Origin of the sequence: Acidocella sp. (assembly GCF_036489515.1) — a bacterium.
GTDB lineage: Bacteria > Pseudomonadota > Alphaproteobacteria > Acetobacterales > Acetobacteraceae > Acidocella.
The window spans coordinates 1-56,883 of the sequence record NZ_DASXFO010000097.1; the positions used below are offsets into that span (position 1 = coordinate 1).

Consider the following 56,883-nt stretch of genomic DNA (forward strand, 5'->3'; position numbering starts at 1 on the left):
TTTCAAAAAGCGGCCGCTTTCCTTTCATCAACACGGCGTTATTGTGTCGTGGACCCCGTCTTCCGGCATCCCCGGGCCAGCGGCACTGCTCGATGCCTTGTTTACCGGCCTGTCCTTATTGGCCGTGGTCACCGGAGCAGAAAAAAGCTATACTCGCCCGAGGACAGATCGAGGGGTGTGCATGCGGGTGAGTGTGGTCCAGATGTCGCCGACGGCGGACAAGACGGAGAACATCGCCCAGGCGCGCAGCTTGATTGCCGGTGCCGTGGCCAGCGAGCGGCCGGATCTGGTTGCCCTGCCGGAGATCTGGACCTGTCTCGGCGGCGTGCGGGAGACGAAATTCGCCGCGGCCGAGGCTCTGCCGGAGCCCGGCGGCACGGGCGGCGCGGCGTATGAATTCCTGCGTCAGATGGCGGTCGCCAACGGCATCCATGTGCACGGCGGGTCGATCGGCGAACTGGCCGCCGGGCAGCTGTTCAACACCAGCCTGGTGTTCGCCCCCTCCGGCCAGGAATTGGCGCGCTACCGGAAAATCCACCTGTTCGACATTACCACGCCCGATGGCACCGGCTATCGCGAGAGCGAGACATACGGCGCGGGGGACAAGGTCGTGACGTGCGACATCGCCGGCACCAAGGTCGGTCTTACGATCTGCTACGATCTGCGCTTCCCCGAATTGTTCCTGGCGCTGCGCCGCCGCCACGTGGATCTGATCATGCTGCCCGCCGCCTTCACGCTGCAAACTGGCAAAGACCATTGGGAAGTGCTGTTGCGCGCCCGGGCCATTGAGACCCAAACCTGGTTGGCCGCCCCGGCCTGCACCGGTCCGCACCGGGGGGCCAAGGGCGACATCCGCTACACCTATGGCCATTCGATGATCGTCGATCCCTGGGGCCATGTCGTAGCGCGTGCATCGGACGGGATCGGCTGGGCCACTGCCACCATCGACAAAACGCAAATGGCGCGGGTGCGGGCGGACATGCCGCTGCTCGAGCACCGCAAACTTGCATGACGCCGCGGCCTTGGGCGGTGCCGTGACGCCAACATCCATGGATATCGCCTTCGTCGCGGCGCAGACCGAGGCCGCAGAGGCCGCGCGCGACCGCTTGACCGCCCGCTACGGCTCCTCAGCGCCGAAAGACGCCGCCATCATCGTCGCCCTGGGCGGCGACGGATTGATGCTGGAATGCTTGCACAAGGTGCTCGGCACCAAGCAGCCGGTCTATGGCATGAATTGCGGCTCGGTCGGCTTCATGATGAACGAATATCACGAGGAGGACCTGCCCGGCCGCATCGCCCGCTCGCACTCCAGCGTGCTGCACCCGCTGCGCATGCACGCCGTCACCGCCTCAGGCGTGGTCGAGGAGGCAATGGCGATGAACGAGGTCGCCCTGCTGCGCCAGCTGCGCCAGGCGGCGAAAATCCGCATCAGCATCGACCATCGCGAGCGGCTGGCGGAACTCATCTGCGACGGCGTGCTGATTTCCACGCCGGCCGGCTCCACCGCCTATAACCTCTCCGCGCACGGCCCGATCATCCCGCTCACCGCGAACCTGCTGCCGCTCACGCCGATCTCCGCCTTCCGCCCACGGCGCTGGCGCGGCGCGCTGCTGCCCTCCACGGTGGACGTGCTGTTCGAAATTCTCGAACCGGACAAGCGCCCGGTCGCGGCGGTGGCGGATTTTACCGAAGTCCGCGACGTGGTCTCGGTGGCGGTGAGCGAGGACCGCAGCATTTGCGCCACCGTGCTGTTCGACCCGGACCGCGCGCTCTCGGAACGGATCATCGCGGAGCAGTTCACGGTTTAGGGCGGGCGCGGAAAAGGTCCCCTTCAGGATTTTGGTTTTCTGCGGTTTCTCGTCCGGGGCGTTTTCAGCACATCGGCCCAGAAGGAGGTGATGAGTCGATTGGTTTCGGCAACAGCAGCCTTTTGTTGCCGACGAGCCTCCGCCTTCCAAAGGCCGCTACCGACAGAAAAGGCGCGATTGGCATTGCTTAGCCAGATGCTCATGAAAGGATTCTTTTTCATCAGTGGATTACGCATTCAGACCTCCAGGTGAAATGGTTTGAAGCAGCCGAACAGCATCGCGGAGCCGGTTGCCTGCCACCTCCTTTAAGTGTGTCTGATCAGAGCGAAACGATAATGAAATTCGCACCAGGAAATAGCCACACGCCCCGGGCGACCGGAAGCTCTTGCTTGGCGTAGCCTCATTCTTTATTGCCCCGCCATGGCACAGCATTACTATACCGTTACATGGGACCAGCTGCACCGGGACGCGAAGGCGCTGGCCTGGCGGCTGCATGCGCTTGGCCCCTGGAAGGGCATCGTCGCCATCACCCGCGGCGGGCTGATTCCCGCGGCGATCATTGCCCGCGAGCTTGAATGCCGGCTCATCGAGAGCGTCTCGGTCGTCACCTATGACGAGGAGGAGCGCGGCGAGCCGGTGGTGACCAAGCCGCCGGCGGCAGCGGGCGATGGGGAAGGGTGGCTGATCATCGATGATCTGGTCGATTCCGGCACCACCGCCAAGCTGGTGCGCGCCCTGCTGCCGAAGGCCCATCTCGCCACCGTCTACGCCAAGCCAGCCGGCAAGCCGGTGGTGCATACCTTCATCACCGAGGTTTCCCAGGACACCTGGATCCTCTTTCCCTGGGATACCGAGCCGCAATTCGTGGCGCCGCTGGCCCGCAGGCCAGCCGAGTAAGAAAGGAAGGCTACTTTTTGTGAACAAAAAGTAGCAAAAAAACTTTATTAATTGGGGCCATGGGCGTTGTCGGTGACAACGCCCATGGCCCAGCATAGCCAAAAGTTTTTGCGCCGCTTTTTTCAAAAAGCGGCCGCTTTGCGTCGCCTGTAAAACTCCGGTAAGACCGTCAAAGTACGCCATGGGGCGTGCGCGTGGCAGGTGCTAGCCGGCCGCGTTGTTTGAGACGAGCGGCAGAACGGGGCTTTAGGAACGCAACCGGTCGAACCGCGCCGCTGCCGGTTTTCGTAACCGCGGCGTTTCCGGCCACATGGTCCGTGGTCTGTGAATCAGTGTTCGCACCTTCACAGCCAGACCCATGCCGCCCGAGGCGCCGCACAATCCCCGGTCGCACGCGAATTCACCGTTACCGCGTTTCTGAACCCGCTCCGACGCTTTTGGAGTGGTAGACATGTTCGATAAATATTTCCGCAAAGAGATGGACTGGGCCGGCAAGACCCTGATCCTGGAGACCGGCAAGGTCGCCCGCCAGGCTGACGGCGCCGTCGTCGCCTCCTATGGCGACACCGTGGTGCTCGCCACCGTGGTCGGCGCCAAGACGCCGAAGCCCGGCATCGACTTCTTCCCGCTGACCGTGAACTACCAGGAGAAGTTCTTCGCCGCCGGCCGCATTCCGGGCGGGTTCTTCAAGCGTGAAGGCCGTCCCACCGAAAAGGAGACGCTGGTCTCCCGCCTGATCGACCGGCCGATCCGCCCGCTGTTCCCGCACGGGTTCAAGAACGAGGTCCAGGTCATCGTCACGGTGCTGAGCCATGACCTGGAGAACGACCCGGACGTGGTGGCCCTGGTCGCCGCCTCTGCCGCCCTCACCATCTCCGGCATTCCGTTCTTCGGCCCGGTCGGCGCTGCCCGCGTCGGCTATATCGACGGCGCGTATGTGCTGAACCCGACCACCTCGCAGCGTGAGGAGAGCAAGCTCGACCTCATGCTCGCCGGCACCGAAGAAGGCGTGCTGATGGTCGAATCGGAAGCCTCCGAGCTCTCCGAAGAGATCATGCTCGGCGCCGTCACCTTCGGCCACGCGGCGTTCCAGCCGGTGATCCAGGCGATCATCGAGCTCGCCGAACATTCCGCGAAGGACCCCTGGGCCCTGCCGGAAGTCTCCGAGGAGACCAAGACGCTGACCGCCCGCGTCGACTCGCTGGCCCGCGCCGATCTGCGCGCCGCCTATACCGAGACGCAGAAGCAGGTCCGTCAGGAGAAGATCGGGGCCGCCAAGAAAGCCGCCGCCGAGAAGCTGACCGAGGAAGGTCTGGACGCCGATAAGGCGAAGGGGCTGTTCAAGGAGCTGGAAGCCGACATCGTTCGCAACAACATCCTGGACACCGGCCTGCGCATCGACGGCCGTGACACCAAGACCGTGCGCCCGATCCTGGCTGAAGTCGGCGTGCTGCCCCGCACCCACGGCTCGGCGCTGTTCACCCGCGGCGAGACCCAGGCGCTGGTCGTCGCCACGCTCGGCACCGCGCAGGACGAGCAGGTGATCGACGCGATCGAGGGCGAGTTCAAGGAGCATTTCATGCTCCACTACAACTTCCCTCCGTACTCGGTGGGTGAGACCGGCCGCATGGGCTCGCCCGGCCGCCGCGAGATCGGTCACGGCAAGCTCGCCTGGCGCGCGCTGCACCCGCTGCTGCCGACCAAGGAAGCCTTCCCCTACACGCTGCGCGTCGTCTCCGAGATCACCGAGTCCAACGGCTCCTCCTCGATGGCGACCGTCTGCGGCACCTCGCTGGCGCTGATGGATGCGGGCGTGCCGCTGGGGCGCCCGGTGGCGGGCATCGCCATGGGCCTGATCAAGGAAGATCGCGGTTTCGCCGTGCTCTCCGACATCCTCGGCGACGAAGACCATCTCGGCGACATGGACTTCAAGGTGGCCGGCACCGAGACGGGCGTGACCTCGCTGCAGATGGACATCAAGATCACCTCCATCACCCCGGAGATCATGAAGATCGCCCTGGAGCAGGCCAAGCATGGCCGTCTGCACATCCTGGGCGAGATGGCCAAGGCGCTGACCTCCGGCCGCGAGGGCGTTTCCGCCAATGCGCCGAAGATCGTCACCATCCAGGTGCCCAAGGACAAAATTCGTGATGTCATTGGCACCGGTGGCAAAGTCATTCGTGAAATTGTCGAGCAGACCGGAGCAAAAATCGACATCGACGATAGCGGCGCGGTGAAGATTTCCGCCGCCGACGACCGGAAGATCGAAGCCGCGATCGAAAAGATCAGAGGCATCGTCGCCGAGCCGGAAGTTGGCGTGATCTACACCGGCAAGGTTGTGAAGACCGCCGATTTCGGCGCCTTCGTGAACTTCCTGGGCGCCAAGGATGGCCTCGTGCACATCTCCGAACTGGCCCAGGGCCGCGTCGCCAAGACCACCGATGTGGTCAAGCAGGGCGACGCCGTGAAGGTGAAGGTCATCGGCTTCGACGATCGCGGCAAGGTGAAGCTGTCGATGCGCGTGGTTGACCAGGAGACCGGCGAGGACATTTCCGAGCAGGTCGGCGGCAAGGGTAAAAAAGACGCCGCTGAGTAAGCGGTAGAAAGTAGCCGCTTTTAAAAAAGCGGCGCAAAAATTTTTGCTCCGTTGGACCTGAGGCGTTGTCACCGACAACGCCCGTGGCCCAGCGGAGCAAAGTTTTTTTGCTACTTTTTGTTCACAAAAAGTAGTCTTCTCTTCGCCCTAAGCCACGTGTCTCAGCTGTGTGCTCCCCGTCATCGGCTGGCCGGTCGCGTCTGCGATGGCGGCCCGGAATTTTGCCAGATAATCCTGCAGATCCAGCCGTTTTTCCGCATAGGCCCGCGCCCCTCGGCGCAATTTTGCGCCCATCTTGCGATCTTCCAGCAGGTGCAGAATCTCGCTGGCCAGCGCGTTGGAAGCCAACGTCGGCACGACGCGGCCATTTTCCCCGTGATGCAAGAATTCCGTGACGGTCGCGGTGTCGCCGCCGATCACCGCGCAGCCGCACCCCAGCGCCTCCCGCAGCGACCAGGAGGCGACGAACGGGTAGGAGAGGTAGACGTGCGCATCCGAGCGCTGCAGCAAAGCGAGGTGCTGCGCATACGGCACTTTGCCGAGAAAATGGACGCGTGAGAGGTCGAGCCGGTGGCCCAGCTCGCGCAGCATCACCGTGCGCCAGGTGCCGCCTTGCGCCGGCGGCGCGCCATAGCTGATGCCATCGCCGCCGACGATCGACACCACCACATCGGGGCGGGCCAGAACAAGCGGCAGCGCACGCATGAAAATATGGAAGCCGCGATAGGGCTCCAGGTTCCGCGCCACGTAGGTCAGCAGCTTTTGCGCCGGCTGGACCGTCATGCCGCCAATTGTCAGGGGCCGGCGTCGCGCCGCCGGATCGGGGCGGCAGGCGGACAGATCAACCCCTTCCTCGATCACCCGGATCTGCTTCTGCGCCCAGCCGGGATAGGTGCTGTGCTGCCAGCGTGTCGGGGTCTGCCCGTGCTGGCCGAGCGTGAGCGCCAGAAGATTGGTGGCATTCTTGGCCCGCACCGCGCCGAAGCGCGCCGGCGGCATCGGGAATTCCGGGTCGTAATTCACGTCCGCGCCTTCGATGCGGTAGAAAAACTCGAAATAGCCGAGCATCGGCACGCCGGGAAACACGTCGGTGAGGTTCAGCATCTCGCCCCAGCCATGGTGGCCGATCATGAGATCCGGGCGGAAGCCCAGCGCCTTGATTGTTTGAGCACCCTCATAGGCGGCCTGAGCGCGGCGCATCGCCATCTCGTACTCGCGCAGCTCCGGAGGCGTGGACTCCGCCAGAACCGGCGGCCGCGCATAGGTCACCTTGCGCACCCCCGCCATCTGGTTGGGGTTCGGTTCGCTCATGAAGACGATCTGATGGGTGCCTTCGTGGGCCGCATTGTCGGCCAGCAGGCTGCGCACGATATGCAGATACTGGCCGGGGAAATTCTGGTGGACGAAGAGGAAGTTCACTGAAGAAAAGCGCTTCTTTTTGTGAACAAAAAGTAGCAAAAAAACTTTATGATGCTGGGCCATGGGCGTTGTCGGTGACAACGCCCATGGCCCAGCATCATAAAAGTTTTTGCGCCGCTTTTTTCAAAAAGCGGCCTCTTTCTAACCATGCCTTACCGCTTCGCCTTGCTGCGCTTGGCCTTAGGCGTCAGCGTGAGCTGAAACGCTTCCAGCGGCGCCAGGGTTTCGTCCTCGCAGGTTTCGTCATTTCCCACCGGCCCGACCGTTCCGCCGCCGACGAAACTCGCGCTGCAGCGCAGGTCATAGTGCTCGGCGGCGGCGCCGCTGAGCCGCACCCGCAGGCCCAGCAGCGGCAGCGCCATGCCGCGCGAGCCGCAATATTCGCCGGCCTCCGCCCAGGGCGAGAGCCAGCCGCGGCCCAGCAGCGCCTGGTAGGAGAGATCCTTGGGGTCGATCCCTTTCGGAGCATGGAGCGAAAACCCTTCGATCCACAGACTGCTGCCGCGTTCGCCGAGCCACGCGCCGAAGGCCGCACCTACATCGCCACGCGATTGGATATGCGCGACCACGTCCGAGTCCGCGGGGACGTCCGCCGGGGCGGCCCCGTTTGCCGGCATTTCGACCGCGCCCAGCAACTGCCGCACCTGCAATTTCGGTGCGCTCTCCGGCAGGTTCGGCAGCTGATAGATCGTCACCAGAACCTGCGCCGGCCCTTTGCGCACGCGCACCAGCGCGGCGTCGCCATCGGCGTTCAGCCAGCCATCGGGCCGAAAGCCGGTGATCTCCACATTCTGTGCACCGGAAGGCGGCGGTGAGACGCGCACGCCCGGCATGCCGTCCTGCCTTGTGCTCGCGGCCTCATTAACAAAGCAGAACAAACCGCTAGGCAGAGACATCATATGCGCGGTCACCCTCAGCTCCTGCACCGATGCCGCATTTTCTCCCACTCCTGGCAAAGGAGGCGTGTTTTTGGCGTCGTCCTTCGGCAGAATTTTGGCCTGTGACATAATGCCTCCCCAAGCACGGTGAGCGTTATTTATTTGGGCGTTACTTTTGGTAGCATAGTCACAACGAAATCAAAACGATATCGTTACGGTTTTCGTTAAAATTTGTGGTTCTTGTGGAAGAAAGCGGCCGCTTTTTAAAAAAAGCGGCGCAAAAATTTTTGCTAATCTGGGTCATGGGCGTTGTCGGCGACAACGCCCATGACCCAGATTAATAAAGTTTTTTTGCTACTTTTTGTTCACAAAAAGTAGCCTTCCTCTTCGCTTACGCTGGCTGCCAGCGGCACAGCACGTCATTGATCCGCGGGGCCGGCAGGCCCAGTGGCAGGCATAGCCCGCGCCCGGTCGCGCGCATCCGCTCGGCCTGGGCGCCGAGGTCGAACACCACGGCATAGAGACCTGCCTGCCAAGCTTCGCTCAGGGCAAAGCACCAGGTTTCCGGCCAGATCGACGGCAAGAAGGCGAGGTCCGGCCGGTGTTGTGCGATTAATGATAACACTTCGCCTTGCTCGTAAGGGCCGGTGACGAATACGCCGGCTTCGAGCAGTGCTGCGTCGTCGGCGCTGCTGCCGATGACGATGAATTCCAGCCCCAGCCGCCGCGCCGCCGCATCGCGTGCGCAGTCTAGCAGGACATGCAGATCCTTCGCCGGGCCGATGCCGCCGATCACCGCGACCCGCCGGAAGCCCCTCGCGGGCTTGCGCGGGGTCGGGAGCGAAAAATTCTCCCAGGGGGTGATCCGTATGCGGGCGTCGGGAAAATGCCGGACGATGCGCCGCGCTGCGTCGGCCGAGGGGGCGATGATGTCGCCTGCCGCGAACGCTTTTTCGCTCCGCGCCCGCAGGTCTGCCGCGGACAGCGTGGTGAACACGCTATCCGGCTCCGCCGCGCAGCAGGCGGCGCAGCCCTCGGGGCCCGGTTCGCCGCAATAATGGGGGGTTGAGCCGGCCGGGGTCAGAAGATTCACGCGCGGACAAAAGCTCGCATAGTCGTGGATGACGATGGTCTGCCGGATACCCAGAGCCGCAGCCAGATCGCGCACCTGCTCATGATGCCCGAGCGTGTGATGCAGCACGATTTTGGTCACGCGCAGAAGCCGCAGCAGGTGCAGCAAATCCTGCTCCTGTTGGGGGAACGAAAATACCAGGTTCGACTCTCCTTCTCCCTCGCAGAGCATCGCGGGCCAGGGGTAGGGCGTCCGCTCGGGGTTTCTGGGAAATTTCGGACGCAGCAGTAGCGGACGAAAGCCGCGCGCGTGCCAGTCCCGCCGCTCCGCCAGTTCCTGCCGCGCCACCCCGCCGCCATGGCTGTGCGTGATCAGCAGCACCGACTCCCGCTCCTCTTGCGTGGCGGCTAGGCGCTGCGCATCCAGCCGGGCGCGCGCGGGCCTCAACGGATCGGCGGCGATGTGCGCCATCACCAGCCGGCGATAGCCGGGATAAAGCCGTTCAAGGATGCGCAGATTGCGCCGTTGCAACGCGGCAGCGGCGGCGCCGAACGACACGCCGCCGATATGCGCGACATAGGCACCGGTCGCCGCGCGATGCGTAAACCCGGCCTGCCGGGCGCGCAGGCACCAGTCGTTCTCCTCGCCATAGCCTTGCGCGAAAATCTCGGCGCGGAACCGGCCGGCGGCTTTCAAGGCGTCATGGCGCAGATACAGGCAGAACCCGATGCCGGTGGGAATTTCCACGCTGTTCATCCCGTTGGCCAGGTGCGCCAGGTGATCGAGGCGGATCGTCTCCACAAGATCGGGCGGCTGGTTGCCTCCAAAGGGATGCGGGTAGCTGAGGATTGTCGCTTCGTTGGAAAAGGGCGTGACGCTGCCGGTATCGGCGCGCGCATAGGCCACCCGGCGCAGGGTGGCGATCGCCCCGGCTGGGATCAGCGTGTCGCTGTTCAGGAGCAGAACATCGCGCGCGCCGGCCGCTTTAAGCCCGGCATTGGCCGCGGCGGGAAAACCACGATTTTCGGCGTGGCGGACCAAAAGAATTCGCCCCGCTGCCGCCAGATGGTCGAGCCACGCGGCCAGCGCCGGTTCCGGTGTCGCGTCGTCCACTACGATGATCCGCGTCCGCCGCGTGACCGCGTCGAACAGCGCGCTCAGACAGGCCTGGGTCTCTGCGAGGCCGCGATACACCGGCACCACCACGCAAAGCGGATTTTTTGCAGGGAGCGCCACAGGCGGGGCCCCGCGTGTCCTGGCCGCGACCGGCGTCAGGGCCAAAAACGCCGGATCGACCGGGCTACCGGCGAGCGCGGCGCCATCCGGGCCGGTCACACGAAACGGCGGTGCGAGACCGCGCAACGCGTCCCAGCCCAGCCGGAACCGGTAGCGCGACAGGAACGGCGCGGCTCCGTCCGCGGTCCGTTTCTGGCCCAGCGGAATTTTTTGTTTTCGGCCCTTGGCGTCATGCAGAAACAATTCCGGGCGCAAGGGTGAGGCGGGTCGTGCCGCCCAACCGCAAAGTCCCGTTTTGTTGACCTCCACCACGCCCTCGACCCGGCGCAGAATTCTTAGGTCCGGCGCGCCGAGAATTTTCGGTCCGCCGCGGACCAAGATCTTCCCTTTGGCGGTCATGCCTTGCCAGCCACCATAGCCGGCTTGTTGCGCGATCCGGTCGGCGAGGGCGGTGAAGCCGGCCGTGGGGGTGATGCAGTGGCGTTCCAGCAGGGCGGACAAGGCGGCAGCAGCGCCGGAATCGTCGCCGCGCCGGTGGCGGGCCAGAGCCAGGCCGAGCCATACCGCAGCAACGTCATAGGTCGCGGCCAGTGAAGTCAGCGCGGCGATGTCGGCGCGGCGCGCCATTAGGGTAGAAAGGGAAGGCTACTTTTTGTGAACAAAAAGTAGCAAAAAAACTTTGCTGCGCTGGGCCATGGGCTGTGTCGGTGACAACGCCCATGGCCCAGCATAACAAAAGTTTTTGCGCCGCTTTTTTCAAAAAGCGGCTGCTTACTTAAACTCATGGCTCAGGAACGGCGTCATCAAGCCTGCCCAGCTCGGCCGTGACGTCCACCCCAGCTTGTTGCGCGCGCAGCAGCCAGATACGGGCGGCGGCAGGGTCCGGCTCGGTGGCGATCCCACGCAGCAGAAATTTGCCGAGCATCAGCGCCGCCATGGGATGTCCGTGCGCCGCCGCCGACTGGTACCAGAAAAAGGCCAAAGAGGGGTCGGCTGGAATATCATGGCCGCCGCCATGCAGCGCGCCGAGCGAGAACATCGCCCCGGCATGGCCGCCTTTGGCCGCGCGCTCATAGAGACGCCGCGCCGCGTCGTGGTCCCGTGGCCCGCCGCTCCCGTGCAGGTGCAGTTCCGCCAGCTTGATCAGCGCCGGGGGGAAATTCAGGTCCGCCGCCTGTTCCAGCCAGCGCCGCGCTTCCGCCAGGTCGGGCGCGACGCCGCGCCCCTCCGCCAGCATCACCGCGTACCAGTAGCGCGCGTTCACCACTGAAGCGGCGGCGTGGCGGAACCAGCCGGCGGCGCGGGCCTCGTCCTTCGGCAGACCGACGCCCTCCGCCAGGCAGACCGCGAAATTGAACGCGCCGATCATGTCGCCGGCTTCGGCGGCACGTTCGAACCATTCATGCACTGCGATAGGGCCGGTCAGTTGCGCATGGGTGCGGCCGCTCAGCAGCACTGTGGCGAGATCGGCCTGGGCCACCTCGTCGCCGGCCTCGGCGGCGCGGCGGAACCAGACGGCGGCTTCGTCGGCGTCACGGCCGACGCCCGCGCCGGTCATGTACAGCACGCCCATGGCCCGTGCGGAATCGCGATGCCCGGCCTCGGCGGCGCGGCGGAACCAGAGCGCCGCCTCGGCGTAATTCGGCGGCAGTTCGCTGGCGCTGGCATAAAGCTGGGCGATGGTCACCGCGGCTTCGACATCCCCGGCAAGTGCTGCGCGGCGCAGCCAGGATTCGCCCTGCAGCCGGTTCGCCTTCAGCCCCATCCCGAGGAACAGCATGGCGCCGTATTTCGTCTGGGCGGTGATGATGCCGCCCTGCGCCGCCAGGCCGTAATAGGTGGCGGCGCGCGTGGCATCGGCCTGCACGCCGATCGCCTTCTCGTAGATCAGCCCGAGATAATATTGCGCGGTGGGCAGGTTCTCATCGGCGGCCTGGCGGATATGCGCGATGGCGGCGAACGTGTCCGCATCGGTTTTCGCGCCATGGAGCAGAATGACGCCGAACCCGAGATGCCCGCGCGCCGCACCTGCCTCCGCCGCCTTGCCGTACCAGAAGCTCGCCCGGGCGGCGTCGCGCAAAGCCTCCGGTCCCACGGCGTAGATGAAACCAGCCATCACCTGCGCTTCGACATCGCCTTCCGCCGCCGCCAGCAGGGCCCAGCGCAAGGCGGTGGCGAAGTCGGGCTCGGCGTTCTCCCGGTGGAACAAAGCAGCGTCGGCGCCGCTTTCGCGATGCCCCGCCATGGCCAGCCCGGCCAGATGGCGGCGCGCGTCATTGTCGCCCTTCTCCGCGGCGCGGCCGAACCAGCGCGCCGCCTCTGCCGGGTTGCGCGGCACCGCCTCGCCCAGCAGGTAGCAGCGGCCGAGTTCACGCTCCGCCACGGTGAGGCCGGACGCGGCGGCGACCGCCAAAAGTTTGACGGCCCGCAGCTTCTGGCCCTGCGCCTGCAAAGACTGGGCCCGCGCCAGCGCCGCGTGCGGCTTGCGCGTCGCCAGCCGGTCGATGAGCGTCAGCCCCGCTACTGGCATGGCACAGTAAGCAGCCGCTTTTTAAAAAAAGCGGCGCAAAAATTTTTGTTGTGCTGGGGCATGGGCGTTGTCGGCGACAATGCCCATGCCCCAGAGTCATAAAGTTTTTTTGCTACTTTTTGTTCACAAAAAGTAGCCTTCCTCTTCGCTTTAGGTCGGCTCATGCAGGCTCCCTGAGACGACCGGCAGGATGCGTTGCAGGAAATAGTTCAGCACCGTGCGGGTGCCGACTTTCATATCCGCCTCCACCGGCATGCCGGGAACGAGGCGGAAGCCGGGCGGCGGGTTATGCAACTGCACCCGGTCGAGCGAAATCTGCACCCGGTAGTAAAGCTCCTGCGGTGCCCCCGGCAGGGGCGTGCCGCTGGCGAGCGGCGCCTGCGTGTCGAGCGGGTTGAAACTTTCCGGGCTGATCGAACGGACCGTGCCTTTGGCCGTGCCGTATCGCAGGAAGGGCAGGGTGTTGAATTTGATCGTCACCTCATCGCCGACCCGCACGAAGCCGGAATCAGCACCGCTCACATAGGCTTCCACGTTCAGCTTGGCATCGATGGGTGTCAGGGTCATCAGCGTCTGTCCGGGCTGGAGCACGGAGCCGACCGAGATCGGCGCGACGGACTGCACGATGGCGTCGCGGGGCGCGGTGAGGTCGACCTCCCGCTCGTTCAGCTGCGCCTTGGCCAAAGCCTGCTGCGCCTGTTCCAGGCTGTCGATGGCCTGTGCCAGCTGTTGCGAGATTTGCGCCCTCCATTGCTGGTCGAAGCCGTCGCGCTGCGCCTGTTGCGAGGCCAGCTCGCGCTCATTCGCCGCGGCGGACGACACGGCGCTGGCAAGCTCGGCCTGCATGTTCACGCGGTCGTCGGTCGCGGCCAGCGTGTCCAGCTTGCTGCCGACCTGCAGGTTCTGCAACTGGTGGCGCATCGTTTCGATATTGCTGGCGATGCCAAGACGCTGCTGGTAATAGGCCGCCTGGGCGTTGAACCCCGCGATATCGGTGCGCAGCTCGCTGATTTTCGCGTTATAGCCCTGCATGGTGAAGTTATACTGGCCCATTTGCTGGCGATAGGTTTGCAGTTGTAGCAGCGACGCCGGGTTGGTGGGATCGGGGATATAGGGCTTGCCGTCTTCCTGCGCCTGCAGTTGCGCCACCTGTGCGGCGTAGTTCTGCTGCTGCGCGGTCAGTGCCGTCAGGTCGGCGCGCGCATAGGTCGGGTCGAGCCTGGCCAGAAGCTGGCCTTGTCGCACCAGAGCTCCGGGCCGGACCGTGATGCTGCGCACAATGGACGGCACCTGATTCGCACTGAATGCCTGCACGATCGTATCCGGTGCCGCGGCCACCAGATCGCCAGGGGCGTTGACCAGCATGTCCACTGGCATGAACCCCGAAGCGGCCACAGTACTCAACACCAGGGCGCTGACGCACCAGTTGATGCTGCGCCCCATGACCGGCAGTTTGGTGGCGATGATCGCCGCCGTCGGCGACTGGAACTCCAGCAGCGCCGGCGGCGGGGTTTCCGGCGTGGTGTCAGGTGCCGGGCGTGAGAGCAGGCTTTTGAGCATGGGCGTTTCCCTGCGGATCGAGGTGCCGGTTTTGTTGCAGCCAGAGATGCCGATAGATGGCACAGAGCTCGACCAGCTCGCGATGCGGGCCGATATCCACGGTCCGGCCCTGCTCGAGAACCATGATCTGGTCGCAGTCGAGCAGTGAGGAGAGCCGGTGTGAGACGATCACCATGGTCCGTCCCGTGGCGATGCGCAGCAGGTTGGCGTTGACCAGCGCCTCGGATTCCGGATCGAGCGCGCTTGTGGCCTCGTCGAGGATCAGCACCCGCGGGTCGGCCACCAGCGCGCGGGCGATGGCGAGGCGCTGCTTCTGCCCGCCGGAAAGGTTCGGCGAGCCCTCCTGGATGAAAGTGTCATAGCCGTTGGGCAGGCGTTCGATGAACTCTTCAGCGCCGGCCAGCCTTGCGGCCCGCACCGCATCCTCGAAGGACAGGCCCGGCCGGCCGGCGAGGATGTTGTCCCGCACCGAGCCGCGGAACAGAAAATTATCCTGCAGCACCATGCCGAAGCTCTTGCGTAAATGCCGCAGGTTGATTTCGCGCAGATCGGTGCCGTCGATGCGGATCGTCCCGGCATAGTCGCGGTTGATTCCCTGCAGAAGCCGCGTCACGGTGGATTTGCCCGAGCCCGACCGTCCCACCAGCCCCAGCATCGTGCCCGCCGGGATCTGGAAATTCATTTTGTCCAGAGCTGGGATTTTCGCGCCTTCATAGCGGAAGGTGACGTCGGTGAATTCGATGCCGCCGGCGAAGCGCGGCCGCAGCCCGTGGGTCAGCGCCCGCCGCTCGTTCGGCCGGTTCAGCACCTCGCCCACCAGGCCGATGGCGGCGCGCGCGCGCTGCACGTCCTCCATCACCGTGGCGAGGCTGACCAGCGGCCCGGCCACCCGGCCGCCGAGCAGCATGTAGCCGGTGAGCGAGCCGACATCGACCGGATTGTTGGAATGGATGGCGAGATAGGCGCCGAGCATCATCGCCCCGTATTGGCAGTAGCGCTGCAGCGGCATGGCCAGGCTCGCCGGCCAGTTGGCGAGCCGGCCGGCGGCGATGATCGCCTCCGCGGTGTTGGCCACCTTGCGGTCCCAGTCGGCATTGCGGGCCGGCTCCAGCGCCAGCGCCTTGACCGTGCGGATGCCATAGATGCTCTCCACCAGCACCGAGCCTTTCGCCGCCTCCGCCGCGATGATCTTGCCGGTCATGTGCCCCAGCGGGCGGAGGAAGAGGGCGATGATCACGGCGATCAGCGAGGCTGCGATGAGCACAGTCCAGGCCAGGGTCGCGTTCAGATAGAAGAGCAGCGGCAGCAGCAGCGCCACCATGAACACGTCGATGAAGGTGTTCATCAATTTGCCGGTGAGAAATTCCCGCACGTGATGGATCTGCCCGACCTTGTGGGCGATCTGCCCGGCCTGCTGGCGCTCGAAAAACTCGATCGGCAGGCTCACCAGCCGCTCGAAGATCAGTAGGTTCAGCCTTGCGTCCAGCTTCGCCGCCAGCACCACTTCCAGCAGCTTGCGGCCGAAGCTCAGCAGCACCTCGAACGCGATGCAGAGCACCAGGATTACGATCACCAACGCCAGCGTGTTGCGGCTGTTGTACTGCACCACCGTGCCGATGGTACGCATCACCAACAGGATCGGCACGACACTGAGCACGGTGATGGCGATCGAGCCGATCGCGATGTCGCGCAGGATGCGCCGGTCGGACCAGACCAGCCGCGCCAGCATGGCGAAATTGAAGGCGCGCTCCTCTTCGCCCTCCCGCGCCGCGCGGACCAGCAGCACCGCGCCGTCCCAGGATTGTCGCAGCCGCAATTCATCCACCGCCTGCGGCGGATCGCCCGGCGGGCCGCACGGGTCGCGCAGCAGCACCACCTGCCGTTCACGGTCGCGCCCCACCGCCAGCGCGGCGCCGCCATCGTTCAGCAGCAGAATGATCGGCGCTGGCTCGTCCACGCCCAGCAGATGCCGGAAGGTTATCTTGCTGCCGCGCGCCCACAGGCCGGCCTCCTTCAGCCATTCCACCAGGGCGGCCGGGGGCGGAACGGCGTTTTCCGTCAGCCGCAGCGCTTCCGGGTCAAGCTCGACGCCGTGATAGCGCGCGACCTGCACCGCCGCGGCGAGGCGGGCGGATTCGTCCGGTGGCAGGGCGCATGGCTCGCCTGGGGCGGTGTCCGGCGGAGGAAAATTGGTCACGCGCTTCATCCTTCCGTCTATCGCGGGATCGGAACGACTTAAAATATGTTCATTGAGTATGGCTTAATCGTTATGACTTAACAACAAATGTATCGGGCACAGCTTGGTTGCCTCAAAACGGTATCAGACTTACCTTGCGATCCGGCCGGAAGCGGTTGCTTGACGGCGTCTAAAATAATGTCAAAAACTTCATCTTTGTGTTCCTCTGCCGCGCCCCAGCCTCTTGGGTGGTTTGAATTGCCACCCCGAATCTGTCTCCTTGGGCTCGGGGCGCTCGGCATGGACGCAAGGCGCGCATCACGGGGGTTCGCATGGAAATTCTGAACGCGACTGAAGCGGATCTCGAAGACGCGCAGGCGATTTACGCGCACCACGTTCTGCACGGCACCGGCACGTTCGAAGAGGTGCCGCCTTCGCTCGAGGAGTTCACGCAGCGCTACCGGACGATTACCGAGGGCGGCTATGCCTGGCTGCTGGCGCGCGACGCCTCAGGTTGCCTCGGCTTTGGCTATTACGGCGCGTTCCGCGCCCGCAGCGCCTATCGCTTCACGGTTGAGGACAGCGTCTATGTGCGCGAAGGGGTGCGCGGCCAGGGCGTCGGCAAGGCGATCGTCGCAGCACTGGTCGCCCACGCGACCCAAGCAGGGTTTCGCCAGATGCTGGCGCTGATCGGCGATTCCGAGAATGTCGCCTCGGTCGGCGTGCATGCCAGCCTCGGCTTCCAGCCGGTCGGCACGATGCGCCGCGTCGGCTACAAGTTCGACCGCTGGCTCGACGTGGTGACGATGCAGAAGACACTGACGCGCGGTTAGCAGGGAGCAAAGGAAAGGCTACTTTTTGTGAACAAAAAGTAGCAAAAAAACTTTGCTATGCTGGGCCATGGGCTGTGTCGCCGACAACGCCCATGACCCAGCGGAGCAAAAATTTTTGCGCCGCTTTTTTAAAAGCGGCCGCTTTCTTTTCTTGCCTTACATTCTCTCGAAAGACCGGAACCTTTCCCAATCGGTGACGGCGGCGTTGAACACGTCCTGCTCCACCTGCGCCATGTTGGCGTAATGCGCCACCACATCCGCGCCGAACGCCGCCTGGGTGAAATCGCTTGTCGCGAACAGGCGCTGGGCCTCGTGCAGGGTTTTCGGCACGCGTGGCAGCTCGGCTTCATAGGCGTTGCCGGTGAAGACCGCGGCCAGGGGCAGGTCGCGCTCAATGCCGTCCAGCCCGGCGGCGATCATCGCGGCGAGCGCCAGATATGGGTTCACATCCCCGCCCGGCAGCCGGTTCTCCACCCGCAGCGCCTGGCCATGGCCCAGAACGCGGAAGGCGCAGGTGCGGTTGTCCATGCCCCAGGCGAGCGCGGTGGGCGCGAAGCTGCCGGCGGCGAAGCGTTTATAGGAATTGATGTTCGGCGCGTAGAACAGCGTGAGAGCCGGCGCATGCGCCAGCAGCCCGGCGAGGAATTTCAAAAACAGCTCTGACGGGCTGTGCCCGTCCGCGGCCAGAAAGGCGGGCTCGCCGGCAGCGTCGCGGAGCGAGAGGTGGATGTGGCAGGAATTGCCCTCGCGCTCATTGAACTTCGCCATGAAGGTGAGGGCGTGGCCGGCTTCCGCGGCGATCTCCTTCGCCGCTTCCTTGTAGATGACATGCTGATCCGCCGTGACCAGCGCCTCGCGATAGGCGAAGGTGATCTCGTGCTGCCCGAGATTGCATTCGCCCTTGGAGTTTTCCACCTGGATACCGGCTTCCTCCATGGCGTTGCGGATTTTCCGGATCACCGGTTCTACCCGCGCGGTGCCGAGGATGGAGTAATCGTTGTTGTACTGGTTCGCCGGGGTCAGGCCGCGATACGCTTTTTCCCAGGCCTCCTCATAGGAATTGCGGAACAGGATGAATTCCAGCTCGGTGGCGGCGAAGGCGGTGAGGCCGTGCGCGGCCAGGCGCTCGAGCTGGCGGCGCAGCATGGTACGCGGCGCCATCGCGACCGGGCGGTGGCCGGCCAGTTCGAGATCGCAGAGCACGATCGCTGCCCCCTTCTGCCAGGGGGCGAGGCGCAGCGTGCTCAGGTCCGGCGCGAATACGAAATCGCCATAGCCCTGTTCCCAGTTGGCGAGCGCGTAGCCCGGCACCGGGCGGCATTCGACATCAGTCGCCAGTAGATAGGCGCAGCCTTCCGCGGCGGTGTGGGAGAGGAAGAATTTCGGCATCACGCGCTTGCCTTGCAGCCGCCCCTGCATGTCCGGGGCGGCCAGGATGATCGTGTCGATCTCGCCGCGTTCGGTCATGGCACGCAATGTGGGCAGGCTGAGGGGCTGTGAGCCGGGCATCGCTAGATCCTTGAAAATCAAAGCAGCCGCTTTTTGAAAAAAGCGGCGCAAAAACTTTTGCTATGCTGGGCCATGGGCGGTGTCAGCGACAACGCCCATGGCCCAGCATAACAAAGTTTTTTTGCTACTTTTTGTTCACAAAAAGTAGTCTTCCTTTTTCACTTGTCTGGGCAGAATTGAGCGCTCTACCGGCCCGGTGTGGCGCTGTGGAAGCTGGGCTCGAAGGCCGTTTCCGGCGGGGCCAGGGATTTCATCAGGTCGAACATGCGTTTGCGCATCGCCGGGTCGGTGATGCGGTAATAGGCGCGCACCAGTTCCAGCGTTTCGCGCTTGGTCAGCTGGTCGTCGACCCCGGAGGCGAAGGGCTCCTGCGGCTCGGCGAAGCCATACATGCGGCCGCGCGGGCCGGAGACCGGGCCTTCCGACATGCCTTCGGGCATATCCTCGAAGAAGAAGCTGATCGGCACATCCAGCACGCGGGAGATGTCGAACAGGCGCGAGGCGCCGACCCGGTTCACACCGCGCTCATATTTCTGCACTTGCTGAAAGGTCAGGCCGAGCGCGTCGCCAAGCCGCTCCTGGGACATCCCCAGCAAGGTGCGGCGCAAGCGGATGCGCGATCCGACATGGATATCGATCGGGCTGGGACGGCTTTCACGTTCCGGACGATCAGCATGTTCTTCGGCCATGAGACTCATCTTCTCCAACAAGGGCGGCGAATCGCTCCGGCGCCAAGACTTTTCCGGCGATACCCCGTCGTTGTGACAGTTGGGGTGAACGCCATAATTCTTCTTGCTTCGTAGACCTGCGCGGTTACCGTGCAGCCATCATCGATATAATTACCAGAGGTTAACAACTAAAACAATACAAAAATGACATGACATGGATTATTAAATAGACGCTCTGTCTGCAAATACAATTACTGATTTAAACGGCCAACGCCAGTAACAACCCGGCGAGCAGGGTTAAAATTGCCATGGCAGTGGGAATTTCCAAGCCCAGCCTTGCATAAATCGTCGGCGGTAACTTTCCTGGGAGCGGTGCTACCAACACCCCCTGAGCGCCCAGCGGCAGGTAAGAATCGACTCGGCCGAAGGCATCGATCATCGCGGATGTGCCGGAATTCGCGTCGCGCGCGAGTGGCAGTCCTTCCTCGACGGCGCGCAGCTGTGCGTTGACGAAATGCTGGCGCGGCCCGGCGGAATTGCCGAACCAGGCATCGTCGGTGACCGTGACCAGCCAGGAAGGCCGGTCCTTCTCATCGAGGATCTCGCCGGTGAAAATATCCTCGTAGCAGATCAAGGGGCCGAAGGGCGGCAGGCCCGGGACGTCGAGGGTCTTCGGGCCGGTGCCGGGCGTAAAGCCGGTGCCCAGCACGTCAGGGGTGATCTTCACCGGAATCCAGCGCGGCATGTACTCGCCGAAGGGCACCAGCTTCCATTTGTCGTAGACCGCCACCGCGGGTCCCGGGCCGTCGGTCACGACCAGGGAATTGCGGTAATCGTTGGGGCCCGCCACGCGCAGCGAGCCGGCAAGAATCGGCGTGGTTCCGGTCACCGCGGCCAGCTGCGCGCGGGCCACCGGGTCGCTGTCGAGCAACCAGGGGCTGGAGCCTTCAGGCCAGATCACGGTGTTGGCGCCGGCTTGCAGCCCGGCATGGCTCATTGCCAGCAGGCGCTGCCAGCGGGAGATCAGCGCCGCGCGCTCAAAGGAGCCCGGCACCGGGAAATCCGGCTGCACCATCGCCACGGTGATGCCGGTGGGCTTCACCGGCGTCTGCAAGCGCCAGACGCCGAATCCGGCCCAGGCGAGCAGGGCAACCACGAGGACCAGAAGCCCACGGCGCTTGAACAAGGGCATCCCGGCGAGAAACACGGTGAGCAAGGTCAGTCCGTGCACGCCGAAGATGGCCGCCGGCTGGATGAAAATCGTGCCGAGCGTGCCGGGAATGGCCCAGTCGGTGCCCCACAGATTCCACGGGAAGCCGGAGAAGGCGAATTGCCGGATCAGGTCGGAGATCACCCAGGCGCCGGAAAAAATCAGCAGGCGCGGCAGGCCGGGCTTGGCGAACCAGGCGGCGTAAGCCGGGATCAGGGAGTAGAACGCCACGGCGGCGGCGAGCAGGGGGGCGGCCAGCGGCACCAGCCACCAGAAGGTCGCGGCCTCGGTGAGGATCGGCTCGGTGATCCAGTACAGCCCGCCGAGGTTGAGGCCGAAGCCGAACAGCCAGCCGATCCAGGTCAACTGCTTTTTGGTCTCGGCCGCGCCGATCAGGCGCAGAAAAGCCGGCACGCTGAGCAGCAGCACCGGCAGCAGGTGGACGGGGGGCAGCGCCAAGGCCGAAGCCAGGCCCCAGAGGAAGGCGCGCAGTTTGGGCCGCGCCGCGAGGTAGGCCGGCACCGCATGACGCGGTGTGGCGGGAGAGGCTTTTGTCAGGCGGCCTTGGAAGGCAGGCTGGTCAGGCACGCGGCAAGCCGAATTTTCGCGCCACCTCGGCAAAATCGGCGGCCGTGTCATGGTCGGGGCAGGGTTTTGTGTCGTCCTCGGCGCGGACCAGCTGGCAAGTGCGCAACCCGGCGTTGCGCGCGGCGTCCAGCTCGGCCGCGACATCGGAGAGGAACAGCGTCTCGCCGGGCGACAAATTCGCGCCGCGGCAGATCGCGGCATAGCTCGTCTGATCGCGCTTCGCACCGACGGCGGTGTCGAAAAAGCCGGAAAAGAGCGGCGTGAGATCGCCGGCGTCACTGTGCCCGAACAGCAGTTTTTGCGCCGGAACCGAACCGGAGGAGTAGACGAACAGCCGCAAGCCGCCTTGCGACCAGCGTTTCAGCGCCGGCGGCACGTCCGGATAAAGGACGGATTTGAGGGCGCCGGTGCGATAGCCCTCTTCCCAGATCATGCCCTGGACCGTCTTCAGCGCGGTGATTTTCTCGTCCCGGTCCATCCAGCCCAGCAGCGTCTCCAGCACCGGCTCTGGTACATCGGCCAGTATTTTGTGGCCGATATGCGCGGCGCAAAACGCCGCGAGCCGCGCCCGTGCGTAAGGGAACAGGGTTTTATGCACGAAATCGATCGGCGTGGTGGTGCCTTCGATATCCGTGACGATGGCGGCCGGCGGTAGGCTCACGCGACGGGGAAGCGATCGGAGATTTTGTCACCGGTGAAATGCGCGACCCAGCCGGATTGGTCGGTAAACACGCGCAAAGCGGTGAAGAATGGCTTTTCGCCGGCATCGAACCAGTGCTTGGTGTTGGCCGGCACCGAGATCAGGTCGCCCGCCTCGCAATAGGCGTCATAGACCTTGCCGCCGACATGCATGATGAAATGCCCGCCGCCATGCACGAAGAAGCGGATCTCGTCCTCGGTATGGATGTGCTCGGAGAGGAATTTCTGGCGCAAGGCCGGGACGTTGGGATTGTCCGGCGTGAGCTTGAGCACGTCCGCCGAGCCGGCACCCTTGGTGCCCATCAGGGCGTTGAGATAGGGGCGGTAGGCCTCGAGTATCACTTCGGCGTCATCATCGGGGCTCAGTGTCACCGGGCTCTCCCAGCGTTCGAACTGCACGCCGATGCGGCCGAGTTCGGCCGTCATCGTGGCGGCGTCCTCGGTGAGGATCACCGGGGCGTCCGGGGTATGGTCTTCGAAAACCGTCAGACGGCTCATTTGATGCGTCTCCGTTCGAGCTCGCAGCTCAATAGAAATTCCAGCGCTTCGAGCCGCCAATAGGCGTGCACCACGCTGCTCCCCCAGGCATATACACCGTGCCCCGCGATCACGTAACCGATCGGCGGCTCGCGCTTGAGCAGCGGTTCGATGAAGCCGGCGAGGCGGGCGATGTCCTGGTCGTTCTCATAGACCGGCAAGGTCACGTCCAGCTCATGCGTGGCAAAACCGAAGGCCTTGAGAATCTCATAATTCGAGAAGGTGATCGGCCCCTGCATCGAGAGCACGGTGGCGGCGACGGAATGGCCGTGGAGCACCGCGCCGACGGGCGGAAACAGCCGGTAGAGCTGGCAGTGCAGCAGCGTCTCCGCGCTCGGTTTTTGCGCCGCGCTCAGCGCCTGGCCGTCGTAATCCACAGCCATGATATCGGCTTCGGTCAGCCGGCCCTTGTGTACGCCGCTACGGGTGATGGCGATGGCAGAATCGTCGATCCGTGCCGACAGGTTGCCGGCGGAACCCGGCACCCAGCCACGACCATCCATGCGCCGGCCGATCTCGACCAGCGCGCCGGCATGCCCAGCTGGAACCATGTTCAGCCCTGGTTGACGGACGTTTTCTGCTCAGGCACGGCGGTGCCCGGTGCGTTCAGCGAGCCGGGCTCACTCATCGCCGCGTCCTTGGTCTTCTTCTCTTCGTCCTCGGAAGCTACGTTCTGCTTGAAGGTTTTGATGCCCTTGCCGAACTCGCCCATCAGGTTGCTGACCTTGCCGGTGCCGAACAGCAGCATCACCACCACCAGAACGATCAGCCAATGCCAGATGCTCAAACCACCCATACCAAAACTCCACGCGAATATTACTGATCAGTTTACCCCGATCGGGGAGGGATGGCAAAAATCCCTGCCGGCTCGCTCATTGAAATAGAGCGACCGCCACCATCGAGCCGCCATTATACAGAATATGCAGGAGGATTCCGGGCCGAATCGAGTGGTATTTGAGCCGGAGCAACACCGCCGCCAGCGCCACCAGCCCGACATCGAGGAAGCCCGGCGGATAATAAATTTTTTGCGGCGCATGCACCGCGACGAACAGCGCCACGGAGATGGTCGCGGCCCAGACGGTGCCGAATCGCGCCGCCAGGCCGGCAAAGGCGATGCCGCGAAAAATGATCTCTTCCAGCACCGGGGCCAGGAAGGTGGCGATGAGGATCGGCGGCAGCAATGCCGGGCCGGTGCCGGAGAACAATTTCGCCATCGGCAGGTTTTGCAGCTTCGCGAGGTTGGGCGGCACCAGATGGTACATCACGACCACCACGGCGACGATCGCCACCGCAGCCAAGGCCGCCACCGCATAGGCGCGCGCCGGCGCGGGACGCCAGGCGATGCCGGTGGCGCCGCCATCCTGGCGCTGCGCCGGGCTGAAACGGTGCAGGTAGCGGACGGCGAAGAGCGCCGAGGCGGCCTCCACGCCAAGAAAATTCGTCAGCAGATAGCCGCCGCCGGAAAAATCGACCCGCTGGCGCGCGTGGTGCAGGACCAGCACCGCATCCTCCACGCCGAGCACGAGGTTGATCAGCAGCGAGGCCGCCAGCATGGAAGCGGCGAAGCCCAGCACGGCCCAGATGCCCTGCACCAGGCCGAGTTTCGGCGCGGCGCCGGGCGGCAGCCGGGCCCCGGGCAGGAGCGCAAAGCAGACGCCGAATAAAAACACGTCTGCACCGGCCGCGGCGCCGAAGCCGAGCAGGCGCAAGGCGAGCCCGCGCGGCGGCCAATGATGGATGAGCGCTGCGCCAAAGCCGAGCCCGGCCAGCGCGCCGAGCAGAAGCAGGAGCAGGAGCCAGCCGAAGCCGGCGACGAAGCCTTTCATGCGATGCGGCTTTCCTCGAACTGGTGGAGAATTTTTGCAGGCTCCGCGCCGGCCGCGCGCAAAGCTGCCAAGGTGGCCGCCTGGTCGCGCTTGGCCAGGCGTTTGCCGGATGCGTCGGTCAGCAGGCGATGGTGCGCATAGACCGGCGTGGGCAGATCCAGCAGTGCCTGGAGCAGCACGTGGAGATGCGTTGCGGCGCGCAGATCCTCGCCCCGGATGACATGGGTGACGCCCTGCAGCGCGTCGTCATGGACCACGCAGAGATGATAGCTGGTCGGGACATCGCGCCGTGCCAGGATAACATCGCCGAAAGCCTCCGGGGCGGCGGTGGTCCAGCCATGCCCTTCCTCGAAAAATTTTCGCGTCGTGCTTGCCGCCCGCAGCGCCGCTGTCATGTCCAGCCGTAGCGCATAAGGTGCGCCGGCGGCGATTTTTTCCCTCCGCTCATCCGCGCGCAGATGCCGGCAGGTGCCGGGATAGACCGGATCGGCGCCATGCGGGGCGGCCTGGGCGCGGAGAATCTCGGCGCGCGAGCAGAAGCAAGGGTAGAGCAGGCCCTGCCGCTCCAAACGCTGCAGCGCTACGTCATATTCCGAAAAATGTTCCGACTGCACACGCACCCCCGCCCAATCGAGACCGAGCCAGGCGAGATCCTCCAGAATCGCGGCGGAGAATTCCGGGCGGCAGCGGGTGGTGTCGATGTCCTCAAGACGCAGCCAAAAATGCTCGGCGCGCCGCCAGGCGGTCCAGGCGGAAAAGGCATGGCCGAGATGCAAAAATCCCGTCGGGCTGGGGGCAAAACGTGAGGTGATGCTCATGATGGTCGTAGATATAACCCCGGCCGGCTCAGGTGAGAGAAGGGTAAGGCTACTTTTTGTGAACAAAAAGTAGCAAAAAAACTTTATTAACCTGGGTCATGGGCGTTGTCGCCGACACAGCCCATCGCCCAGCTTCGCCAAAAATTTTTGCGCCGCTTTTTTTAAAAAGCGGCCGCTTTCTTCTTGTGTCAGGGCGCAAAGCCACATGACAACTGGTTGACAGATACCGCTTTACCTTGCGGTGCGGCCGAGGTTTTGCCATAACGTCATCATGACTCGCATCGACCACCATATATGGCTGGGACTCGCGACCAAACCCCAGCATTTAGTTCCCTTCTGGGACAGGTTCAGTAATGCCTGACGGCGGGATGCATTTTCCCGCCCTTGTCTTAAATGCGGACTTCCGTCCGCTATCCTATTTTCCGTTGTCGACTTGGACCTGGCAGGACGCCGTGAAAGCGGTATTCCTCGACCGGGTTTCGGTGCTTTCGGAATATGAACGCGAAGTCCGCTCGACGAACTTCTCCATGCGCCTGCCCAGCGTCATCGCCTTGCGGGACTTCATCCCCTCGGCGCGGATGCCCGCTTTCACCCGCTTCAACGTGTTTCTCCGCGACGGGTTCACCTGCCAGTATTGCGATTACCGCCGCTCCGCGCCGGAGCTGACCTTCGACCATGTGATTCCGCGCGCCCGCGGCGGCCGCACCAGCTGGGAGAATGTTGTCACCGCCTGCGGCCCGTGTAATCTGCGCAAGGGCAGCAAGCTGCCGCGGGAGTGCCACATGATCCCACGGCAGGAGCCAAGGCGGCCCACCAGCTGGGAATTGCAGGACCGGGGGCGGGGCTTCCCGCCCAACTTCCTGCATGAAAGCTGGCGGGACTTTCTTTACTGGGATTCTGAACTGGAGAATTAATTTTGGACTTAGGGACGGCACGGAAAATTCTGGATACGGCTTTGGCCCATGCGGTCGAGCACAAGTTTATGCCGATGGCGATTGCGGTGTTTGACGCCCGCGGCGCCCTGAAAGCCTTTGTCGCGCAGGACGGCACCAGCCTGAAGCGTGGGGAAATCGCGATGGGCAAGGCCCAGGGGGCGCTGGCCATGGGCCTGGGCACGCGCGCGCTGATGAAGCGCGCCGAGACACAGCCTTATTTCATCGCCGCGGCGACCGCGGCGATTGGCGGTACACTGATCCCGGTGCCGGGCGGCGTGCTGATCAAATCCGGTGGCAAGGTGATCGGTGCGATCGGCCTGTCCGGCGACACCTCCGACAACGACGAAGCCGCAGCCTTCGCGGCCATCGCCGCTGCCGGGCTCGAGGCTGACGGCGGCTAGAAAAGAAAGCAGCCGCTTTTTAAAAAAAGCGGCGCAAAAATTTTTGGCGATGCTGGGCCATGGGCGCTGTCAGCGACAACGCCCATGGCCCAGGTTAATAAAGTTTTTTTGCTACTTTTTGTTCACAAAAAGTAGCCTTCCTTTCTAAAGCCCCAGATCCAGCTGCGCGCTTTTCGCTGCGGCTTTTACCGACACTTCGCCATCGGCGAACCGGATATTTAACGCGGCGTTAGGGGCGACATCCGCCGCCTTCTGCACCGGCGCGCCTTTGGCGTTCGTCACCAGGGCGAAGCCGCGCGCCAGCACCGATTCGTAGGACACGGAGTCGAGCCGCACGGAAAGCGTTTCCAGCCGCAGCCGGGCTTCGCGCAGACGGCCGGGCAGGGGGGCGTCCAGGCGCTGCGCCAGCAGGGTCACGCGGTTGCGCCGTGCGGAAATTTCCGCGCCCGGGGCGGTGAGGCGGTAGCCGGCGGCGTCCAGCCGTTTGCCGTAATTGCGCAGCAGATTGGGCAGGGCGCTTGCGAGGCGATGCTCGAGCAGGGCGATGGTGTTGCGGTGGCCGGCCAGAATCTCGCGCGGGTGGCGCAGCCGGTTGGCAAGCTGATCCATGCGGCGGTGCTGGGCGGCGACGTAATTGGGCAGCGCCAGGATCAGGCGTTCGGCGCGGTCGTCCAGGCGCTGCCGGGCGGCGCCCAGCATGGACGGCAGGTCCGGCAGTTTGGCCCCGGCCTGGTTGAGGTGCAGCCGCGCGGCAGAGGCGATGCGCGAGAGCGCGCCGGTGAGTCGGGCGGTTTTCTGCGCCAGATCGGCCAGCAATTCGAGCCGAGCGGGGATCGCCATTTCCGCCGCCGCGGTGGGGGTGGGGGCGCGGCGGTCGGAGACGAAGTCGATCAGCGTCGTGTCGGTTTCATGCCCCACCGCGGAGATCAGCGGAATGGTGCAGGCGGCGGCGGCGCGCACCACGATCTCGTCGTTGAAGGCCATGAGGTCTTCCAGGCTGCCGCCGCCGCGCGCGACGATCAGCACGTCCGGCCGGGGGATCGGCCCGTCCACGGCCAAAGCGGAAAACCCCGCGATGGCGGCGGCGATTTTCTCCGCCGCCCCGTCGCCCTGCACGGCCACCGGCCAGAGCAGGATGGGCGTGGGGAAGCGCCGGGCGATGGTGGTCTTGATGTCCTGCAGCACCGCACCTTGGGGCGAGGTGACGACGCCGATGAGGCGCGGCAGCATGGGCAAAGGCCGCCGCCGCTCCGGCGCAAACAATCCCTCGGACGCCAATTTGGCTTTCAGGGCCTCGATCCGCGCCAGCAGCGCGCCGGCCCCGGCATATTCCAGCCGCTCGACGATCAGCTGATATTCCGAGCGCTCGGGATAGGAGGTGATACGGCCGGTGGCGATGACCTCGACGCCGTTCTCGGCCTTGAGCCCGACTCGGGAGGCGACGCCCTTCCAGATGATGGCGCGGATTTTCGCGCCTTCGTCCTTGAGGGCGAAATACTGGTGGCCGGAGGCGTAGGCCTTGAATTCGGTGATCTCGCCGCGCACCCGTACGCGGCCGAACGCGCCTTCGAGGGTTTTTTTGACGGCGCCCGCCAGTTCGGAGACGGAAAATTCGGGGGTGTTGGGCAGCAGGTCGCTCATGGGCGAAGTGTATGATACAGCGCCGCGGCGTGACAGAGGGGTTTGAGACATGCGGGTTTTGATTATCGGGTCCGGCGGGCGGGAACATGCTCTGGCCTGGGCGATCTCGGCGAGCCCGCTGCTGACGGAATTGTTTGTCGCCCCCGGCAATCCGGGCACTGCCGGCCTTGCCACCAACGTGCCGCTGCGCACGAATGACATCGCCGGCCTGGTGAAATTCGCCGTGGACCAGAAAATCGATCTGGTGGTGCCGGGGCCGGAAGCGCCGCTGGTGGCGGGGCTCACCGACGCGATGGCGGCGCAGAAAATCGCCTGCTGCGGGCCGAGTGAGGCGGCCGCACAGCTCGAAGGCAGCAAGCGCTTCACCAAGGAGATCGCCGATGCCGCCGGCATCCCCACCGCCGCCTGGAAGGCGTTCACGGAGGCCGATGCCGCGCACGACTATGTCGAGGCGATGGGCGCGCCGATCGTGATCAAGGCGGACGGTCTGGCGGCGGGCAAGGGCGTGGTCGTCGCCACCACGCTGGACGAGGCACACGAAGCCGTCACGTCCATCCTGGAAGACAAGGTGTTTGGTGCCGCTGGCGCCGAGCTGGTGATCGAGCAATGCCTGGTGGGCGAGGAGATCTCGGTGTTCGCGCTGTGCGACGGCGAGGACGCGCTCTATCTCGGCTGCGCGGCGGACCATAAGCGTGTCGGCGACGGCGATACCGGGCCGAATACCGGCGGCATGGGCGCGATCTCGCCGCCGCCCTGGGCCAGCCAGACGGTCATCGACGCGACGATGGCGACGATCATCCGTCCGGCCCTTAGCGAGATGGCCCGGCGCGGCACGCCGTTCCGCGGCTTCCTGTTCGCCGGTCTGATGGTCGAAGCGGACGGGCCGAAATTGATCGAGTTCAACGTGCGCTTGGGCGACCCGGAATGCGAGACGCTGCTGCCGCTGCTGCGCTCGGACCTCCTGCCGGCGCTGGTGGCCGCCATCGAGGGCGAACTGCGGCACGTGGATCTGCGCTGGCGCGACGCCGCCTCCGCCACGGTGGTGATGTGCTCGAAGGGCTATCCCGGCGCCTATGCCACCGGCGGTGAAATTTTCGGGCTGGAGGAGGCCGGCGCGCTGCCGGAAGTGACCGTGTTCCATGCCGGAACGATGGAAGACCAGGGCGGCATCCTGGCCAATGGCGGCCGCGTCCTGGCGGTGAACGCCACCGGAAAGGATCTGCAAGAGGCGGTGACGCGGGCCTACGCGGCGGTCGACACAATCGAATGGGCCGACGGATTCTGCCGCCGCGACATCGGCCGCCGCGCGATTTTCGCCGCGCGGTAGAAAAAAGAAGCCGCTTTTTGAAAAAAGCGGCGCAAAAACTTTTATTGCGCTGGGTCATGGGCGTTGTCGCCGACAATGCCCATGACCCAGATTAACAAAGTTTTTTTGCTACTTTTTGTTCACAAAAAGTAGGCCTTTCCTTTCGCTAAGCGAGCGCCTGGGCGCGCACCAGGCGGGCGAAGGCGCCGTTTTGGGCCAGCAGCGCCTCGTGTGTGTCCTGTTCCACGGCCTGGCCGTCGGCCATCACCACGATCAGGTCGGCGTCGCGCACGGTGGAGAGGCGGTGTGCGACGACGATGGTGGTGCGGCCCTGGCGCAGCTTGGCCAGCGCCGCCTGCACCGCGGCCTCGCTCTCGGTATCCAGCGCTGAGGTCGCCTCATCCAGCAGCAGGATGCGCGGGTTGCGCAGGATCGCGCGGGCGATGGCGACGCGCTGGCGCTGCCCGCCGGAGAGGCGCTGGCCGTTGACGCCGACATTGGTGGCGAAGCCCTGGGGCATCTGTTCGGCGAAGCCGCAGGCGGCGGCCCGTGCTGCTGCCATCACCTCTTCCTCCGTCGCATCCGGCCGGCCGAGGCGGATATTCGCCTCGATCGTGTCTTCGAACAGCAGCGAATCCTGGCCGACATAGGCGATCGCGTCACGCAGGCTGGCGAGCGTCACTTCCGTGATCGGCGCGCCATCCACCAGGATGCGCCCGCCGGTCGGCGTGTAGAGGCGCGGGATCAGCGCCAGCGCGGTGGATTTTCCGGCCCCGGAACTGCCCACCAGCGCCAGCATTTTGCCGGGTGCTGCGGTAAAGCTGAGATCCTTGAGGCCCTCGCGCCCGTCCGGATAGGCGAAGGCGACATGTTCGAACGTAACTTTGCCAGGACCGGAGGGGAGCGGAGTCGCCCCCGGCGCATCGGCGATGGCGGCGGGTTCGTCGATCACGTGGAATACCCGCACCAGCCCGGCCAGGCCCTCCTGAATGGCGGCGTTCATCGTGCCGAGCGCGCGCAAAGGCCGCGAGGCGATCAGCAGGGCGGAGATGAAGCCCATGAAATTGCCGACGCCGCTGCCGCCGGTGGCGTTGCGCCAGCCTTCGAAGCCGATCACCAGCGCCACCGCCACGCCGCCCAATACCTCCAGCATCGGGTCCAGCCGGGCGCGCACGCGGGTCATGCGGATCAGCGCGGTATAGAGCTGCTCGAAAGTCCGGTTGGCGCGGTTCTGTTCGTGCTGCTCCAGCCCATAGGCGCGCACCGTGCGGGCCTGGGCGAAACTCTCGTTCAGCATGGCGGCGGCCTGGCCCATGCGCTCCTGCATGCCGCCCGAGGCGCGGCGCATGCGCTTGCCGATTTTCTGCACCGGAATGCCGGCGAGCGGATAGAGCAAAGCGGCGATCAGGCTCAGCTTCCAGTCGATGGCGATCATCGTCACCACCAGCCCGACCACGGTTGCGGCATCGGCCACGGAGTTCACCGCGCGGGTCATGGCCTCGCGGATCACGGTGGCGTCGGTGGTGAAGCGCGCCGCCAGCGCCGCCGGCGCCTCGCGCTCGACGCGGGCCAGGGCGGCGTTGGTGAGATGCCCGAACATTCCGATCTGCAGCCGGCGGATCACCAGCAGAACCATGTCCTGCGTCAGCACCGACTGGAAATACATCGACGTGCCCTTGATCACAGTGACCACCAGCACCAGCACCGGCACCTGGTAGAGGATCCGGGGGTCCTTGCGGGCGAACATGGTGAAGGCCCAGTCGATCAGCGCCGGATACAGGGCCGTGGTGCCGGACATCACCAGCGTCATCACCACGATGAGGATGATACGGCCGCGGTAATGCCCCACATGGTCGCGCCAGAGGCGGCGGATGAGTGCGGAGGTCGAATGGTCCTGGGCAGGGGGCGTGGCGAGCGGCTGATGCATGATGGCGGGGTTAACCACAATTCCGCCGGGGCACCAATCGGCCGGCGAGCGGTGGCTGGCGGCGGCGCGGGGTCGCGCTTATAAGCGGCGCCGATGGACACGATTTACAAGGGCGATCTCTCGACCAAAGCCGGGCGGCGCAACGCCTGGATCGACGCCCTGTTTGTCGACCATGCGGTGCTGCGCATCCTCTGGACCAATTTTTCCGCCGTGCAGCCCGGGGTGTTGTACCGCTCCAACCATCCGACGCCGGGTAATCTCGCCGCGTTCAAACGCAAGGTCGGGATCAACACGGTGATCAACCTGCGCGGCCTGGCGAAGAACGGGTCCGATGCGCTGTCGCGCGACGCGGCGCTGCGGCTGGGGATGGATTTTTACGACATGGCGCTGGAATCGCGCGGCGCGCCGCATCGTGACCGCATTCTGCGCCTGGCCGGGATTCTCGCCTCCATGCGGGGGCCGGCGCTGCTGCACTGCAAGTCCGGCGCCGACCGCGCGGGCCTGGCCTCGGCGCTGTTCGTGATGATCCAGGGCGGCACGACACAGGCTGCGTTAAAGCAGCTTTCCTGGCGTTATGGCCATATCCGCCAGTCCAAGACCGGCATTCTCGACGCATTCTTTTACATGTACCGCAGTGAGGCCGAGGGGCGGAAAGCGTTTTTGGACTGGGTGCGCGAGGATTACCAGGAAGAGCGGCTGCGCGCCGCGTTCAAGGCCGGCGCCTTGGCCGCCTTCATCAACGACAGGATTCTGGTGCGCGAGTAGGCTTGGCGTCTTAGATTGAAAAAAGCGGCGCAAAAACTTCTTTTATGCCAGGCCTGAGGCTGCGTCGCCGACGACGCCCACGGCCCAGCATTAATAAAGTTTTTTTGCTTCTTTTGGTTCACAAAAAGAAGTCTTTCCTTTAGCGTACCCTATGCAGGTTCCGTGAGCCAAAGCGCAGCGCATAGGTGCCGCGCGGTTCAAAATTCATCGGAATATGTTATTATATCTATTCAAATTGTTTGAAAAAGCCTTAGAGCGACAGGCGTTTGGCCGGAATCGGCAGGTTCAGTTCAGACGCGTGAAATTGCTCGCCAAAAGTCGGAGGCCGGAGCGGTCATCGTTGTGATGAATGCACCGGCCGCTGAATTCATTTGTATGTGACGATCGAGGATGGAGCCTTAAGATTAAGCATCGCCGCGATTTGCCAAGGCGTGCCAGACTGCGCCACGCGTTGCCAGCATGGGATGAAGGGAGCGTCTTCGCGGTCATTGTCACCGGGACGGCCGTTCTGGGAATGCTGCTGATGAAAGGGGCCAGCGGGCAGGCGACCATCTGGCCAGCCAATGGTGTCCTGTTGGCGATCCTGCTGACCACGCGCGTCTCTCTCTGGCCCGCTTATCTCGCCGTCGGCGTTGTCGCCAATCTCGTCGCGGCGTATCTGCTGGGGTTTCCGATCAATTTCATCATCAGGTTTCCTCTGGTCAACCTGTTGGAACTGGGCATCGCGTTGGCCTTGCTGCGCCGGTTCGTTGGCGAAAACTACGATCTGTCGCAGCCGAGGATCCTGGCGCGATTTTCCGTGATCGCGGCGGTGTTGGCGCCGGCGGCGTCAACGCTGCTCAACGCCCTGTTGTTCTCCTTTCTCATGATGCGCGGCGCCGCGGCGAATTTCTTTCTGGCGGTGTTTTTTGCGCATGCGCTGGGCATCATCACGATCGCGCCGGTCGCTTTGGCGCTGCTGGGCCAGAAATACACCCGTTCCGCCAAAAAACCGCGTCTCTTGCTGTCGGCCAGCGTGTCGGGCCTGTTCCTAGTCACGACCGTTCTGGTGTTCGCGCAGTCGCGCTATCATGTGCTGTTCCTGGTGTACCCGCCGCTGGTGTTCATGGTGTGCCTGTTCGGCCTGGTTGGCGGCGCCGCGGCGCTGTTTGTCACCACTTTCCTTGCCATTGGCTTAACGCTGAACGGCCATGGTCCGATGATTTTGGAGGAGCCAGCGTCGCAACTCACCCGCATTCTGATGCTGCAATTCTTCGTCAGCATCGCGGCGTGTCTGGTTCTGCCGCTTTCAGCGATCCTGGCCGAACGCGATCGTGCGGAGCGGCAATTGGAGCAGAGCCAGGAGCGGCTGGCAGAGCTCGCCCGCACCGATCCGTTGACCGGCCTCGCCAATCGCCGCCAACTGGACGAGACGCTGGAGCAGGAATGCCGGCGCGCCAACCGCTACCGAGCGCCGCTCTCGCTGTTGCTGCTGGATGTGGATCATTTCAAGACATTCAACGACCAGTACGGTCATCAGGCCGGCGATGAATGTCTGCGCGCGGTCGCGGAAGTGGTGAAGAGTTTCGGTCGCCGGCCCGGCGATCTGGCGGCGCGCTATGGCGGCGAGGAATTGGCGGTGCTGCTGGTGTCCTCCCCGGACGATGCCGCGCCGTCGCGCGCCGAGGCACTGCGCCAGGCGGTCCAGGATTTGTGCCTGTCGCACGCCGGCAATGAGGCGTGTGGCGTGGTGACGGTCAGCATCGGCGTCGCCACCGTGCATCCGCAAAAGCATCCCGCCACGCCCAAAATGCTGATCGAACGCGCCGACGAGATGCTCTACGAGGCGAAACGCCAGGGGCGTAACCGGGTGATGGTGAGCGCCTGAGGCTGGGCCATGGGCGTTGTCCCCGACAACGCCCATGGCCCAGATTAACAAAGTTTTTTTGCTACTTTTTGTTCACAAAAAGTAGCCTTCCCCTTCGCTTTAACTGGCCTTCTTTTTCAGCTTCTCGTTGATCACCACCTGCTGGATACCGCTGGCGGCCTCGGTGGCGGCGGCGACGGCGACGTCGCCCCAATAGGGTGAGATATCGCTGGCGGCGAGGACGTGAAGCTGGGTTACCTGGCCGATCTTGCGGTGATTGGTGTCCAGCACGCTCCAGTCCAGTTCCACCGTCACCTGGCCCTGGCCGCTCGGCGTGGCCTTCACCACGCCGGTCACGGTGAAGTCAGCCTGTTTCGCATTGGTGACCAGTTCCAGATCCGGGCTGGGCAGGTCGCGGCTGAGATCGAGCGGCAGCGCGCTGTCACCGTCGCCGGGAGCGCCGGTCACCTTGCCGATGAAAACCCGTGGCGGGCGATTCTCCAGCGAGAGCGGGTTGCTCTGCTGCACCCGCGCGTTGATGTTAGCCAGCAGTTTCGAGAGCGGCCGCGCATCGGTGGCGGCGGCGTCTTGCAGCGCGTCTGCCGTGCCATCGGCCCAGGCGGCGGCGGGCACCGGCGCGCCCTGAACCTGGCCATAGGGTTTGCCGTTCGGCCCCATCACCGCGTAGGCGGGGAGCACGTTGTTGCCCGCCAGCTTCGCGGTGGTGACCAGTTGCCAATCGCCTTTGGCGGCCGGGCCATAAATGCTCGGCACGTCCATATCCGCGAGCTGAGCGGCCAAATCCTTGGCGTAGAGTTTCGCGGCATCGTCGCCGAGCAGCGCCCCGGTCGGCGCGGGGACCATCAGCACCGGGGCCGGGGGAATGGACAATATCGCCCCTTCGCGTCCGGGATTCCCGTAAAACGGTTCGGGCAGGGTGCCGCAGGCGGCGAGCAGCAAAGGCAGGCCCAGGATCAGGTTTTTCATACGCATATGACGGAAACCTGATGGCCGATCGCACCCTCGCCGCGCAGGGTCCGGCGGCGATGCGAAAAGAATTTTTGCTCCTCCGCGCAGGTATCCAAAGGCAGGATTTCGGGGTTGACGCCGGCTTCCTTCAGGCGGGCGGCGCAGTAGCCGGGCAGGTCGAACTGCCAGCGCTCGGTGCGGCCGGGGACAAAGTAGCGCGCGGCGGCAGCATCGCGGGCCAGCACCGGGTCGCGCAGATCGGCCGAGACCTCGTAGCTTTTTTGCTGGATGCAGGGGCCGATCACGGCGCGGATGTTTTGCGCCCCCAAGGCACGCATGGCCTCGGCCGTGGCCTCCAGCACGCCGGCCAGTGCGCCGCGCCAGCCGGCATGGGCCGCGCCGACGATTTTCTGCGCTTCGTCTGCGAACAGCACCGGGGCGCAGTCGGCGGTGATGATGCCGAGCGCCAGGCCCGGGGTCGCCGTCACCATCGCATCGGCGGCGGGACCTTCCCCCATGGCCCAGGGCGTGGTCACGGTGACGACTTCCGCGCCATGAACCTGCTTCAGCCCCAGGAGATGTTCCGGCACGACGCTGAATTCCGCCGCCACCAGAGCGCGGTTACGCCGCACATTTTCGGGGTCATCCGCGCCGGAGAGGCTGCAATTCAGGCTCGCAAAGGGCCCCGTGGAAATCCCGCCCTCGCGGGTGAAAAAGCCGTGCGGAACGGAAAAATCGCCACGAAAATATTTCAAATTTCAAATCCCGGCAGTCTGGGCAGATGTTTAGGGCATAGCGCCACGGCTTTGAACAGGCTGCCCATCGCCTCAGGCGCCGTGAGGCGCTGCGCCGCCAGCGCGAAATTCTGCGCTTTGTCGGGAAATTTGCGGGCCAGGAAATCGCTGCGCTGGAACAGGCCGAGCCCGGTAAGGAAGGCGTTCTGCTTCACCGGCCCCTGGACATTCACACGCGCGGCGATGGCGGCGAAGTCGACATGGGCGGTCAGGTCGGCCTGGCCCGGATCCCGCAGCGGATCGGCATACGCGCCGTCGCGGATCGCCTGCACCGAGCTACCGGGCGCACTCTGCAGCGGGCCGTAATCGAGGAACAGGGCCACGGCCTCGCGCGCCGCCAATTTCTCACAGAACTCTTCGGCCGCCTCGTTGATCTCGCGGACACTGCCGACCGGATCGTCGGGAAGTTCGATGTCGGCCGGCAGCTCCACATAAGCGCCATTCTCGACATGAAGCTCGCGCCAGCCGGTTTCGCGGCGAATGAACTGGCGCACCGGCAGGGCATCCAAAAATTCATTGGCGAGCAGGATCAGCGGCCCCTCGGGGAGCGTATCCAACGATTCATGCCAAATAGCGTTCGGCACACGCGAAGCTTGCTCGGCGCGCAAGCGGCCAGAAAGTTCGATCAGATGCACCTGCTCGCGGGGCCAGAGGCGCAGCGCGTCCGCCATCAGCGTGCCGCGCCCGGGGCCGGCCTCGGCCAGGATGATGTCGTCCGGCGCGCCCATCATCTGCCACACGGTTTTCGCCCAGGCACCGAGAATTTCGCCGAAAACCTGGGTCAGCTCCGGCGCCGTGGTGAAATCCTCGAACGGGTCCTGCGCCGCGTAGTAAGCGGCGTTGGCCCGGGCCATGAAATGGTCGAAGCGCTCCATCAGGGCCATAGGCTGTGTCGCCGACAACGCCCATGCCCCAGCATAACAAAAGTTTTTGCGCCGCTTTTTTCAAAAAGCGGCTGCTTTCTTCCCATCATGCGCTAGTTCGTCAAACGCGGGCGGGTGCCGGCGAACCAGATGATGCAGAGCCCCGCGATCACCATGGGGATGGAGAGCAGCTGCCCCATCGTGGTGTCGAAGGGCAGGAAACCCAGGAACGGATCGGGTTCGCGAAAACATTCGCCGATGATGCGGGCGATGCCGTAGCCGGTCACGAACATGCCGGCGAGCGTGCCGGCGCGGCGGCGCAGGCACACAAAGCGTGACGCCACCAGCATGACGATGAACAATGTCACGCCCTCGAGGCAGGCCTCGATCAACTCGGAGGGATAGCGCGGCATCGGTCCGGCGTCGGGATAGACCATGGCGAATGGGAACCAGGCGGGGGCGGGGCGGCCCCACAGCTCGCCATTGATGAAATTGGCGCAGCGGCCGAGGAACAGGCCGATCGGCACCGCCACGGCGATGCGGTCGGCGAAGGCCAGGATGTTGATCCGGTGCTTGAGGCAGAACCAGATAATGGCGATGGTCACGCCCAAAAACCCGCCATGGAAACTCATGCCGCCATCCCAGACGGCGACGATTTGTTTCGGATGGGTGAAGAAATAGCCCGGCTGGTAGAACAGCACATAGCCGAGCCGTCCGCCGAGGATGATGCCGAGCGTCGCCCAGGTGAGGAAGTCGTCAACCTGTTCACCGGTGGCCGCGATGGGCGGGCGGCTGGCCAGATGGCGCACCAGGCGCCAGCCGATCAGCAGCCCGATGATATAGGCCAGCGCATAAAAATGGATGGTCAGGGGGCCGATATGGATGGCGCGCTGAAAGGCCGGCAGAATAATAGGGTTCATCGATACGGGTCCGGCTGTGTCAGGTATGACGTGATATAGGCATCAATGCCTTGTTCTAAAGTCTTGAAAGCATGATTGAAGCCGGCCGCGCGCAGCCTGGCCATCGGTGCCTGGGTGAAGGACTGGTATTGGCCGCGCAGGGTTTGCGGCATGTCGATGAATTCGATGCGCGGCGCCTGACCATTGGCGGCGCAGACCGCGGCGCCGAGATCGGCATAGGTGCGGGCAATGCCGGTGCCGAGATTATACAGCCCGGTCAAAGCGGGGGCGGTGAGCATGAAGCGCAGCGCCGCCACCACGTCGTCGATGTAGATGAAATCCCGCGCCTGCGCGCCGTCGGCCAGACCCGGCCGGTCGGACCGAAAAAGTTTGATCGGGCCGCCGGCCAACAACTCGTCGTGTTTGACCTTCACGACCGAGATCATCTTGCCTTTATGATATTCGTTCGGCCCGTAGACGTTGAAAAATTTGACGCCGGCCCAGGCCGGCGGGGTTGGCGCACCGCTCTCGACCTGGCGTGCGACCCAGAGGTCGAAGGCGTGCTTGCTCCAGCCATACAGGTTCAGCGGAAGCAGTTTTTGCAGCGCAGGGGAGGAGAAAACGTCGTCGAAGCCGGCCGTGCCGTCGCCGTAGGTGGCGGCGGAGGAGGCGTAGATGAAGCGCACGCCGTGGCGGGCGGCCCAGGACCAGAGCTTCTGGCTGAGCGTGACATTGCTTTGCCAGACCAGATCGCCATCGGTCGCGGTGGTCTCGGAAATCGCGCCGAGATGCACGATCGCCTCCAGCGCCGGAGCAGACTCAAGAAAATCATCCAGCGCTTCCGGCGCGATCACGCGCCCGGGCGGGTGGTGGCGCAGGTTGCGCCATTTGCCGTCGCTGCCCAGCCAGTCGGCGATGACGGTGTCCTGCCCGTCAGCCTGCAGCGCCGCATGGAGATTCGAGCCGATGAAACCGGCGCCACCCGTGACCAATATCATGGAGGCGCTTATAAAGCGTCATAGATTTGAGAGAAGGCCCTGGGACCATGAATGAACGCCCGAAATTTTTTGATGACCTTGCCGGCGTGGCCGGCGGGGCGCTCTCTGCCTTGACCGGTCTGCGCGAGGAGATGGCGTCGATGGTGCGCGCACGGGTCGATGAGGCGGTGCGGCGCCTCGACCTCGTGAAGCGCGATGAGTTCGAGGCGATGTCGGAGCTGGCGCGGCGCGCCAAGGCGCAAGTGGAGGCGCTGGAGGTCCGCGTGGCGCGGCTCGAGGTGGACAAGCCCGACATCGTTCCCGAACCGGACGACATCACCGGCTGATAGGATCATCAGGCTAAGGCTACTTTTTGTGAACAAAAAGTAGCAAAAAAACTTTGGTTATGCTGGGCCATGGGCGTGGTCGGGGACAACGCCCATGGCCCAGCGGAGTAAAAGTTTTTGCGCCGCTTTTTTAAAAAGCGGCTGCTTCCCTTTCTCTGAGAGAGCAGGATTGAGCCATGCAACCGCTCGGGCCAAAAAGATGAGAGCATGAGTGATCGAAAGCCATCATGCGCTCAGGCTTTCGTGCGGCAGTACACGGCGCTGTCGGCCGCACGGCTGGTCCCCGACATCAAACTGCATCTCGCCACGGAGATCACGCCGCTCTGGCAGGCGAGCGAGGCGTTCCTGCAGGCGTACAACATGCCGCCGCCGTTCTGGGCCTTTGCCTGGCCGGGGTCGGAGGCGCTGGCGCATTATGTGACCCTGCATCCGGCGCTGGTGGCGGGGAAGAAGGTCCTGGATTTCGCGGCCGGCAGCGGGCTGGCCGGCATTGCCTGCGCCAAGGCCGGGGCGGCTTTGGTGGAGGCGGCGGAAATCGACCCGTTCGCGGCCGCGGCGATCGCCCTGAATGCGGCCGAAAATCGGTGTGACGTCACGGTGCTGCTGGACGATGTCGTGGGCTCGCCGTGCCGCTGGGATGTGCTCCTGTGCGGCGATGTCTGTTACGAGGCGCCGATGGCCCGGCATATCATGCCCTGGCTGCGGCGTTGCGCCGCGCAGGCCGTGGTGCTGATGGCGGATCCGGGCCGGAAATACGCCCCATCCGAGGGCGGCACGCAGCTCGCGCGCTACGAGGTGCCGACCAGCCTGGAGCTGGAGGACTCGCCAAGCCGTTGGGTGGGGCTCACGCGTCTGGAATCGTTGGAGGAATGCGCTCCATAGGTGCCGGCTATATATATATTCATCCGGCGCATTGCAGAACTCTGCGCATGGGGGGTTTGCAGCGTTGACCCTGCCAGACCTGCGGACTAAGCAACTGCAACATAATTCTTTTTAACGACCTCTTAGAAAGGTTTGCCATGTCGGATGTCCGCGAAGCCCTGATGGTGGGGCGCAATTCGGAGGGGAGACTGGTCCGGCGCCCACTGTCGCCGCATTTGCAGGTGTACAAGCTGGAAATGTCCTCGGTGACGTCGGTTTTTCATCGTGGCACGGGCATTGCGCTGGGCGCCGGCACGCTGCTGCTGACCGCCTGGCTGGTCTGCGCCGCCGCCGGCGATAGTGCATTTTCCGTCATCCAGTCGCTGTTCGCGACCTGGGTCGGCATTCTCGTCCTGATCGGCTTCACCGTCGCGCTGTTCTATCATTTCTGCAACGGCATCCGCCATCTGATGTGGGATGCCGGGCGTGGCTTCGAACTGCCGGACATGCATCGCAGCGGCAAAAGCGTATTCGTGGCGACGGTGGTGCTCACTGTCGTTTTCTGGGTCATCGCGTTCCTGGTGTGGTGAATGAACATGGATAAGTCCAACGCTCCCTCAATTCACGTGATGCGCAGCCAGCTCGGCCGCGCGCGTGGCCTCGGTTCGGCGAAATCCGGGCTGCATCACTGGTGGGCGCAGCGCGTTACCGCCATCGCGCTGCTGCCGCTCTCGCTCTATTTCGTGCTCTCGGTGCTGATGCTGGCCGGCGCCTCGCGGGCGCAGATGGCCGCCTTCATGGGCGAACCCTGGAACACGGTGCTGTATCTCTGCCTGATCGCGGCTTTGTTCTACCATCTCTCGCTCGGCATGCAGGTGGTCATCGAGGACTACGTCCATAACGAGTCGAAGCGGCGCGGCACGCTGCTCGTGACGCAGGCGGTCATCGTGTTCCTGGCACTGGCCAGCGCCGTCTCGGTTCTCAAACTCGCCTTCTAGAGCCTTCGGTGAAGGCTCTAACTCATATTTTTGGCGAGCAATTTCATGTGTTTGCCGGAAACCTGTCGGTTTCGTCCAAGCATACATTGCTCTAGAAAAACGGATTTTCGTCCATGAACGCGATCTCACAAACATCGATTGGCGGTTACAAGATCATCGACCACACCTATGACGTGGTGGTGGTCGGCGCCGGCGGTTCCGGCCTGCGCGCGACGCTGGGCATGGGGGCGGCCGGGCTGAAGACCGCCTGCATCACCAAGGTCTTCCCGACTCGCAGCCATACCGTGGCGGCGCAGGGTGGCATCGGCGCCTCGCTCGGCAATATGGGCGAGGATAACTGGCGCTGGCACATGTACGACACCGTGAAAGGGTCGGACTGGCTGGGCGACCAGGACGCCATCGAATATATGTGCCGCGAGGCGGTGCCGGCGATTTATGAGCTGGAACATTTCGGCGTGCCGTTCTCGCGCACCGAAGACGGCAGGATCTATCAGCGCCCCTTCGGCGGGCATATGAAGGATTACGGCAAGGAGCCGGCCAACCGCGCCTGCGCCGCCGCCGACCGCACCGGCCACGCGATCCTGCACACGCTGTATCAGCAGAGCCTCAAACATGAGGTGGAATTCTTCGTCGAATATTTCGCCCTCGACCTGATCATGGACGATGAGGGCGCCTGCCGCGGGGTGATGGCCTGGAACCTGGAAGACGGCACCATCCACCGCTTCCGCGCGCAGATGGTGGTGCTCGCCACCGGTGGTTACGGCCGCGCCTATCTTTCCTGCACTTCGGCGCATACTTGCACAGGCGATGGCGGCGGCATGGTGATCCGCGCCGGGCTGCCGGTGCAGGACATGGAATTCGTGCAGTTCCACCCGACTGGGATTTTCCCGGCGGGCTGCCTGATCACGGAAGGGGCGCGCGGCGAGGGCGGGTATCTGACGAACGCCGAAGGCGAGCGCTTCATGGAACGCTATGCGCCGACCGCGAAGGATCTGGCCTCGCGCGACGTGGTGTCGCGTTCGATGACCATCGAGATCAATGAAGGCCGCGGCGTGGGTCCGAACAAGGACCATATTCTGCTCCATCTGGAGCATCTTGGCGCCGATATCCTGCACGAGCGCCTGCCGGGCATTTCCGAGACCGCGCGGGTGTTCGCCGGGGTGGATGTGACCAAGGAGGCGATCCCGGTGCTGCCGACCGTGCACTATAACATGGGCGGCATTCCCACGAACTACCGCACCGAAGTGCTGCGCCCGACCGCTGCCAACCCGGATGCGGTGGTGCCCGGACTGATGGCGGTAGGCGAGGCGGCCTGCGTCTCCGTGCACGGCGCCAACCGGCTCGGCACCAACTCGCTGCTCGACCTGGTGGTGTTCGGCCGCGCCGCAGCACAACGCGCCGCCGAGATCGTCAAGCCCGGCGCCACCCAGGCGCCACTCCCCGCCAACGCGGGCGAGGCCAGCATGGCCCGCTTCGATGCAACCCGCCACGCCAAGGGCGGCACCAAGGTGGCGCAGCTGCGCGACCAGCTGCAGCGCACCATGCAGAGCCACGCCGCGGTGTTCCGCAATTCCAAGAGCCTGTCTGAGGGCGTGACCAAGATGCAGGGCCTGTGGCAGGGCCTCTCCGACATCTCCGTGACGGATCGCAGCCTGATCTGGAATTCCGATCTCGTCGAGGCGCTCGAGCTCGACAACCTGATGGGCAATGCGATGACCACCATGGTCTCCGCCGAAGCCCGCAAGGAGAGCCGCGGCGCGCAGGCGCATGACGATTTTCCGGATCGCGACGATGCGGAATGGATGAAGCACACGATCAGCTATTGCGACGAGAAGGGCGGCGTGCAGCTCAGCTACCGCCCGGTTAAAATGCAGACGCTGACCAACGAGGTCTCCGTGTTCCCGCCCAAGAAGCGCGTGTATTAAGGAACTTTCCCGATGGCAGAATTTACGCTTCCGAAGAATTCCAAAGTGGGTGTCGGCAAGACCCACAAGGCCCCTTCCAGCGCCAAGCGCGTGAAGGAATTCAAGGTCTATCGCTGGAACCCCGATGACGGGAAGAATCCGGTGATGGACTCGTTCGAGATCGATCTCGACGCGTGCGGCCCGATGGTGCTGGATGCGATCATCAAGATCAAGAACGAGATCGACGCCTCGCTGACCTTCCGCCGCTCCTGCCGCGAGGGCATTTGCGGTTCCTGCGCGATGAACATCGACGGCACCAACACGCTGGCCTGCCTGAAGCCGATCGCCGAGGTGAAGGGCGCGGTGGCCATCAACCCGCTGCCGCATCTGCCGGTGGTGAAGGACCTGGTGCCCGACCTCACGCAGCCTTACGCGCAGCTGCGCTCGATCGAGCCCTGGCTGCAGTCTGAGACCCCGGCGCCGCCGGATGGCGAGCGCCTGCAGAGCAAGGAGGAGCGCGCCGAGATCGATGGTCTGTGGGAGTGCATCCTGTGCTTCTGCTGCTCCACCTCCTGCCCGAGCTACTGGTGGAACGGTGATCGCTATCTGGGGCCCGCGGTGCTGCTGCAGGCTTATCGCTGGATCGCCGACAGCCGTGACGAGGCCTCCGGCAAGCGGCTCGACGCGCTGGAAGATCCGTTCAAGCTGTATCGCTGCCATACCATCATGAACTGCACCCAGACCTGCCCGAAAGGCCTCAACCCGGCCAAGGCGATCGGCAAGGTGAAGCAGCTCATGCTCGAGCGCCAAGGCTAGAGAAGAAAGCAGCCGCTTTTTAAAAAAAGCGGCGCAAAAACTTTTGTTATGCTGGGCTATGGGCTGTGTAGGCGACAACACCCACAGCCCAGTTTAGCAAAGTTTTTTTGCTTCTTTTTGTTCACAAAAAGAAGTCTTCTGCTCCTTTGGGCCTGTGCTGTTTCAGCGCCGCTTTTTTTAAAAAGCGGCTGCTTCCTAAACGTTAGAAATCATCCGATTCGTCATTGTCCAGGCTGACAATCGAGAGGCAGGCGAGGGTCTGGTTGAGCGCGATATAGGCGATTTCGCCGAAGGTGACGGGGCCCGTGAATGGGCCGGCGCGCCGGCCTTCCAGTCGCGCCTGCCGGTAGTTCAGCACGCAGGTGCAGGCGAAGGCGATGTCTCCGGGCTCGATGGTGGCGATCGCGCGGTCGAAGGCGGCAGGGAAATCCCTGAGTGGGTTGGCGAAGCGGTAGGTCAAGGTTTTGAACACCGGTGCGAAGAAATCGACGCACTGGGCCTGCGCATCGACCGCGCGGATCGATACGTTCATTGCGGCGCCGTTATAATCGGCGATCAGTGGCAGGTTCGTGTCGATGCGATGCCGCATGATATAGGCGGCAAGGTTTTGCGGCACTCCGTCGACCAGGCACGACGTGGCGCTCAGCCCGTCTTCGGAGAACGTGATGGCGGCTCCTTTGCCGGTCGAGAACAGGTTGATGACGTCGATCTGCGCGGCCAGCCGGCGCGGCAGGGAAACATGCATGAGCGCGCCGTGCTCGGCATGGGCCTGCCCGTTGCCCGCGAAAATTTTGGGGCGCGCCAGGGGGCCGGCCAGATCGACCGCGCTGATCCAGCCGATCAGCGGACTGTTATACAGCCCTGGGTAATCGGCGGCGTCGCGGGCGAAGCTGACGAGCAGCTCGCTGAGGCCGGGCAGGATCAGAAAGGAAAACCCGTTTTCGGGATAACGCCTGGCTAGCCCGGGAAGCTCGCTTGCGTCCAGAAGCAGGATTTCCGCCGTTTGCGCGTGATCCGTGAGGTCTGAATAGAAAATCCGGTCGCGTTCGGTGGCGCCGTTGGGATTGCCGAGATAAGCCACCGCGCTGCCGCCGATCCAGCGCCCGGCCGGGAGCTGCGCCAGCAGGGTTTCCGTGCCTGCCAGGAGCAGGATGCGCCCCGCTTGGATCATGGCAGCGAGCTCCGCGACGGTGCCTAATCCACACATGGGCATCCCGAGGATCCTTTATTCATTTGCGTTTTTAATCATCTGTTGCCGCGCCGGCGCCGGTTAAAGCCCATCGCCAATGGTTTGTCGAAATGTTGTTGATTCTTGACGAGGTCTGCCGGCGTTTTTTAAAAATGCCGCTTTCTCATGTTTTATGGCGATTCCCTCTCGCCGGCATGGTTTAAAATAGTAAGCTGTTTCTGTCCCCTCAGGAGAGAGAAATGAGCACCTCCGTTCGTCCCAGCAATGATCCTCTGGTCAACCATTGGATGCCGTTCACCGCCAACCGGCAATTCCACGACTCGCCGCGCATTTTGGCCCGGGCGGAGGGGGTCTATTATTGGAATACCCAGGGGGACCGGCTGTTGGATGGCTCCTCGGGCCTGTACTGCATCCCGCTCGGCCATGGCCGTCGGGAAATCCGTGAGGCGGTGGCCAAACAGATGGAGACGCTCGATTACGCGCCGCCCTTCCAGTACGGCACGCCTGAGGCGTTCCGCCTGGCCGCCGAGGTGGCGCAGATGGCGCCGCCGGGGTTGAACCGCATCCTGTTCACCTGCTCCGGCTCCGAGGCCGTGGAGAGCGCGATGAAAGTGGCGCTGCAATATCACCGGGTGCGCGGCGAGGGCACGCGGCAGCGCTTCATCGGCCGCGAGCGCGGCTATCACGGCGTGAATTTCGGCGGCCAGTCGGTCGGCGGCATGGTCACCAACCGCAAGGCCTTTGGGATCGGCCTGGCCGGGGTGGCGCATATGCGCCACACGAAGATCCCGGAAAACCGGTTCGAGATGGGCGAGGGCACTTACGGCGCCGAGCTTGCCGATGATCTGCAGCGTTTCGTCGACCTGCACGGCGCGGATACCATCGCCGCCTGCATCGTCGAGCCGATTGCCGGCTCCACCGGCATTCTGGTGCCGCCGAAGGGCTATCTGCAGCGGCTGCGGGAGATTTGCACCCGCCACGGCATCCTGCTGATTTTCGACGAGGTGATCACCGGCTTCGGCCGCACCGGGCAGAATTTCGCGGCGCAGACCTTCGGCGTGACGCCCGACATCATCACCATGGCGAAGGCGCTGACCAATGGCAGCATCCCCATGGCGGCGATCGCGGTGCGCGAGGACATCCAGCAGACCATCCTGGATGCCGCACCGGCCAATACCGTGGAGCTGTTTCACGGCTACACCTATTCCGCGCATCCGGCGGCCTGCGCCGCCGGCCTGGCGACGCTGAAAATCTACCGCGAGGAGGATATTTTCGCTCGGGTTCGCGAGCTGACGCCGGCCTTCCTGGCGCAGATCGCCGCCTTCCGGGACTTGCCCTACGTGGTCGACACGCGCGGCTTCGGCCTGCTCGGCGCGATTGATCTGGAACCCGCGGAGCAGCCGGGCGCGCGCGGCTTTCGCATCATGTGCAAGGCGTTCGAGGCCGGGCTGGTGCTGCGCGTCGCCGGCGACACGCTGGTCCTGGCGCCACCTTTCGTCGCCACGGCGGAGCAGATCGTGGAGATGGTGGAAACGCTGCGCCGAGTGGTCGTAAGCGTAGGGTAATTTGGGTCATGGGCGTTGTTGGCGACAACGCCCATGACCCAGCATCAAAAAAGTTTTTGCGCCGCTTTTTTCAAAAAGCGGCCACTTTCTTCTCGTCGCTCGTATGCGCCAGGCGGGGCTTGCATCTGCGCCCGGTGCGCGCATGTTACACAAAATCAGGACAGGAGCGTTAGCATTGTATCAGGATGTCATGTTGCATATCGGCGGCAAATGGCGCGCCGCCAAGGATGGCCGCACGCTGGATGTGATCAATCCGGCGACCGAGGAAGTGATCGGCAAGATCGCCCATGCCGGGAAGGCGGATCTCGATGAGGCGCTGGCCGCCGCGCAGAAGGGTTTTTCGACTTGGCGCCAGGTGCCGGCGTTCGAGCGCTCGAAGCTGATGCGCAAGGCGGCGGAGCTGCTGCGCGAGCGGGCCGAAAGCATCGCGACCATCATGACCACCGAGCAGGGTAAGCCGCTGGCTGAAGCGCGCATCGAGCTCGCGGGTGCGGCCGACGTTATCGAGTGGTTCGCCGAAGAGGGGCGTCGCGCCTATGGGCGGCTGATCCCGGCGCGGGCCGATGGCGTCTATCAGATGGTGGTGCGCGAGCCGGTCGGCGTGGTCGCCGGGTTCACCCCGTGGAATTTCCCGGTCAGCCAGGCCGTGCGGAAGATTTCCGCGGCGCTGGCGGCAGGCTGTGCGTTCATCCTCAAGGGACCGGAAGAGACGCCGGCGAGCTGCGCCGAACTGGTGCGCGCCTTTGCCGATGCCGGGCTGCCGGAGGGCGTGGTGCAGCTGGTCTACGGCGTGCCGGCGGAAATTTCCGAATATCTGATCCCGCATCCGGTGGTGCGTAAAATCTCCTTCACGGGCTCGACTGCGGTCGGCAAGCATCTCGCCGCCTTGGCCGGCACGCACATGAAGCGCGCGACGATGGAACTGGGCGGCCATGGCCCGGCGATCGTCTGCAACGACGCGGATCTCGACCATGCGGTCAAAATCCTCGCCGGCAGCAAGTTCCGCAATGCCGGGCAGGTCTGCGTCTCGCCGACGCGCTTCCTGGTGCAGAAGGATGTGTATGAGCCGTTCGTCGAACGCTTCGTCCAGGCGGCCAAGGAGGTCAAGGTCGGCAACGGGCTGGACGCCAGCACGACCATGGGGCCACTCGCCAACGCCCGCCGCATCGCGGCGATGGAAGGCTTCGTCGCCGATGCCGTGCAGAAGGGCGCCACGGTACGCACCGGCGGCAAGCGCGTCGCCAACAAGGGCTATTTCTTCGAGCCGACCGTGCTGACCGATATCGCGCCGGAAGCGCGGGTCATGCATGAGGAGCCGTTCGGCCCGCTGGCGCTGATGATCCCGTTCGGCACCGTGGACGAGGCGATCGCCGAGGCGAACCGCCTGTCCTATGGCCTCGCCGCCTACGCCTATACGCGCTCCACTGCGACGGCGGCGCGGCTGGGTTCGGCGATCGAGTCCGGCATGGTGTCGATCAACCATCATGGCCTGGCTCTGCCCGAGACGCCGTTCGGCGGCGTGAAGGACAGCGGCTACGGCTCCGAGGGCGGCGTCGAGGGCCTGGAGCCGTATCTGGTGACCAAGTTCATCACGCAGGCGAATCTCTGAGGGTAGCAAAAGGGGAAGGCTACTTTTTGTGAACAAAAAGTAGCAAAAAAACTTTGTTAATTTGGGCCTTGGGCGTTGTCGGCGACAACGCCCAAGGCCCAGCATAGCAAAAATTTTTGCGCCGCTTTTTTAAAAGCGGCTGCTTTCTTCTAGCTGCTGCTGGCCCCGTAAATCACCCGCAACTTCTTCTTATCCAGCTTGCCGACGGAGGTTTTCTCCAGTGCTTCGGCGAAGAAGACATGGTCGGGAATGGCGTAGCGGGAGAGTTCGCCAAGTTCCACGCGCGCGCGGATCAGGCTCTTCACCTCGTCTTCGGTGAGTACTGCGTCCGGCTTGTGCACCACGATCGCGACCGGTCGTTCGCCCCACATGCAATCATGGATGGCGACGACCGCGCACTCGCTGATCCTGGTGTCGCGAAGAATAATATCCTCCAGGGCGATCGAGGAAATCCATTCGCCGCCGGTCTTGATCACGTCCTTGCTGCGGTCGAGCACGTGCAGCAGGCCGAACTTGTCGATGCTGCCGAGATCGCCGGTATGCATCCAGCCGCCGCGCCACAAAGCGGCGCTGGCCGCCTCGTTCTTCACATAGCCGGCGGTGAGGCTGGCGGCGCGTGCCACCACCTCGCCGATGCTTTTGCCGTCATGGGGCAGGAAATTCATGTCTTCATCGGCGAGGGCGAGCTCGATCAGCGCGCCGGCCTGTCCGGTGGCGCAACGGATTTCGACCTCCCGCTCCGGGCTGGGATCGTCCGCCACCATGTCGCCGGTGATCTGGCTGATGGTCATGATCGGGCAGGATTCCGACATGCCGTAGCCGCTATACGCATCGATGCCGCGGGCCAGTGCGGCGCGGCAGAGTGCCCCCGGCATGGCCGACCCGCCGATGACCACGCGCCAGCGGCTGAAATCGATGTTCTCGGCCTCGGGGGCGTTGAGCAGCATGTGCAGGATGGTCGGCACGCAATGCGAGGTGGTGACGCGCTCGGCTTTGAGGAGTTTCAGCACCAGAGCCGGCTGAAAGCGGCCGACATAGACCTGCTGCATGCCCATCAGCGTCGCCACGAAGGGAAATCCCCAGCCATGGACATGGAACATCGGCGTCAGCGGCATGTACACATCCTCGCGCGAGACGCCGCCGTTGAAGCCGCTCATGGCCATGGTGGACGTCAAGGAAAGGGTGTGCAGGACCAGCTGCCGGTGCGAGAAATACACGCCCTTGGGCTCGCCGGTGGTGCCGGTGGTGTAGAAGGTGGTGGCGATGGTGTTTTCGTCGAACTCCGGAAAGTCGTATTCGGGTGCTGCGGCGGCGAGCAGCGTTTCGTAATCTCCTGCGTATTTCTCGCCATAATCCCCATCTTCCGGTGCATGATCATCAGCCAGGCAGACGACCTTTTTGATTTTCGTGAGCTGCTCGCGGATGCCCCGGCAGGCGGGAAAAAAATCCTTGTTGATGAGCAGGATTTCCGCGTCGGAATGGTCGATCGTGTAGGCGATCTGCGCTGGGCTGAGGCGGATGTTTACCATCATCAGCACGCAGCCGAGCATCGGGATGGCGAAATAGGATTCGAGATAGCGGTGGCTGTCCCAATCGGCGACGGCGATGCGCATGCCGGGTTTCGCGCCAAGGGCGGTGAGTGCGCCGGCGAGGCGGTGCACGCGCGCCACGAATTCAGGGTAGGTGAAGCGCAGGTCGCCGCGATAGACGATCTCCTTCCGGCTGGCCTGGGCGATCGGCATTTTTAAAATATGCTTGATCAACAGCTGATAGTCGTTGGCCATGGCGTGTCCTTTTTTGATTTTTTTGAACTGGCTTGGCGGTCAGATCTCCCAGATGGCGCAGGTGGTCGAAGCGGTGACAAGAATTTTGCCAGCGGCGTCGGTGCAGGACGTTTGTCCGGAGTGTTCACGCCGCTGCCGCCAGCGTCAAGGAAAACTAGCGGGAAGGAAGAAAGTGGCCGCTTTTTGAAAAAAGCGGCGCAAAAACTTTTGTTATGCTGGGCCATGGACGTTGTCGGCGCCAACGCCCATGGCCGGAAGGAGCAAAAAACTACTTTTTGTTCACAAAAAGTAGCCTTCCTTACTTAGTCCTTGCCTTGATCAACGCCATCGCCTGCGCGAACGCCGCGTCCGCATCCCAAGCCGTGGTGTCCAGCAGCATCGCGTCAGCGGCGGCGACCAGGGGGGCGGCCTTGCGGTTGGCGTCGGCCTCGTCGCGGGCGGCGAGGTCGGCCTGCACGGCTTCCAGGGTCACATCATCGCCGCGGCCGAGGAGCTCGGCGTGGCGGCGTCGGGCGCGGGCTTGCAGGCTGGCGGTGACGAAGAGTTTTACGTCGGCGTCGGGGAAGATGATGGTGCCGATGTCGCGCCCGTCCAGCACCGCGCCGTTGGCGGTGCCGAAATGGCGCTGGAATTCCAACAGGGCGGCGCGCACGCCGGGGATGGAGGCGACCTGGCTGGCGGCCTTGTCGGCCGGTCCGCCGCGCAGATCGGTGCGGGCGAGGTCGGTCGGGGTCAGGCTTTTGGCGGCGGCGGTGGCGGCCTCCGGGTTCGCCGGGTCAGCGCCGACATCGAGCACGCGGCGGCCGACCGCGCGGTAGAGCAGGCCGGTGTCGAGATAGGGAAGGTTGAGGGCGGCGGCGATGCGCCGCGCCAGGGTGCCTTTGCCCGCCGCGGCGGGCCCGTCGATGGCGATGATCATGCGGCGGTGATACGGGCGCCGAGCCCACGCATCAGCGTCACGAAGCCGGGGAAGGAGGTGTCGATGAAGGTGGCGTCGTCGATGCGCATTTCCGCGGCCGTGATTTGGCCGAACACCAGGGCGCTCATCGCCAGGCGGTGGTCCATATGCGTTTGCACCACGCCGCCGCCCGGGATGTTTGAGGACCCGTGAACAATCAGGTCGTCGCCCTCGATCTCCACGCGCACGCCGCCGGCGCGCAGCATGGCGGCGGTGGCGGCCAGGCGGTCGCTCTCCTTCACGCGCAGCTCGGCCAGGCCGCGCAGACGCGAGGTGCCGCGCGCCGTGGCGCAGGCGATGGCGAGGATGAGGTATTCGTCGATCATGCTCGGCGCGCGCTCGGGCGGGACGTCCACGGCGGTGAGCTGGGTGTGCTCGACCATCACGTCGCCGATGCTCTCGCCGCCCTGGATGCGCGCATTGCGGACGGTGAGATCGGCGCCCATTTCGCGCAAGCTGTCGAACAGGCCGGTGCGCAGCGGGTTCAGCCCGACATTCTTGATTGTCAGGCGCGAGCCAGGCACCAATAGGCCTGCGACGAGCGGGAAGGCGGCGGAAGACGGGTCGCCCGGCACCGTCACGTCGGCGCCGCGCAGCTCGGGCTGGCCGGTGAGGCGGATGACGCGGCCTTTGCCCTGCTGGCCCACGGTGAGATCGGCGCCGAAATGGCGGAGCATGTTCTCCGAATGGTCGCGGGTTGGCTCCGGCTCTTCCACCTCGGTGATGCCGCGGGCGTTCAGCCCGGCGAGCAGCACCGCGGATTTGACCTGCGCCGAGGCCACCGGCAGGCGGTAGCTGATCGGCAGCGCGTCGCGCGCGCCCTGGACGGTGAGCGGCAGGCGATCCCCCGCGCGGGCGGTGAATACCGCCCCGGACATCTTCAAAGGCTCGATCACGCGCCGCATCGGGCGCGAGCGCAGCGAGGCATCGCCGGTCATGACGGAGTAGAAATCATGGGTGGCGAGGATACCGGCGAGCAGCCGCGCGGCGGTGCCGGAATTGCCCATGTCGAGCACGTCGTCAGGTGCTGTGAGGGCGCCGATGCCGCGCCCGGCGACGATCCAGTCCGCCCCCTCCTGACGGATCTCCGCCCCCAGAGCGCGCATGGCGGCGGCGGTGCGCAGCACGTCCTCGCCCTGCAGCAGACCGCTGATGCGGGTCTGGCCGACCGCGAGCGCCCCGAACATGAGCGCGCGATGGCTGATGGATTTGTCCCCGGGGACGGTGATTTCGCCGGCAAGCGGCTCGGCAGGGCGGCCGGCGGAGAGCGGCCTGGCAGGTTGCGATTCCATGTGCGGCGCTTAGCGCGTTTGCGCGGGAACGGAAACCGAGCCGTAAGGCCAAGAGAAGGAGAAGACTACTTTTTGTGAACAAAAAGTAGCAAAAAAACTTTGTTAACCTGGGGCATGGGCGTTGTCGGTGACATCGCCCATGCCCCGGCATAGTAAAATTTTTGCGCCGCTTTTTTAAAAGCGGCCGCTTTCTTTAATTCCCGCGGGGGTCATCCGTACCGTTGACAAAACGTTCGCGGCGGGAACAGATCGCATGGGTGCGCCATGAGGTTGCATCGGCTCGGAGATCCGGCGGAAAACCCGGGTCTGGGTCCGAAAATCAAGCTCAGTTTGACATGGCGCGCAGGGCATGGCATCGCGCCGCCCTTGTTGAAATGGCGTGTAGCAAAGAGGTTTTTATGGCCAAACCGGAACTCGGCGAAAAACGTACCTGCGTGTCCTGCGGGACGCGGTTTTTCGACCTCGGGAAAGACCCGGCGGTCTGCCCGAAATGCGCCACCGAACAACCGGCCGAGCAGCCGCGCCTGAAGCGCGCCGCGCCGCTGCCGGAAGAGGCGAAGAAGGTCGTGAAGCCGGCCGTGGTGGATGGCGAAGACGTGGATGTCGAGGTGGACGACGACGAGGCGGATGAGGACATCCTGGAGGATGCCGACGACCTCGACGACGACACCGACGTGATCGACGCCGATATCGACGTGCAGCCGGAAACGGACGACGGCGAGCGCTAAGCTTAAGCTGACGTCAGGGCTTTGACGCCGCATCCGGCTTCCGGGTGCGGCGTTTTACGTTTTAAAGAAAGCAGCCGCTTTTTGAAAAAGGCGGCGCAAAAACTTTTGGTCCGCTGGGCCTGTGGCGCTGAAACCGCACGGGCCCAAAGGAGCAGAAGACTACTTTTTGTTCACAAAAAGTAGTCTTCCTTTTTTCCCTTAAGGCGAGGCCTTCCAGCCCTGGATGTTGTGCAGGCGTGGATACGGCTTGGCCTCCTGCCAGCTGCCGATGATGGTGGTGTCGATCTGCAGCGGCGGTTTGACGTTGGGCTGCAAGGTGAGCCGCAACGCCACACCGCGATCGACCATGTCGATGTTGCCGGACATGGTGGCGGCGCCATCCGGCGTGGCCAGCCGCGCCGCGGTCACGGTGCCGTCGCCGTTGGCGAAGCTGGCGGACAGCGCAAGGGTGGTGAAGGGGCTGGTGCCGGAGGTGACGGCCTCGCGCAGATGCGGGTGACCTTGGGCATCGAGCGCTTTGACGAGGGCAGGCAGGTTGAAGCCGGTGATGTCGCCCGTGGCGGCGGTCAGCGTTGCCGCGCCGGACAGGGTGGCCTGCCAGCTGCCCGGCTCGTAGCCGCTGGCGGCCAGATCGGCCGTGGCGGTCACGGTGCCGTCCGGTAGCGTGAACGGGAACGTGAGCGGCAGGTTCAGTTGCGAGGCGTCGAGCCTGGTGCCGGCGAATTTCAGCGTCAAGGCTGGTGGGGCGGAGGCTTGCATGGTGGCGTTGAAGCTGCCGGTCAGGTTGCCGCCGGCGATGGCGGCGCGCGTCAACGTCCCGCTCAGGCTGTTGGCGCCGACGGTGATCGTCCCTTGTGAGGCGCCCAGCACCGGCTGGCCGGCGTAGAGCACGCGGTCGGCGGTGAGTTTCAGCGTGCCGGCCGCCGTGGCGACGCTGGACCAGGGCAGCGCCAAAGCGAGGCTCAGCGGCGGCAGGGCCAGCGTGTCGGCCTCGACATTGCCGGTGACGGTGCCGTTGCTGCGGACGATATGGCCGTTGGCGGTCAGGTCACCGAAGGACAGATCGAAATCCGGCAGGCCGAGTTGCGTGGGCGAGACCAGCATATCGGCGCGCAGCGAGATGGAGCCGGCGCCCGGCCAGGCCAGGCTGTGGGGGAGGTGAAAAATCGTCGCCGCGGCGATGGCGTCGGGGTGGCGGAGCGTGAGCGGGCCGCTGGCCGTACCGGTGGCCAGATCGATGGTCGGCGCGGCGGTGAGAGAAAAATCGCCGAGCCTGCCCACGGCGCTGGTGGCGAGCGCGTCAGGCGGTCCCTGGGCGAACAAAGTGAGGTTGAGGCGGGGCTGCAGCAGGGCGGCGGGCGGCTGCAGCCTGGGTGGCAGGAGTGCTGCCAGCGGGGCGGCGGAAGGCAGCGAGACAAAGCCCTGGGCGCTGGTGACCTGGCCTTTGGCGTCCAGCGCTAGGCTGCCGATGACCAGGCCGTTGAACAGCTGGGCCGAGGCACGGCGGATGTTCAGCCCGTCGCCGAGTGTGCCGTCCAGCAGCAGGTTGGTGAGCGACACCGGCCCCAGCGTCGCGCGGGCAGCGGTGATCTGCGCGTCAGCGGAGAAAGCCGTATCCGGGTGGCGGCTGAACCAGGCGAGCAGCGGGGTCAGGTCCAGCCGGTCGAACGCCAGCGCGCCGCTCGCATGATGGCCGTGGATGACCAGATCCCCGGTGACGTGGTCGCTGTTGATCGTGCCGGTGAGATGCTGCAACGCGAGCTGGTCTTCAGTGCCGGACAGCGTGGCGCTCAGCATGGCGCTGGTCCAGCCGGCCGGCGTCGGGATGCCGTAGTGGTTCAACAGATCGGGCAAAGAAGGAGCGTGCAGGGTGGCCTGACCGCTCACTGCGCCGTTCGCATCTATCTGCACGTTGCCGGAAAGCAGGCTGCCGCCCGGCAGGCTGGCTTGCACCTGGCTGGCCGAGACCGTGCCCTGGTTCGTGGCGAATGCTCCCTGGAGGGTCGGGAAATCCTGCCCGAAGGCGGTCACGTTCGTGGCGTCCAACGCCACCTTGATCTGCATTCCGGGCCAGAATGCCGGCACGGCGTTCAGTGCCGCGGCACTGAGATTCTGCCCGGTCAGCGTGGCGGTCAGAAGCGGGTGGGCGAAGCGCAGCTGAAGGGTCCCCTCCAGCCTGGCGGGACCGGAATTGATCTGCAGCGTGGTGGCGGTCAGCGATGTAGCGTCGGCGCCGATGCCGGCATCGACCGTGACATGCGGGGCGGTGACGCCGAGCTGGCCGGTGACTTCGCTGGCGTTGTTCAGCGCGCCGAGGAAATGCACGGTGGCATTGCCGCTTTTCGCGTCGATCCGCAGCGGCGCGTTGCCGCCGGCGCCGGCGCCGGCGAGCGCCAAAGTGAGGGACACCGCCCGGCCTTGCGCCTGGCCGGTCCCGGAGACGGTAATGGCGCTGTCGGCGCCGGTGACGACCGAGGCGTTGATGTTGGCGAGGTGCAGTTGGCCGAGCGTGACGGTGCCGTTCTGGAGCTGCGCGTGCAAAGCCGCGAGCCAGCTGGGCGGGGTGATGGCGGTGCTGCCGCCGGGCAGCGGCCAGGGCAGGTCGATATGCGGGGAGATGAGGGTGAGGCTAGTGGCGTGCAGCCTTCCGTGCAGCAGGGCCGGCAGGGAAATGGCCAGTGTCAGCGAACGGGCCTGGATCGTCTCCTGGTCAGGGCCGGTAATGGTGACGCGCTCGGCGACGAGCTGCGGTGCGGGCAGCAAGGCGAGCGACAGCCTGCCGTTGACCCGCACGGTCCGGCCGGTGAGCGAGGAGGCCAGCGCCTCGATCGTGCCGCGATGCGTGCTGGAGGCGACAAAGCCGGGCAGGGCCAGAAGTGCCGCCCCCAGCAGAATGACGAGGCCGAGGGGGAGAAGCCAGAGACGCTTTTTGCTCACGAAGGACCGAAGCCGCCATCGAGCCCGCACGGCGCGCCGATGGCGGTGAAAATGTCGTTACGATCGATTGAGAACTGCCAGCCCATGTAACCTGCCTGAAAACCCATTTTGGTTGATGTCCGATTGTCGGTTTTGGTTCAAGGGTAGGGGTATGTTAGGCTAAGTTAATGACATATTGGGGCAAGATCATCGGCGGTGTGGCGGGCTTCGCGATGGGCGGGCCGGCGGGCGCGTTGTTCGGCGCGGCTTTGGGGCATGCGGCCGACGAGGGCGTGATGAGCAGCATCGCCGCCAAGGCGCTCCCGTTCGAGGCGGCCAAAATGGCGGCCCTGCTCGGGCGGCGGGAGCAGATTTTCGCGCTCAGCGTGACGGTGCTGGCGGCCAAGCTCGCGAAATGCGACGGGGTGGTGACGCGCGCCGAGATCGACATGTTCAAGCGCAGCTTTGCGATCCCGGACTCCAGCATGGCCGAGATCGCCCGCTTGTTCGACCGCTCCCGGACGTCCGCCACCGGCTACGAGACCTATGCGCTCCAGCTCGGCCAGGCCTTCGCCGACAACCGGATCATTCTGGAGCAGGTCCTGGCCGGCTTGTACCAGATTGCCCGCGCCGACGGCCCGGTGAATGCTGACGAGGCAGCGTATCTGAGCCGGGTGGCGCGGCATTTCGGGCTCGACGGTGAGTCCGCCGGCCGGGCCGGGCGCGGCGCGGGTGGGCCGGCTCCGGCGACCAACGACGTGTATGCGGTGCTGGGGCTCGACCGGTCGGCCAGTGACGAGGCGGTGCGGGCGCGCTGGAAGGCGCTGATGCGCGAGAACCATCCCGACAGCCTGGCCTCGCGCGGCGTGCCGCAGGCGATGATCGACGCCGTCTCCGAGCGCGTGGCGCGGATCAACGCCGCCTACGACACGATCAAGCGCGAACGGAAACTTTGATTTTTTGCGCCTCCCCTAATTTCGATGCGCGGCCGGGCGGCGTGGATATGCTGGTGCTGCATTACACCGGCATGCAGAGCGCCGCGGCGGCGCTGGCGCGGCTGTGCGATCCGGCGGCAAAAGTTTCCGCGCATTATCTTGTGGATGAGGATGGGACCGTCCAGGCGCTGGTCGCGGAGCAAAACCGTGCCTGGCATGCGGGGGTCAGTTTTTGGCGCGGCGCCACGGGGCTGAACGACCGCTCGATTGGCATTGAGATCGTCAATCCCGGCCATGAGTTCGGCTACCGGCCCTTTCCGCCGGCGCAGATGCAGGCGGTGCGAGAGCTGTGCCGGGGGATTTTGGCGCGCTGGCCCATTCCGGCGCGCAACGTCGTGGCGCATTCCGACATCGCGCCGAACCGCAAGGAGGATCCCGGCGAGCTGTTCGACTGGCGCGGGCTGACCGCCGCCGGCATCGGCCTCTGGACCGAGTCTTTTGCTCCTCCTTCACCGGGGGCGCTGGCCGCGGATTTGGCCGCGATCGGCTATGACATCAGCCTTGCGGAAAGCGATGTCGTCACCGCGTTTCAGCGGCACTTCCTGCCCGGCCATGTGACCGGTGTGGCGGACCAAAAGACCGCCGGCCGGGCGGCGGCGATCAGGGCCCTGGTTGACCAAAACTGAACGAGGGTGCAGGGGAGCGCCATCCAGACGGTTGGACGGCCGCTGGCGGGAGTAGATCCTGCTGGAGGAAAGTCCGGGCTCCACGGAAATACGGTGCCGGCTAACAGCCGGC

General features: G+C 64.5%; 50 protein-coding genes and 1 other RNA gene (1 of these 51 only partly in view). 23 read left to right on the plus strand and 28 right to left on the minus strand.

Annotated features, from left to right (window positions below; genetic code table 11):
• Positions 1-181 precede the first annotated feature (181 nt).
• Positions 182-1,012 carry a carbon-nitrogen hydrolase family protein gene (locus VGG47_RS14275; protein ID WP_331539806.1) on the plus strand — a complete coding sequence of 277 codons (831 nt, stop codon included), beginning with the start codon at positions 182-184 and terminating at the stop codon, positions 1,010-1,012.
• Between the two features lie 37 nt (positions 1,013-1,049).
• Positions 1,050-1,808, plus strand: coding sequence for an NAD kinase (locus VGG47_RS14280; RefSeq protein ID WP_331539808.1), 759 nt, complete (start codon positions 1,050-1,052; stop codon positions 1,806-1,808).
• A 23-nt stretch (positions 1,809-1,831) separates the two neighbouring features.
• Here VGG47_RS14280 and VGG47_RS14285 read toward each other — a convergent pair whose 3' ends face one another.
• Positions 1,832-2,044, minus strand: a complete 213-nt coding sequence (locus VGG47_RS14285) for a hypothetical protein (protein WP_331539718.1) — start codon at positions 2,042-2,044, stop codon at positions 1,832-1,834.
• Positions 2,045-2,228: 184 nt separating this feature from the next.
• Here VGG47_RS14285 and gpt point away from each other — a divergent pair, with 184 nt between their 5' ends.
• Positions 2,229-2,705 carry a xanthine phosphoribosyltransferase gene (gpt, locus tag VGG47_RS14290; protein ID WP_331539720.1) on the plus strand — a complete coding sequence of 159 codons (477 nt, stop codon included), beginning with the start codon at positions 2,229-2,231 and terminating at the stop codon, positions 2,703-2,705.
• Between the two features lie 451 nt (positions 2,706-3,156).
• A complete protein-coding gene (pnp, locus tag VGG47_RS14295) occupies positions 3,157-5,301 on the plus strand; it encodes a polyribonucleotide nucleotidyltransferase (RefSeq protein WP_331539722.1) in 2,145 nt (714 codons plus the stop codon).
• A 147-nt stretch (positions 5,302-5,448) separates the two neighbouring features.
• Here pnp and VGG47_RS14300 read toward each other — a convergent pair whose 3' ends face one another.
• The 6 genes from VGG47_RS14300 to VGG47_RS14325 all read right to left on the minus strand — a co-directional run bounded on the left by VGG47_RS14300 (position 5,449) and on the right by VGG47_RS14325 (position 16,193).
• On the minus strand, positions 5,449-6,720 hold the full coding sequence (locus tag VGG47_RS14300) for a glycosyltransferase (RefSeq protein ID WP_331539724.1): 1,272 nt from the start codon (positions 6,718-6,720) through the stop codon (positions 5,449-5,451).
• 152 nt (positions 6,721-6,872) lie between these two features.
• The gene (locus VGG47_RS14305) at positions 6,873-7,727 is read right to left on the minus strand and encodes a hypothetical protein (RefSeq protein WP_331539726.1); all 855 of its coding nucleotides are present in this window, start codon (positions 7,725-7,727) and stop codon (positions 6,873-6,875) included.
• A gap of 262 nt (positions 7,728-7,989) precedes the next feature.
• A complete protein-coding gene (locus VGG47_RS14310; RefSeq protein WP_331539728.1) occupies positions 7,990-10,533 on the minus strand; it encodes a glycosyltransferase in 2,544 nt (847 codons plus the stop codon).
• A gap of 154 nt (positions 10,534-10,687) precedes the next feature.
• Positions 10,688-12,436: a tetratricopeptide repeat protein gene (locus VGG47_RS14315; protein WP_331539730.1), complete on the minus strand. Its 1,749-nt coding sequence runs from the start codon at positions 12,434-12,436 to the stop codon at positions 10,688-10,690.
• Positions 12,437-12,586: 150 nt separating this feature from the next.
• Complete coding sequence (locus VGG47_RS14320; RefSeq protein ID WP_331539732.1) at positions 12,587-13,996, minus strand: HlyD family type I secretion periplasmic adaptor subunit; 1,410 nt, start codon at positions 13,994-13,996, stop codon at positions 12,587-12,589.
• On the minus strand, positions 13,962-16,193 hold the full coding sequence (locus tag VGG47_RS14325) for a peptidase domain-containing ABC transporter (protein WP_331539734.1): 2,232 nt from the start codon (positions 16,191-16,193) through the stop codon (positions 13,962-13,964). Before VGG47_RS14325 ends, VGG47_RS14320 begins: the two co-directional genes overlap by 35 nt.
• A 311-nt stretch (positions 16,194-16,504) precedes the next feature.
• On the opposite strand from VGG47_RS14325, the gene VGG47_RS14330 reads away from it, so the two are divergent.
• Positions 16,505-17,005 carry a GNAT family N-acetyltransferase gene (locus VGG47_RS14330; RefSeq protein ID WP_331539736.1) on the plus strand — a complete coding sequence of 167 codons (501 nt, stop codon included), beginning with the start codon at positions 16,505-16,507 and terminating at the stop codon, positions 17,003-17,005.
• Positions 17,006-17,161: 156 nt separating this feature from the next.
• Here the strand turns inward: VGG47_RS14330 and VGG47_RS14335 are convergent, their stop codons facing one another.
• From VGG47_RS14335 to gluQRS, 9 genes are all read right to left on the minus strand, one after another.
• Positions 17,162-18,514, minus strand: a complete 1,353-nt coding sequence (locus VGG47_RS14335) for a glutamine synthetase family protein (RefSeq protein WP_331539738.1) — start codon at positions 18,512-18,514, stop codon at positions 17,162-17,164.
• A 185-nt stretch (positions 18,515-18,699) separates the two neighbouring features.
• Positions 18,700-19,203 carry a helix-turn-helix domain-containing protein gene (locus VGG47_RS14340; protein WP_331539739.1) on the minus strand — a complete coding sequence of 168 codons (504 nt, stop codon included), beginning with the start codon at positions 19,201-19,203 and terminating at the stop codon, positions 18,700-18,702.
• A 238-nt stretch (positions 19,204-19,441) separates the two neighbouring features.
• The gene (lnt, locus tag VGG47_RS14345) at positions 19,442-20,980 is read right to left on the minus strand and encodes an apolipoprotein N-acyltransferase (protein ID WP_331539741.1); all 1,539 of its coding nucleotides are present in this window, start codon (positions 20,978-20,980) and stop codon (positions 19,442-19,444) included.
• Positions 20,973-21,641 carry an acireductone synthase gene (mtnC, locus tag VGG47_RS14350; protein ID WP_331539743.1) on the minus strand — a complete coding sequence of 223 codons (669 nt, stop codon included), beginning with the start codon at positions 21,639-21,641 and terminating at the stop codon, positions 20,973-20,975. The genes lnt and mtnC overlap by 8 nt, the downstream gene beginning before the upstream one ends.
• Positions 21,638-22,177 (minus strand): 1,2-dihydroxy-3-keto-5-methylthiopentene dioxygenase, encoded by a 540-nt coding sequence (locus VGG47_RS14355; protein ID WP_331539745.1) that lies wholly within the window; start codon positions 22,175-22,177, stop codon positions 21,638-21,640. Before VGG47_RS14355 ends, mtnC begins: the two co-directional genes overlap by 4 nt.
• Positions 22,174-22,767 carry a methylthioribulose 1-phosphate dehydratase gene (locus VGG47_RS14360; protein ID WP_331539747.1) on the minus strand — a complete coding sequence of 198 codons (594 nt, stop codon included), beginning with the start codon at positions 22,765-22,767 and terminating at the stop codon, positions 22,174-22,176. Before VGG47_RS14360 ends, VGG47_RS14355 begins: the two co-directional genes overlap by 4 nt.
• 2 nt (positions 22,768-22,769) lie before the next feature.
• Positions 22,770-23,012: a twin-arginine translocase TatA/TatE family subunit gene (locus VGG47_RS14365; protein ID WP_331539749.1), complete on the minus strand. Its 243-nt coding sequence runs from the start codon at positions 23,010-23,012 to the stop codon at positions 22,770-22,772.
• 76 nt (positions 23,013-23,088) lie between these two features.
• Complete coding sequence (locus VGG47_RS14370; protein WP_331539751.1) at positions 23,089-24,042, minus strand: CPBP family intramembrane glutamic endopeptidase; 954 nt, start codon at positions 24,040-24,042, stop codon at positions 23,089-23,091.
• Positions 24,039-24,860, minus strand: coding sequence for a tRNA glutamyl-Q(34) synthetase GluQRS (gene gluQRS / locus VGG47_RS14375; RefSeq protein WP_331539753.1), 822 nt, complete (start codon positions 24,858-24,860; stop codon positions 24,039-24,041). The genes VGG47_RS14370 and gluQRS overlap by 4 nt, the downstream gene beginning before the upstream one ends.
• Positions 24,861-25,213: 353 nt before the next feature.
• Between gluQRS and VGG47_RS14380 the strand changes: the two genes are divergently transcribed.
• Together VGG47_RS14380 and VGG47_RS14385 are read left to right on the plus strand one after the other, a co-directional pair.
• Positions 25,214-25,774, plus strand: a complete 561-nt coding sequence (locus VGG47_RS14380) for an HNH endonuclease (protein ID WP_331539755.1) — start codon at positions 25,214-25,216, stop codon at positions 25,772-25,774.
• A gap of 2 nt (positions 25,775-25,776) precedes the next feature.
• On the plus strand, positions 25,777-26,196 hold the full coding sequence (locus tag VGG47_RS14385; protein WP_331539757.1) for a GlcG/HbpS family heme-binding protein: 420 nt from the start codon (positions 25,777-25,779) through the stop codon (positions 26,194-26,196).
• Positions 26,197-26,340: 144 nt separating this feature from the next.
• Here VGG47_RS14385 and xseA read toward each other — a convergent pair whose 3' ends face one another.
• On the minus strand, positions 26,341-27,837 hold the full coding sequence (gene xseA, locus VGG47_RS14390) for an exodeoxyribonuclease VII large subunit (protein ID WP_331539759.1): 1,497 nt from the start codon (positions 27,835-27,837) through the stop codon (positions 26,341-26,343).
• 49 nt (positions 27,838-27,886) lie between these two features.
• Between xseA and purD the strand changes: the two genes are divergently transcribed.
• Positions 27,887-29,164 (plus strand): phosphoribosylamine--glycine ligase, encoded by a 1,278-nt coding sequence (purD, locus tag VGG47_RS14395; RefSeq protein ID WP_331539761.1) that lies wholly within the window; start codon positions 27,887-27,889, stop codon positions 29,162-29,164.
• A gap of 145 nt (positions 29,165-29,309) precedes the next feature.
• Here the strand turns inward: purD and VGG47_RS14400 are convergent, their stop codons facing one another.
• Positions 29,310-31,070: an ABC transporter ATP-binding protein gene (locus tag VGG47_RS14400; protein ID WP_331539810.1), complete on the minus strand. Its 1,761-nt coding sequence runs from the start codon at positions 31,068-31,070 to the stop codon at positions 29,310-29,312.
• Between the two features lie 102 nt (positions 31,071-31,172).
• On the opposite strand from VGG47_RS14400, the gene VGG47_RS14405 reads away from it, so the two are divergent.
• Positions 31,173-31,835: a tyrosine-protein phosphatase gene (locus VGG47_RS14405; protein WP_331539812.1), complete on the plus strand. Its 663-nt coding sequence runs from the start codon at positions 31,173-31,175 to the stop codon at positions 31,833-31,835.
• A gap of 349 nt (positions 31,836-32,184) precedes the next feature.
• Complete coding sequence (locus VGG47_RS14410) at positions 32,185-33,702, plus strand: sensor domain-containing diguanylate cyclase (RefSeq protein WP_331539763.1); 1,518 nt, start codon at positions 32,185-32,187, stop codon at positions 33,700-33,702.
• A 99-nt stretch (positions 33,703-33,801) separates the two neighbouring features.
• Here the strand turns inward: VGG47_RS14410 and VGG47_RS14415 are convergent, their stop codons facing one another.
• The 5 genes from VGG47_RS14415 to rfaD form a co-directional block, all read right to left on the minus strand.
• Positions 33,802-34,674, minus strand: a complete 873-nt coding sequence (locus VGG47_RS14415; protein ID WP_331539764.1) for a hypothetical protein — start codon at positions 34,672-34,674, stop codon at positions 33,802-33,804.
• On the minus strand, positions 34,665-35,405 hold the full coding sequence (gene pgeF, locus VGG47_RS14420; RefSeq protein WP_331539766.1) for a peptidoglycan editing factor PgeF: 741 nt from the start codon (positions 35,403-35,405) through the stop codon (positions 34,665-34,667). Before pgeF ends, VGG47_RS14415 begins: the two co-directional genes overlap by 10 nt.
• On the minus strand, positions 35,402-36,328 hold the full coding sequence (locus VGG47_RS14425; protein WP_331539768.1) for a class I SAM-dependent methyltransferase: 927 nt from the start codon (positions 36,326-36,328) through the stop codon (positions 35,402-35,404). Before VGG47_RS14425 ends, pgeF begins: the two co-directional genes overlap by 4 nt.
• A gap of 92 nt (positions 36,329-36,420) precedes the next feature.
• A complete protein-coding gene (gene lgt / locus VGG47_RS14430; RefSeq protein ID WP_331539770.1) occupies positions 36,421-37,227 on the minus strand; it encodes a prolipoprotein diacylglyceryl transferase in 807 nt (268 codons plus the stop codon).
• A complete protein-coding gene (rfaD, locus tag VGG47_RS14435; protein WP_331539772.1) occupies positions 37,224-38,204 on the minus strand; it encodes an ADP-glyceromanno-heptose 6-epimerase in 981 nt (326 codons plus the stop codon). Before rfaD ends, lgt begins: the two co-directional genes overlap by 4 nt.
• A gap of 47 nt (positions 38,205-38,251) precedes the next feature.
• Here rfaD and VGG47_RS14440 point away from each other — a divergent pair, with 47 nt between their 5' ends.
• The 6 genes from VGG47_RS14440 (at position 38,252) to VGG47_RS14465 (ending at position 43,109) form a co-directional block, all read left to right on the plus strand.
• Complete coding sequence (locus VGG47_RS14440) at positions 38,252-38,530, plus strand: accessory factor UbiK family protein (RefSeq protein WP_331539774.1); 279 nt, start codon at positions 38,252-38,254, stop codon at positions 38,528-38,530.
• A 207-nt stretch (positions 38,531-38,737) separates the two neighbouring features.
• The gene (locus VGG47_RS14445) at positions 38,738-39,412 is read left to right on the plus strand and encodes a class I SAM-dependent methyltransferase (protein WP_331539776.1); all 675 of its coding nucleotides are present in this window, start codon (positions 38,738-38,740) and stop codon (positions 39,410-39,412) included.
• 137 nt (positions 39,413-39,549) lie between these two features.
• Positions 39,550-39,981 carry a succinate dehydrogenase, cytochrome b556 subunit gene (sdhC, locus tag VGG47_RS14450; protein WP_331539778.1) on the plus strand — a complete coding sequence of 144 codons (432 nt, stop codon included), beginning with the start codon at positions 39,550-39,552 and terminating at the stop codon, positions 39,979-39,981.
• A gap of 6 nt (positions 39,982-39,987) precedes the next feature.
• The gene (gene sdhD / locus VGG47_RS14455; protein WP_331539780.1) at positions 39,988-40,389 is read left to right on the plus strand and encodes a succinate dehydrogenase, hydrophobic membrane anchor protein; all 402 of its coding nucleotides are present in this window, start codon (positions 39,988-39,990) and stop codon (positions 40,387-40,389) included.
• Between the two features lie 113 nt (positions 40,390-40,502).
• On the plus strand, positions 40,503-42,314 hold the full coding sequence (sdhA, locus tag VGG47_RS14460; protein WP_331539782.1) for a succinate dehydrogenase flavoprotein subunit: 1,812 nt from the start codon (positions 40,503-40,505) through the stop codon (positions 42,312-42,314).
• Positions 42,315-42,326: 12 nt separating this feature from the next.
• The gene (locus VGG47_RS14465; protein ID WP_331539784.1) at positions 42,327-43,109 is read left to right on the plus strand and encodes a succinate dehydrogenase iron-sulfur subunit; all 783 of its coding nucleotides are present in this window, start codon (positions 42,327-42,329) and stop codon (positions 43,107-43,109) included.
• A gap of 202 nt (positions 43,110-43,311) precedes the next feature.
• Here VGG47_RS14465 and VGG47_RS14470 read toward each other — a convergent pair whose 3' ends face one another.
• Positions 43,312-44,316 (minus strand): DUF6976 family protein, encoded by a 1,005-nt coding sequence (locus VGG47_RS14470; RefSeq protein WP_331539786.1) that lies wholly within the window; start codon positions 44,314-44,316, stop codon positions 43,312-43,314.
• Between the two features lie 221 nt (positions 44,317-44,537).
• Between VGG47_RS14470 and VGG47_RS14475 the strand changes: the two genes are divergently transcribed.
• Both VGG47_RS14475 and VGG47_RS14480 read left to right on the plus strand, forming a co-directional pair.
• Entirely contained in the window at positions 44,538-45,863 is a 1,326-nt protein-coding gene (locus VGG47_RS14475) for an aspartate aminotransferase family protein (RefSeq protein ID WP_331539788.1), read from the plus strand.
• 175 nt (positions 45,864-46,038) lie between these two features.
• Entirely contained in the window at positions 46,039-47,472 is a 1,434-nt protein-coding gene (locus VGG47_RS14480; protein WP_331539790.1) for an NAD-dependent succinate-semialdehyde dehydrogenase, read from the plus strand.
• 149 nt (positions 47,473-47,621) lie between these two features.
• On the opposite strand, the gene VGG47_RS14485 is transcribed toward VGG47_RS14480, so the two are convergent.
• Positions 47,622-49,256, minus strand: a complete 1,635-nt coding sequence (locus VGG47_RS14485) for a long-chain-fatty-acid--CoA ligase (protein WP_331539792.1) — start codon at positions 49,254-49,256, stop codon at positions 47,622-47,624.
• Between VGG47_RS14485 and VGG47_RS14490 the strand changes: the two genes are divergently transcribed.
• Complete coding sequence (locus VGG47_RS14490; RefSeq protein ID WP_331539794.1) at positions 49,224-49,562, plus strand: hypothetical protein; 339 nt, start codon at positions 49,224-49,226, stop codon at positions 49,560-49,562. The two genes, VGG47_RS14485 and VGG47_RS14490, sit on opposite strands and share 33 nt — an antisense overlap.
• Here the strand turns inward: VGG47_RS14490 and cmk are convergent.
• The gene (cmk, locus tag VGG47_RS14495) at positions 49,555-50,175 is read right to left on the minus strand and encodes a (d)CMP kinase (RefSeq protein ID WP_331539796.1); all 621 of its coding nucleotides are present in this window, start codon (positions 50,173-50,175) and stop codon (positions 49,555-49,557) included. The two genes, VGG47_RS14490 and cmk, sit on opposite strands and share 8 nt — an antisense overlap.
• Entirely contained in the window at positions 50,172-51,506 is a 1,335-nt protein-coding gene (gene aroA / locus VGG47_RS14500; RefSeq protein ID WP_331539798.1) for a 3-phosphoshikimate 1-carboxyvinyltransferase, read from the minus strand. The genes cmk and aroA overlap by 4 nt, the downstream gene beginning before the upstream one ends.
• A 398-nt stretch (positions 51,507-51,904) precedes the next feature.
• Here aroA and VGG47_RS14505 point away from each other — a divergent pair, with 398 nt between their 5' ends.
• Complete coding sequence (locus VGG47_RS14505) at positions 51,905-52,234, plus strand: TIGR02300 family protein (protein ID WP_331539800.1); 330 nt, start codon at positions 51,905-51,907, stop codon at positions 52,232-52,234.
• Between the two features lie 198 nt (positions 52,235-52,432).
• Here the strand turns inward: VGG47_RS14505 and VGG47_RS14510 are convergent, their stop codons facing one another.
• Complete coding sequence (locus VGG47_RS14510) at positions 52,433-55,171, minus strand: AsmA-like C-terminal region-containing protein (protein WP_331539802.1); 2,739 nt, start codon at positions 55,169-55,171, stop codon at positions 52,433-52,435.
• Positions 55,172-55,338: 167 nt separating this feature from the next.
• Here VGG47_RS14510 and VGG47_RS14515 point away from each other — a divergent pair, with 167 nt between their 5' ends.
• The 3 genes from VGG47_RS14515 to rnpB all read left to right on the plus strand — a co-directional run.
• Complete coding sequence (locus VGG47_RS14515) at positions 55,339-56,106, plus strand: TerB family tellurite resistance protein (RefSeq protein WP_331539804.1); 768 nt, start codon at positions 55,339-55,341, stop codon at positions 56,104-56,106.
• 47 nt (positions 56,107-56,153) lie between these two features.
• Positions 56,154-56,771: an N-acetylmuramoyl-L-alanine amidase gene (locus tag VGG47_RS14520; RefSeq protein ID WP_331539814.1), complete on the plus strand. Its 618-nt coding sequence runs from the start codon at positions 56,154-56,156 to the stop codon at positions 56,769-56,771.
• Between the two features lie 23 nt (positions 56,772-56,794).
• Positions 56,795-56,883: RNase P RNA component class A (gene rnpB / locus VGG47_RS14525), an RNA gene on the plus strand; its annotated part runs 190 nt beyond the window's last position; the annotation flags it as partial.

Coding starts and splice junctions, on each gene's coding strand:
- VGG47_RS14470 (WP_331539786.1), bottom strand. CDS start 44,316: ATGTGTGGATTAGGCACCGTCGCGGAGCTCGCTGCCATGATCCAAGCG.
- VGG47_RS14335 (WP_331539738.1), bottom strand. CDS start 18,514: ATGCCCGGCTCACAGCCCCTCAGCCTGCCCACATTGCGTGCCATGACC.
- VGG47_RS14410 (WP_331539763.1), top strand. CDS start 32,185: ATGCACCGGCCGCTGAATTCATTTGTATGTGACGATCGAGGATGGAGC.
- VGG47_RS14415 (WP_331539764.1), bottom strand. CDS start 34,674: ATGCGTATGAAAAACCTGATCCTGGGCCTGCCTTTGCTGCTCGCCGCC.
- VGG47_RS14365 (WP_331539749.1), bottom strand. CDS start 23,012: ATGGGTGGTTTGAGCATCTGGCATTGGCTGATCGTTCTGGTGGTGGTG.
- sdhA (WP_331539782.1), top strand. CDS start 40,503: ATGAACGCGATCTCACAAACATCGATTGGCGGTTACAAGATCATCGAC.
- VGG47_RS14355 (WP_331539745.1), bottom strand. CDS start 22,177: ATGAGCCGTCTGACGGTTTTCGAAGACCATACCCCGGACGCCCCGGTG.
- VGG47_RS14280 (WP_331539808.1), top strand. CDS start 1,050: ATGGATATCGCCTTCGTCGCGGCGCAGACCGAGGCCGCAGAGGCCGCG.
- VGG47_RS14305 (WP_331539726.1), bottom strand. CDS start 7,727: ATGTCACAGGCCAAAATTCTGCCGAAGGACGACGCCAAAAACACGCCT.
- VGG47_RS14490 (WP_331539794.1), top strand. CDS start 49,224: ATGCTTGATCAACAGCTGATAGTCGTTGGCCATGGCGTGTCCTTTTTT.
- aroA (WP_331539798.1), bottom strand. CDS start 51,506: ATGGAATCGCAACCTGCCAGGCCGCTCTCCGCCGGCCGCCCTGCCGAG.
- VGG47_RS14465 (WP_331539784.1), top strand. CDS start 42,327: ATGGCAGAATTTACGCTTCCGAAGAATTCCAAAGTGGGTGTCGGCAAG.
- gpt (WP_331539720.1), top strand. CDS start 2,229: ATGGCACAGCATTACTATACCGTTACATGGGACCAGCTGCACCGGGAC.
- sdhC (WP_331539778.1), top strand. CDS start 39,550: ATGTCGGATGTCCGCGAAGCCCTGATGGTGGGGCGCAATTCGGAGGGG.
- pnp (WP_331539722.1), top strand. CDS start 3,157: ATGTTCGATAAATATTTCCGCAAAGAGATGGACTGGGCCGGCAAGACC.
- VGG47_RS14425 (WP_331539768.1), bottom strand. CDS start 36,328: ATGGCCCTGATGGAGCGCTTCGACCATTTCATGGCCCGGGCCAACGCC.
- VGG47_RS14330 (WP_331539736.1), top strand. CDS start 16,505: ATGGAAATTCTGAACGCGACTGAAGCGGATCTCGAAGACGCGCAGGCG.
- VGG47_RS14340 (WP_331539739.1), bottom strand. CDS start 19,203: ATGGCCGAAGAACATGCTGATCGTCCGGAACGTGAAAGCCGTCCCAGC.
- VGG47_RS14520 (WP_331539814.1), top strand. CDS start 56,154: ATGCTGGTGCTGCATTACACCGGCATGCAGAGCGCCGCGGCGGCGCTG.
- VGG47_RS14315 (WP_331539730.1), bottom strand. CDS start 12,436: ATGCCAGTAGCGGGGCTGACGCTCATCGACCGGCTGGCGACGCGCAAG.
- VGG47_RS14310 (WP_331539728.1), bottom strand. CDS start 10,533: ATGGCGCGCCGCGCCGACATCGCCGCGCTGACTTCACTGGCCGCGACC.
- rfaD (WP_331539772.1), bottom strand. CDS start 38,204: ATGATATTGGTCACGGGTGGCGCCGGTTTCATCGGCTCGAATCTCCAT.
- VGG47_RS14485 (WP_331539792.1), bottom strand. CDS start 49,256: ATGGCCAACGACTATCAGCTGTTGATCAAGCATATTTTAAAAATGCCG.
- VGG47_RS14380 (WP_331539755.1), top strand. CDS start 25,214: ATGCCTGACGGCGGGATGCATTTTCCCGCCCTTGTCTTAAATGCGGAC.
- VGG47_RS14400 (WP_331539810.1), bottom strand. CDS start 31,070: ATGCATCAGCCGCTCGCCACGCCCCCTGCCCAGGACCATTCGACCTCC.
- VGG47_RS14475 (WP_331539788.1), top strand. CDS start 44,538: ATGAGCACCTCCGTTCGTCCCAGCAATGATCCTCTGGTCAACCATTGG.
- cmk (WP_331539796.1), bottom strand. CDS start 50,175: ATGATCATCGCCATCGACGGGCCCGCCGCGGCGGGCAAAGGCACCCTG.
- VGG47_RS14360 (WP_331539747.1), bottom strand. CDS start 22,767: ATGGTTCCAGCTGGGCATGCCGGCGCGCTGGTCGAGATCGGCCGGCGC.
- xseA (WP_331539759.1), bottom strand. CDS start 27,837: ATGAGCGACCTGCTGCCCAACACCCCCGAATTTTCCGTCTCCGAACTG.
- VGG47_RS14370 (WP_331539751.1), bottom strand. CDS start 24,042: ATGAAAGGCTTCGTCGCCGGCTTCGGCTGGCTCCTGCTCCTGCTTCTG.
- VGG47_RS14515 (WP_331539804.1), top strand. CDS start 55,339: ATGACATATTGGGGCAAGATCATCGGCGGTGTGGCGGGCTTCGCGATG.
- gluQRS (WP_331539753.1), bottom strand. CDS start 24,860: ATGAGCATCACCTCACGTTTTGCCCCCAGCCCGACGGGATTTTTGCAT.
- VGG47_RS14275 (WP_331539806.1), top strand. CDS start 182: ATGCGGGTGAGTGTGGTCCAGATGTCGCCGACGGCGGACAAGACGGAG.
- VGG47_RS14440 (WP_331539774.1), top strand. CDS start 38,252: ATGAATGAACGCCCGAAATTTTTTGATGACCTTGCCGGCGTGGCCGGC.
- VGG47_RS14445 (WP_331539776.1), top strand. CDS start 38,738: ATGAGTGATCGAAAGCCATCATGCGCTCAGGCTTTCGTGCGGCAGTAC.
- lgt (WP_331539770.1), bottom strand. CDS start 37,227: ATGAACCCTATTATTCTGCCGGCCTTTCAGCGCGCCATCCATATCGGC.
- purD (WP_331539761.1), top strand. CDS start 27,887: ATGCGGGTTTTGATTATCGGGTCCGGCGGGCGGGAACATGCTCTGGCC.
- VGG47_RS14320 (WP_331539732.1), bottom strand. CDS start 13,996: ATGCTCAAAAGCCTGCTCTCACGCCCGGCACCTGACACCACGCCGGAA.
- sdhD (WP_331539780.1), top strand. CDS start 39,988: ATGGATAAGTCCAACGCTCCCTCAATTCACGTGATGCGCAGCCAGCTC.
- VGG47_RS14505 (WP_331539800.1), top strand. CDS start 51,905: ATGGCCAAACCGGAACTCGGCGAAAAACGTACCTGCGTGTCCTGCGGG.
- VGG47_RS14285 (WP_331539718.1), bottom strand. CDS start 2,044: ATGCGTAATCCACTGATGAAAAAGAATCCTTTCATGAGCATCTGGCTA.